The following is a 55,282-nucleotide window of genomic DNA, read 5'->3' as shown; positions in this document are numbered from 1 at the left end:
GACGACGCCGGCGTCCGCGGCTGGCTGCATGCGGTCGCGATCGACCGGCCGGACGCGACGATCGAGCTGGACTCCGACGCCGTCGTACCGATGGCATCGGTCTACAAACTGCCGCTACTGACCGCGTTCTGTCGGCTGGTCGACGACGGAGTCCTCGATCCGCGGGAGCGGCTCACACTCGATCCGGCGTCCCGGACGGCCGGCCCGACCGGCGTCTCGCTCCTCGCAGACCCGGTGACGATGTCACTGCGTGATCTGGCCGTGTCGATGATGACGGTCTCCGACAACGCGGCCGCCGACGCTCTGCTGAACGTGGTTGGGCTGCAGCGATTGGCCGCGTTGCTCGAATCCTTCGGCTTGCAACGGACTTGGGTCCGCCGGGGGACTGCGGACAACCTGCGTGACCTGCAACGGCGTACCGGCCTCGACAACGCTGACGACGCCCTCGCCCTGCTGGCCGACAACGACCGGACCACCCCGGACGGCGTCTACGAAGCTGCCAACGCATCGGCATCGTCAACCCGGGACATGACCCTGCTGCTACGGCAACTCTGGACCGGCGCGCTGCTGTCGGACGCCCAGACTGCCTTTGTGAAGGCGACCATGCACCGGCAGCTCTTCCAGCACCGGTTGGCCTCGGGCTTCCCGCACGACACGATCGGCGTCGCCGGTAAGACCGGCACCTTCGGCTCGCTCCGGCACGAGGTCGGCGTCGTCACGATGCCCGGCGGCGACGCCTACGCGATCGCGATCTTCACCCTGACCGCCCGGGCCGACTTCCGCCAGCCGCGCGCCGACGCCACCATCGGCGCCGCCGCGCAGCTCGCGGTCAATCGGCTCAGACGTCGATAACGGCGTACGCCTCGATCTCGACGATGGCATCCGGCCGGAACAGTCCGACGACCTGCACCGCCGTACTGGCCGGCGGGTTGGCGGTGTCGACGTACTCGTCGCGCACCAGCCGGATGGCGGGCAGCGCGCCGAGGTCGGTCATGTAGTAGTTCAGCTTCACCACGTCCGACCAGGTCGCTCCGGCGGCCTTGAGCGCCGCATCCAGGTTGGCGAACACCTGACGCGTCTGCGCCTCCGCGTCACCCGCACCGACGAGAACGCCGTCGGCGTCGAGGGCGACCTGCCCCGCGATCGCCACCCATTGGCCCGCGCCGGTGACGACATGGCTGTAACCATTGCCGGGGGCAACGCCGTCCGGTCGCGGGTACTCGAGCTTGCTCATTCAGCCTCCTTCGGTTGACCCTTCGCAGCCTAGGCTCGCTGGAGTGTGGATCCGTAGGGGTTTTCTCGCGCTGGTGATGCTGGCCAGCGGTTTGGCGGCGACGCCGGCGGGGGCCGCGGCTTTTCTGCCGGTCGATCCGGGCGCGCCGGGCAAGTACGGCGTCGCTGTCAGTGAGTACAACCTGGGCGACCGGGTGGTCGACATCCCGGCGTTCAAGATCAAGAGCGAGCTGGTCGGCCGGGTCTACACACCGGTCGGCGACTCCGGGCGGCGTCCGTTGGTGCTGTTCCTGCACGGGATTCACACGACGTGTTACGGGACGGACGAGGACATCGCTTGGCCGTGCCCGAAGGGCGCCAAGCCGACCCCGAGCTATCGCGGGTACGACGCACCCGCGAAGGTGCTGGCCAGCCATGGCTATCAGGTCGTCTCGATCAGTGCGAACGCGATCAACGTCGCGGACTTCGACACCCAGCTGACCGGCTCGCTCGCGCGGGCGGAGCTCGTGCTCGCGCATCTGCGGCTGTGGCAGCGCTGGTCGACGTCCGGCGGCGGTCCGTTCGGCCGGGCGTATGTCGGCCGGGTCGACCTGCAGCGGGTCGGGCTGATGGGGCATTCGCGCGGTGGCGAGGGCGTTGCGCGGGCGGCGCAGCTGAACGCCGCACTGGGCGAGCCGTTCGGGATTCGCGCGGTATTGCCGCTCGCGCCGGGGAACTTCCTGCGGCCGAACCTGCCTGGAGTCGCGCTCAGCGTGATCCTGCCGTACTGCGACGGTGACGTGAGCGACCTGTTCGGGCAGCGGTACTACGACGATTCGCAGTACTCGATGACCCGCGACCCGGCCGCGCGTTCGACCGTGCTGATCATGGGGGCCAACCACAACTTCTTCAACACCGAGTGGACACCCGGCCGGTCGGTCGCGCCGTCCCAGGACGACTGGACGGCGACCGGCGATCCCTGCGGTAAGGGCTCGAAGCAACGACTCTCCGCGGTCGAGCAGGAGGCTGCGGGAAGGGCTTATATTGCTGGGTTCTTCCGGCTCGAACTCGGTGGCGAGCGGGCGTTGTTGCCGTTGCTCGACGGCTCCGGTGCGCGGGCTCGTTCGGCCGGCCGGGCGGTGGTCTCGGTGGTCGCGCAGTCGCCGGATCGGTACGACGTCGCCCGGATGGATACCGCGAGCGGCGTACTGAGTGGTGCGGTTCGGCGGCGGCTCTGCGCGCAGGACTGTGTGCGGGACGGGTACGGGCGGACGCCGCATTGGGCGGTGATCCCGCCGACGGAGACTGCGCCGACTACGCGGGTGACCTCGCTGAGCTGGACCGGGAAGGATGGTCGGCTGCGCTTCGATCTGCCGGCTGGGCGCCGCGACGTCCGCCGGTACTCGACGCTTTCGTTGCGAGTGGCAACAGAAGCGCCGACTTCGTTCTCGGTGCGCTTGGTGGACGGGCGTGGGCGTGCGGTCAGTACGCCGGTGTCGGTGCGGCCGTTGCCGGGGAAGGTCGCGGATCTGCTGCCGAAGGTGATGTTGCAGACCGTGCGGGTGCCGTTGACCGGGGTTGATCTGCGCGATGTGCGATCGGTGGAGCTGCGGACGGATCGGGTCGCGCGAGGTACGGCGTACTTCGCGGATCTGGCATTCTCGAAACCCGCGCTGAGCCGGTGGCGGCCGCGGCAGCTGCCGGTGTTGACGGTGGCCGACGTCGACATGCGGGAAGAGGATGCGCGGTCGGCGGACTTCCAGGTGCGGTTGTCGCGGGTGAGCGCGCGGCCGGTGACGTTCTGGGCGGAGACTTCGGGGGACACGACCGACGTGGTCGGGTCGTTCCGCGGGCTGGTGACCATTCCGGCGGGGCGGCGGACGGCGACGGTCAAGGTGCCGGTGCGGGCGAACGCGCGCGACGGGGTGGATCAGCGGTTCATCCTGGTGTTGTCGGGGGCTCGGGAGGCGATCATCGGGCGGTCGCTGGCCGATGGGCTGGTGCGGGACGACGATCCGATGCCGACCGTGACGATCGGGCCGGGCGTCGGGACCGAGGGGCGTGGCGGGGTGGTCTTTCCGATGACGCTGTCGGCGCCGTCGGACCGCGGCGCCTACCTGACGGCTGAGCTGCGGAGCGGGACGGCCGAACTCGGGGTGGACTTCCTGGACCCCGAGGGCGGGCTGTATCCGCAGATCGGGCCGGGGGAGACGCGCGGGCAGTTCGTCGTACCGATCAAGGACGACAAGCTGCGGGAGCAGGCCGAGACGTTCACCGTGGTGATCACTGCTGCGGATGGTGCCGTGGCGCCGTCGCGGGTGACCGGCACCATCCGTGACAACGACTAACTCGTCGGTAGTCCTTCGACCGGTGACGACGCCAGGCCCGAGTGCCAGCGGCGTGGGACGCGACCGGCCAAGCGGGCCGCGCGACCGGCGCTGACGGCGTCGCGCATCGCGGCCGCCATCAGGGCCGGCTTCTCGGCCCGGGTGACCGGGGTGGCCAGCATGACGGCCGAGCAGCCGAGCTCCATCGCGAGGGCGGCGTCGCTCGCCGTACCGATCCCGGCGTCCACGATCACCGGGACCTGCGCGGCCTCGGTGATCAGCGACAGGTTGTGCGGGTTGCGGATGCCGAGGGCGGAGCCGATCGGCGCGGCCAACGGCATCACCGCCGCGCATCCCGCCTGCTCGAGGCGGCGGGCCAGGATCGGATCGTCGTTGGTGTACGGGAGGACGGTGAACCCGTCGGCGACCAGCGTCTCGACGGCGTCCAGCAGCTCGACCGGATCCGGCAGCAGGAGGTGGTCGTCGGCGACGACCTCGACCTTGATCAGGTCGGTTCCGAGCGCCTCGCGGGCCAGGCGGGCGGTCAGCACGGCCTCGGCGGCAGTGTGGCAGCCGGCCGTGTTGGGCAGCACCTCGATCCCATGGCGTTTCAGCACGTCGAGGACCGAGCCCTCGTGCCCCGTGCCCAGCCGGCGCATCGCGACCGTGGTCAATTGGGTGCCGGAGGCAACGAGCGCCTCCTCCATCACTTCCAGGTTGGCCGAGCCGCCGGTGCCCATGATGAGCCGGGAGCTGTACGTACGGCCGCCGAGCTCGAACGGATCGTCCATCTCAGCCGCCCTGCACCGCGCCGACGATCTCCACCCGGTCGCCCGCCGCGAGGATCGTCCGGGCCCACTCGGCCCGCGTCAGCACACTCTGGTTCACCGCGACCGCGATCCCGGTCTGCCGGTCGGACACCTCCTCGACCAGCTCCGCCACGGACCGCCCGGCCCCGCCACTGGTCGCCGTACCGTTCACCCACACCGACTCGTCGGCCATTGCTTCCTCCCTACGCCGGTATTACCCGATTCAGGTTCAGCGGTCGGCGACGCCGGCTCTGTCGCCCTCTCAGCCCACTCCGGTGTGAGCTCCCGCGGTTGCTGTGCTCGATTTTAGTGTTCCGTCAGCAATCTAGCCAATTCCCCCGGTTAGCCCTCACACCCGATGCCGTCGCTGTCGGCGTCCAGCCGGTAGATGTCCGACCCGATCACCTCGACCGGGCCCGCGACGTACTCGGGCCCGTTGCCCTTCCCGCCCGAGCAGTCGACGTCACTCGCGATCGGCACGCACCCGCTGTAGTTCGGGTCGCACTCGTTCGACGTACTCTCCTCGACCTTCGTCCCCACGACGGTCACCTGCGACACCGGCTGCTTCGACACCTCTTGGCGGATGAGCCGCTTGCTGGTCGCCTTGGCGCCGACGTACGTCACCTCGTACGTCAACTTGCGCGTTCCGTTGACCCCCGCCGTCCGCACTGCCCGCTCGCCCTTGGGCAGCGAACTGTCGGTGACGGTCTTCGACTTGAACGGGATTGGCCGAGTTTCGACCACCTGTTTCCGGGTGGTCTTGACCGGCGTCGCCTTTGGCTTCGGTTTCGCGCTCTGCGGGGCCGGCGGCGTACTCACCTCGCCCACGACCCGCCCATCCGCAGCCGGCGCGCCCACCTCCGCCGTACCGCACCCAGCGACCAGCAGCATCACAACAGCAACGACAAACCGCATCACAATGCCCCCCAAACCCGCCGTCGGTTCCCCCCGCGGCAGGATTGTCAGCGCCCGGCGGATCCGAGCGAAGACAACTGCATACACCCTGAGTGACCGCAGCGGCCAGAGCTCAGGCGATGCCGACCCCGGTGAGCGCCGCACACGCAACGCCGGCGGCGAGCCCGATCCCAGCCAGCGCGATCAACGGCCCCGCCGAGATCGCCGGCTCGGGCAACGGCAACCGCAGCACCGCGAACAACCGCTCCTCAGCCGGCCGCACCTCCCGCAACAGCACCGCCGACGGATGCGCAACCGCCGCATCGACGTCCTCGACCGCCGCCCGCGCAGCCTCCACCGCCGCCCGCACCACCGCCACGATCACCGCAGCCGCCGCCACCGTCAGCACCCCGATCAGCGCAATGGTCGTCTCCGCCACCCCCACCGCCTCCGGCGCCAGCACTCCCCGCAAAACCTGCACCGACCACATCCCGAAGAACCCCAACACCCCAGCAGCCACCCCAACCCCGGTGAACACCGCCCCCAACGGATTCTGCGCCCGCACCACCGCCGCGAACTCCCGCGCATCCCGCGCCAGATCCGGCGCATCCGCCACCAGCCCCTCAGCAGCCGCCAACGCCTCCGCCCGGGCCCGCAACGTCACCCCCACCACAATCCGGTCAGCCAGCCCCATATCCGCCGCCTGCCCCAAAATCTCCCGCCAACCCCCCAGAACCACCCCATGCCCCACCACAATCGAATCCCGCATCCCGCCCCCTAGCCAAGCCGCCCCACAGCCTCACCAGTACTCCCCACCCCCCGACAGTACTCCCCCCAAATCCCCCCGAACACCCTCAAACCCCACCCCACTCCCCACCCCACCCCCCAAACCTGCAACACTTACCCCACCCCCTTCACCACCGGGGCCTCTAGCTCAATTGGCAGAGCAGCGGACTTTTAATCCGCGGGTTGTGGGTTCGAGTCCCACGGGGCCTACCAGCAACAACCTCAAAGGACACCGCCTTCGGCGGCGACAGTCCCTCTGACGCCTTCGGCGCGTCCGCTTCGGCGGGGCTCGGGTTGGTCATTCCTGGTCGGCATGCGGTTGTTCTGTGCTGCATCACGACTGCCCTGGGGCCATCTTCTAGGCCGTGTTGGCGTGCTCTTGCCTTCTCGGAAAGTTGTGGTTCACTGAGTGCTAGTAGTCAATGAGTGCTCATGGAGGTTCGGTGTCGGTTATCGGGGAGCGTCGGTCGCAGCTCGGCCTCACTCAGCAGCAGGCGGCTGAGAAGGCCGGCGTCAGCATGGCAACCTGGAGGCGATTCGAGCAGTCGCCTGGTCTTGGCGTTCGTAGCGAGACAGTTCGTGGAGTTCTGCGAGCGCTCCGCCTCAATCGCGACGAGCTCTCAGCTCTGCTGGACACTGGGCATGCTCCCTCGGACCCTCAGTGGACGGCTGAAGTGGCAAAACTGAACAAGCTCTGGACCGATCGCATCGAGGGTCTGACTCCACGGATGGTGGGCGCGCTCCAATCGACACTCGACATGGGACAAGACATGCTGAGGTCCGAGCTGACCAACAGCTACTTCGATCCGACGGACGACTCGATACTCGAGGAGCTGGATCCGCGAATTTTCGTTGCTGTCGGCAATAACCTGGCGTGGTATCAAATGCTGGCAGAGCGTATGCAGTACCTCGTGAAAGAGCTGGGGCGGGGGCGCTTCATCGACGAGTCCTGTCAGTGTTTCGCCGATGCGGCAATCTTCGCGGCCGCGGTTCGATGCGCAGCACAGACCTGGGACGACAATGAGTCGATGGGCGTGTGGCATGAGCTGGCCGACGACCTGGATGACGATCTCCGAGACGATCGCTGGGACTACCTCGAGGAACAGCTCGACGAACTGATCCCGTTTCGGGAGTGGGATTGTGTCTTCCCGGAGTACCGCAAGGCGCGCCTGCTCATCGAACGGCGGCACCCGCACACCTGGTTCGACGAGCCCGACGATGAGCTCCAGCAGTTCCGCGACCTGGCGCCTTACAACATCCTTGCCCAGGAACTCGCCGGTCCAGGATTTGTGCATCCTCCAGCGAAGGCAGACAAGCCTGTAACCCAGTCCTGGCTCCCGTTCGACGATGTGCAGCTCGTCGTCCCCGAGGGGATCGGTACAGCTGTCCTCGCCTGGTCCGACAGTCAGGAGCAGAAGCGTGGTAACTGGCCCGACCCTCGCAAGGCGCAGCAACCCCAGCCGCCGTGGCCCAGCCAGGACAATCCGGTCATGAGATACCTACTCTGGAAGGCGGATGCATACATCGAAGCGGGGGTTGACCCCGTCGAGGTGATGGTTGATCTCGCAGTGACCGCCTGGTTCGAGGGCGGCGTCGAAGGCTACGACCGCGGTCAGCACGATGCCCGCCGACCCTCCGAGTAAGTAGCAGATCAGCCCGTGCGGAACGCGAGTACATGGAGCAAGCCGACCAATGACGCTGCTCCGATGATCTCGCCGGCCTCGATTCGATCGCGAACCGAAGTGAGAGGGAGCCAAGCGACGCGCTCGGCCTCGTTGATGTCCTCTGGCTCACCGATGTACTCGGCGCCGTGGGAGACGAACAGCAGGTTCTCGGCATCCGTCGTACCTACTGAAGGTTGCAGGGAGACCAGGGGCTTGACGTTTCTTGGTCGCCAGCCGGTTTCTTCTTCGACCTCGCGGGCTGCGGTGGCGGCGGGATCCTCGTTCGGGTCGACGTAGCCGCCTGGGAGCTCCCAGACCCAGCGGTCGATGATGAAGCGGTGGCGCCAGAGCATGAGCACGTTCTCTTGGTTGTCATCGAGCACGACCATCATGGCGGCCTTGGGCATTCGCAGCACGTACTGCTCGAACTGCACGCCGTCAGGCAACTCGACCGACGCAATACTCAACCGCAGCCGCCGGGTGTCGTCGACCAGTCGTTCACCGTGGATCGTCCACACGGTCGACTCCGCACCACCCTCAGCCGTCACGCCACGACATTACCCAACTAGACCTGCTTGGCCGCGTGGGTGGGCGTGCCTAGTTGCGGGGGTGGGCGAGGCCGAGGTTGTAGGCGGTGATGGTGGCTTGGACTCGGTCTCGGGCGTTCAGTTTGGTTAGGAGGGCGTTTACGTGGGATTTGGTGGTGCCTACGGTCACTCCCAAGGTGGTGGCTATTTCGGCGTTGGAGTGGCCGGCGGCTATGAGGGTTAGGACTTGGCGTTCTCGGGGGGTTAGGGAGTTGAGGAGGGGGGAGGGGGCTGGGGTGGGGGTTTGGGGTTGGGTGAAGGTTTGGATGAGGCGGCGGGTGATGGTGGGGGCGAGGACGGCTTCGCCGGTGGCGATGATGCGGATGGCGTTGAGGAGGTCTTGGGGTTGGGCGTCTTTGAGGAGGAAGCCGGAGGCGCCGGCTCGGAGGGCCTCGTAGACGTATTCGTCCAGGTCGAAGGTGGTGAGGACCAGGACCTTCGGGAGGTCGGCCTTTTCGGTGAGGAGGCGGGTGGCGGCCAGGCCGTCGAGGCCGGGCATGCGGATGTCCATGAGGACTATGTCGGGGGCGAGGTCGGCGGCCAGGGCTACGGCGGTGGCGCCGTCGCCGGCTTGGCCGACGACGGTGAGGTCGGGTTCGGCGTCGACGATGGCTACGAAGCCGGCGCGGACGACGGTTTGGTCGTCGACGACGAGGACGCGGATCGTCATTGGGGTCTCCTGGGGGCGGGGGCGCCGTCGTCGAGGGTTTCGAGGAGGTCGCGCATGGCGGTGAGGGCGGCGCGGGCTTCGGTGGTGGCGGCTTCGAGGTCGCCGGCTTCGGCGCGGTCGATGAGGACTTGGGTGCGGGTCAGGACGCTGTGGTGCAGGCCGCCGGCGATCCGCAGGCGTTCGGTGTGGACTTCGTACTCCGTCGCCCGCACGAGCTCGGCGAGCGTGGCGCCCGTCTGGTCCGACTCGCGGAGTCGCCGGCGCCGCAGCAGGCCGCCGATCACCCAGCAAAACCCCAGCGGGATCGCCAGAACGACGGCGACCACTACCCCCATCGCGATCGGGTACCCCCAGCCCGAGGGGTCGTCCGGAGCCGCCGCGACCCTGAGTAGGCCACCTGTTGACAGGCCGACGCCGGCGGTGGCGATGCCGGCTGACAGCCAGGTGATGACTGGGTCGCCGCCGTACGTCGCCACCGCGTAGACCGCGGCTGCTGAGGCGAACAGGCTCAGGGCGAGGGCAGGCGCGAGTGAGTCGGGTAGCCAGCCGAGGCCGATGGCCAACGGCCAGAGGCATCCGGCGAGGACGACGCCGAGCAGTGCGGTCCACGGGCGCTGGAGGCGGCCGAGCAGGATGAGTCCGGGCAGCAGCGCGATGAGGACGCCGAGGCTGACTGTCGCTGCGTCGGGGATCGGTTTCGTTGCCGCAAGCATCGCGCCGGTGCCGCCGACCGCAGGGGTTGCGACGGCAAGCAGGACGCCGATTTCGGTCCACCACCCGCCAGCGGCCAGGCGCGCGGCGGACGACGGCGCAGGGACAGGGGCCGCGGTCGAGTACGGCGGTCGTGGCTGCAGGCCGGGTGCGGATGACGCGGTGGGCAGGCTGGCTCGTACTTGCCAACTACCGTCCGGCCCAGGGCCCGCGGTGAGCGTCCCGCCCAGCGCCTCGGCTCGGTCTTTCATGCCGGTGACACCGCGGCGGCTGCCCTGAGCGGACGCCGGCTCGGTCGCACGCCCGTTCTCGACCAGTACGTCGACGCGGTCCCCAGCCCGCGTCACCAGCACCCGTACGGCGGCGCCCGGCGCGTGCCGCAAGGTATTCGTCAGCGACTCCCGCACGATCCCGAACACAGCCTCGCCGACCGGCCCAGCCAGCCCCGGCGTGACATCGACGACGATCTGCTGCCCGAGCCGGCTGAACGCTTCGGCCAGATCAGTGATCCGGTCGACGATCGGCTCCTCCTCCTGCGTTTCGCCGGTCTGGAGAATGGCCACCAGTTCGTGCAGCGAGCGCAACGTCTCCCGGCCGGTCGCGGCGGCGTACGTCAGCGCGTCGGCCGACAGATCGGGGCGGGTCGCGGCCAGGCGCTCGGCGGCCCCGCCGCTGACCACGATCGAGGTCAGGTGATGGGCGCTCACGTCGTGCAGTTCGCGGGCGAGCCGTCGTCGTTCGGACACGGCGGCATCGGCCCGCCGGGCTTCGGCAGCGCGGATCTGCTGCGCGGCCGAAGAGCGCAAAGCGAGCCGATGCCGCCGGCCGAACCCCAGCACGAGCACAAGCCCGTACCCGATCAGGTTGAGCACAGCCTCCCAGCCAAGCCCCGGGCTCACGCCTGTGGAGAGCGCGGTGGCCGCCGTCTGGACCACGGCCTGGACGCCGACGGCCCACCACCCGATGGCCGGCCGGCAGCGCACCGCAACGGAGTACAAGGCAACGATCTCGGCCGGCAGCAGGAGCGGGCTGTCCTGCGTGACCGAGAAGTATCCAACCGTTTGGACGACGGTCACCACGGCGAAGGTGGTCAGCGGGGCCCGGCGCCGGAAGCCCAGCGCGACCGCCGCCATCGCGGACGCCGCACTGCTCACGATCAGCTCCGACGTGTTCAACGGCTCGTCGACGGCCGCCGCGAGCGCGGGCGACACCAAGATCCAGGCGACGCCCAGGACGATCGGTAGCAGCCAGTTGCGGACAGGTTCCATCAGAGCCAAAGCATAGGCCGCGATCCGGCTTCTCTACCCAGCGATAGAGGCGGCCGGTCGTGCTCCGGACGGACGCGGACGACGCCCGTTCGTCCGCATCCTGGAACCATGACAACCGCGTACCAGACCCAGCAGCACGTCGAATCGGTCGGATACGAGCGACTCGCCCGGGTGACCGGCCGCCACAACTGGTGGCGTCCGATCGTCGGCACGGTCGTCCTCCTGGTGTTGTTCTTGTTCGCTTCGGTGCTGGTTCTCGGCCAGTCCGCTCTGGTCGGCCTGCTGCTCAAGGTCCCGTTCGGGGACGACGAGCTGCCGATGTTCGACGACCTGACGTCGTTCGGGATCGACCTGCTCGCGATCGCCATCGCGATGCCCGCGCTGGCGTTGACGCTCTGGTGGGTCCAGCGGCGGACCTGGGGCTCGATCACCTCGGTGACCGGCCGGCTCCGGCTACCCTGGCTGGCCCGCTGCCTCGCCGTCGCGGGGGTCCTCATCACGCTGATGCTGACCACGGCGATGGTCACCGGCGGTGGCCCCTCGGCGGTGGTCGATTCCAACGCGGACCCGGACAGTCCCTTCGTCGGCATCGGCCCGTTCCTCCTCAGCCTGGTCGTGCTGATGCTGCTCGTTCCGCTGCAGGCGGCGGCCGAGGAGTTCATCTTCCGCGGCTGGCTTCTGCAGGCGGTCGGCTCGTTCGTCCGCTGGCCGGTCCTCGTCGTCATCCCGCAGGCCTTCCTGTTCGCGGCCGCGCACGGTTGGGGGACGCCGTGGGGCTTCGCGGCGCTCACCGTCTTCGGCCTGGCCCTCGGCTGGCTGACCATCCGCACCGGCGGCATCGAGGCCGCGATCGCGCTGCACGTGGCGAACAACCTGATCGCGATGCTCGTCTCCGCGGCGTACAAGGGCGGTCTGGCCTCCGAAGAGACGGCCGCCGACCTGCCCTGGGAGTTCGCGCTGCTCGACATGGGCATGGTGGTCGTCTTCGTCCTCGTCATCCTGCGGCTCGCCAAGCGGTACAACCCCGCCCGTCTGACTCCCGCCGGTGCGAGAATCTGAGCAGACCTCAGGGGGGATGTCGATGAGCACGATCGATCCGAGCGCGGCGCGGCGGCTGAAACGACAGCAGTACGCCGGACGTCCGGGAGTCCTGATCGCCGCGGTCATCGCGACCGCGGCGCAGGTGGGCTTCGCCGTGGCGACCGGCCTCGGTATCGGGGCGTTCGCCGAGACCATGCGGCACACCTTCCTGGACGCCGGCTACGACATCACCGAGCCGTGGCCGCGCTTCTTCGGCCCGGCCACCATGGGCATCCTGCTGGCCGCCGGCGCGGTCGGCCTGTGCGTGAGCGGCCTGATCGCGGCGACCCTGATCGACCGCTACCGCGGCGGTGAGAAGACGATCGCGCTGCTGTCGCCGCTCGCCTTCTCCGCGACCGCCGCCGGCGTCGTGATCAGCTCGCGGAACTGGGCCGAACCGACGCTCGAAGAACCGCTGCTGCCCGGGATGGAAGAGTCTGTTGCCGGTGGCAACTGGATCGGCGAGAACGCGCAGTACTGGGTCCCCGCGCTGGCCGTGCTGGTCGCCGTCCTGGTCGTCCTGTGGTCGATCCGGTACAACCGCCGCCTGCGCAGCCAGATCACCGAGCGTACGCGGCTGCTCGAGTCCGGCCGCCAGGTCCCCGGGGCGATCACCAGCGTGACGATCCGGACGACGTCCGACGAGCAGGGTCGCAAGTCGGTCACCGGCGCGGATCTCGTGATCAAGTTCAGCGATCTGCAGGGCACCGAGCGCTGGGTGACCCGCCGGACGTCGAACCGGTCGGAGATCCCCGGCGTCGGCGGTTTCGCCACCGTGCTCTTCGACCCGCTGAAACCGGGTGCCGACGAGTCGATCTTCGTCACCTTCCAGAGCGACCCGGCGCCCGGCGACTGGATCGGCACCGTCGCCTAGAGCGTCACATCCGGGACCTCGAAGGTCTGGATCGTGTTCGGCTCGAACCAGGACCAGAAGCGCGTCCCGTGCATGACCGTGTCCTGGTGCGCCTGGTAGTGCGCCCCGCCCGGCGTCGTCGACCAGCGCGGGATCGGCGCTCCGTCCGTCGACGGCCGGCTGAACTTCGCCAGGTCGAAGTCGAGGTACTGCGCCGTCGCGTAGTTCGTGGCGACGATGATCAGCTTGCGCGCGGCCGCGTCGTACGCCGCGATCGTGTTCGGCCCGCCGCCGTCGAGGATCCGCATCCCGGCGCGGATGTGCCGGGTGTACTGCGCGAGGACGTAGTACTTCGGGTTCACCGGCCCGGTCGTCCCGCCGCCGGTGTCCTGAATGAGGCCCCAGCCGCCGCCGTCCACGACCTGCCAGTAGACCCAGGCGGACGGGTGCAGCCAGCGGAAGTCGAGGTTGAGGTTGCTTGCCAGGCTCATCCCGCTGGCGTCGCCCTCGCCGTACTCCGAGTTCCAGATCTTCCGCCCGGCCGACTTCGCCGCGGCATACAACAGATCCCGCCGGCCGCCGCCCTGCTGGTAACCATGAACGTTGATCCGGGCAACATTCGCCCGGGTCGCGCTGTCGAAGCTGTTCCAGGTGGACAGCGCGGCGTCGTAACCCCAGCAGTCGGACGCCGCGATCGGCATCCACCCGAGGTCGCGCGCGTTCAGCTCGGCGCGCAGATGATTGATCACCGGGCGCTGCGTGGCCGGCTCGAAATGACAGCCCTCCTGGGTGCCGTCGGCCTTCCACCAGTTGCCGTCGGGTTCGTTGAACGGCTCGACCGAGGTGAAGTCGACACCCCAGTGGTCATGGGCGTAGCGGGCGATCGTCGCGAGGTAGACGGCGTGCTGCCGCTGGTTCCAGGTCTGCAGGTTGTCGCCGCCGTTGGCCGCGCCGGAGGGATTGTGGTTCTGGCACATCCACCACATCGGTGAGTTCGAGAACAGCTCGAACTGGTTGACGCCGCGGTCGCGCGCCTTCCACATCAGGTTGCGTTGCGCGCTGTCGGCGTACCAGTTCCAGCTCGCGGACGCCGGGTCGGCGCTGAACCAGTCGAGCCAGTACCCGTCCATCTGCCGCGGGTCGCCGATATTGGGCGACCGGACCATCGACTCCCCGTTGATCGGTTTCGTCGAACACGCGCCCGCGTTGTACCGCGCGATCGTCAACCCGAGGCCGGGTAACGCCGTCCCCTGATAGTCGACCGTCCCGCGGGTGAAGAACACGTCGGCCAGGTCATCGCGGTTCCCGTGAGCCTTACCCCACCAGCACAGCGACGTCCCCCAGCCCTCCCAAACCCCCCAATCCACCCGCGGGTCAACACTCGACCGCGGAGCCGCCGCCGCAGGCGCGGCCCCCTGCCCCCAGACCAACGGCGCAGCCACCAGCGAACCCAGCACAGTACGACGACGCACAGCAACCTCCAGGGGCGGTCGAAGCAGCCAGCCCGTCGAGGTTAGCCCCGCGGTCGGCCGTTGCCCACCTGCACAAACCGGACCACCGATGGAACTGGGTTCCAAAAAATCCCATACCAGCTACTAGCTGGTTGGTAAGCGCTTGCTCTACGGTGAGCCTGCGTACGCGGATGGTTACCGCCCCGACTTTCCGATGAGGTAAACACGATGAGAATTCTGCGGGTAGTTGCTTGTGCCACCGGTTTGCTGGCGTTGTTCAGCCCGATGGTCGCCCACGCTGAGGTCGAGCCTGGCGGCTGGACGTCGTACTCGCCCTCGTTCAACGAGCAGGAGCGCGGGTGTGGGCAGATCAACGGGTTGAGCTTCCAGCTGACCTGCTCGACCCAGAGTGGTGATCAGCGGGCCGAGCGCCGATATGCGACGTACACCAGTGGGACCAGGCAGTTCGAGGGCTCGTTCCGGATCACGTCGATGACGGGATCGCGGATCAGCCTGAAGCAGACGTTCAACGAGAGCTCGTCCGGGCCGTTCTTCATGCTCGCGGTCGAGAGCGGCGGCCGGCTGTACCGGGTCGGCGGCGACACGATCGCCAGCGGCGCGACGGTCGGTACGACGGTGCGCGTCAACACCGTGCACCAGGTCGGTAGCGCGCATCGGACGTACATCAACGGCTCGCTCCGGCACAGCATGTCCAGCCCGGGTGGCAGCTTCTACGACAAGTTCGGCTCGTACCGGACCGACAGCGGCCGTGGGCCGGTCACGGTTCAGTGGAGCGGCGTCCAGTTCTGGCGGAAGTAGATGCGGCTGTTGGCCGCTTGGCTCGGCTCCTTGCTGGTGCTGGTCGGCTGTGGTTCGGCCGACCAGCCCCGGCAGGGGTTCCAGCTGAGCTCCGAGCTGGTGACGGACGACGTCACACTCACCTGGTCGGGGGCGCCGTCGGATGCGGCGTACCTGATGGTCGAGTATGCGACGGAGGAGGCCGGGCCGTTCACGATCCTCGGCTTCCTGTCACCGGAGCAGCAGCGCTACGAGCATCCCGATCTGATGCCTTCGACAACTTTCTACTACCGGGTCACGCCCCTCACCGCCCCGAGCGGCGAGCCCGCGAAAGCCCAGCCAGGTAAGGGTGAAGTCCTGCTCAGCTGGCCCGACACCAGCTCGGACGAAGAGGGCTACCTCCTCGAACGGCATGGCGCGACCACCGACGTGGCCGCTTACCTGGACCCCAACACCACGACCTTCGCGCTCCCACTCCTCCCCGCCGACAAACCCGCGACCTACACCCCGCGCCCCTTCCGCCGCGGAACGCCCACCTCGCTGACCCACCAGACCACCCCGGCCGGCTGACGCCGGTAGTTGCCGGGAGCAATTGGAAAATTCCTCGCCTTTCGATGTCGGTCGAAGGCCTCCGGAGAGACCCCGGGATCTGCCTAGCCTGCGAAGATGACGCTGCGGGTCAGATTGCTGGGGAACCTCGTGGTGGAGCGCGACGGCGAGCCCGTCCAGGTCCGCGGCTGTCGCCTGCGCTCACTGGTCGCCATGCTCGCGCTGGCCGGTGGGACGGCGGTACCGGCGGACACCCTGATCGATCGGCTCTGGGAGGGGCCGCTGCCGGAGAATCCGCGCGGCAGCCTGCACAGCTGTGTCGCGCGGTTGCGGCGCACGCTCGGCCCGAAGGCGGTCCGGGCTGATGGGCGCAGCTACGCGCTGACGATCGAGCCCGCGCAGGTCGACGTCCTCGAGATGCTGGCCCGGTTCGACGCGGCCGGGAGCGAGGGCACGGCCGATGTACGTCGGCGCAGTCTGGCCGAGGGGCTGCGGATGTGGTCCGAACCGTTCGACGGCGAGTACGTCGAGTGGCTGCGCCGGGAGGAGGCGCCACGGCTGCTCGAGCGCTATCTCGGCGCGGTGGAGGCCTGGACCGACCTCGACCTGGCCGCCGCTGATCCGGCGCCGGTCTGCGCGATGCTGCCCGATCTGATCGCGCGTTATCCGCTGCGCGAATCTCTCGCCGCCCGGTTGATGACCGCGTTCCTGGCTTCCGGACGGCGCGCCGAGGCACTCGCAACGTACGACCGGCTCCGGCGCACGCTGGCCGACGAACTCGGAGTGCTGCCGGGCGACGCCGTCCAGCAGGCGTACGCCGCCGCGCTGGACGCCGAGCACCCGGAGCTGGAGCGCCGGACGGCGAGCGGCGTACCGCGACAGCTCCCGGCCGATCTACCGCGGTTCGTCGGGCGGGCTGCCCTCCTGCGGGGGATCCATTGGCGGGCCGACGCGGGCGGTGGAGCCGTCGTCCTGCACGGCCAAGCCGGGATCGGCAAGACCAGCCTGGCGGTGCACTGGGCGAACCAGGAGCGCGATCGCTTCACCGACGGGCAGGTCTTCGTGAATCTCGCCGGGTACGACGCCGGCGGCCCGCTGGACGCGAATGACGCGCTCGCCGAGTTGCTGTGCGGTTTCGGCCTGCCGCAGCAGGACCTCCCGGCCTCCCTGGACGCCCGCAGCGCACTCTGGCGGACGGTCACCGCCGAGCGACGGCTTCTCATCCTGCTCGACAACGCCCGCGGTCCGGCGCAGATTCGCCCACTGCTCCCCGGCGGTACGTCGTCGTTCGCGCTGATCACCAGCCGCTGCCGCTGCGACGGGCTCGCTGCCAGCAACGGCATTCCGCAACTCCTGGTCGATCCGCTCGGCACTATTGAGTCCCTGCACCTGCTGCAGTCCGCGATCCGCCGCCGGGCGATGGTGCCGGACGGTCAGTTGCTCCGCCTGTCCGAGCTGTGCGGCGGGCTGCCGCTCGCGTTGGTGCTCGCGGCGATCTGGATCGGGCGCCAGGCCGGTACGACGCGTGAACTGCGCCCGGAGCCGACCATGTTCGACCTGCTGGAATCGAGTGAGGATCCGGCGACCGATCTGCGTGCGGTGCTGAGCGGCTCGTACCAGGCGCTCGACGAGGACAGTGCGCGGGTTTTCCGGGCGCTCGTCGACCCGGTTGATGTTTCGCTGAGTTGCCTGACGGCGGAGACCGGCCTCAGCCGGCCGGTGGTACTACGGTCACTCCGTCGCTTGGGCGACCTGCATCTCGTGCTGGAGCCGCGGCCGGGCCGGTTCGCACTCCCGGGACTGGTCGGCGCGTTCGCGGCCGAGCTGCCGTGCGACCCGAGCGTCGTGCGATCGACGCTCCCGCAAGCCAGCCCGAGTCTGCCGCTCCGATGATGCCGCCGGTCAGCCCTGGGCCGTCCCCGGCCAGGTAGAGACCGGGCCGGCCGCGCGCCTCCAGCTCATCGGTGACGTCGAACCGGTCGGTCAACCCCTCGACTGCCGGCCCGTGCACGACCGTGCTCGGGTGTAACACCTCCGGACACACGTTCGCCAGCCGCAGTACGAAGCGCCGCAGCAGCTCGGTCAACCGGGCCGGGTAGTGCTCATCCAGTCCGCCGCCCCCAGCCAGGAATTCCGGTAATGACTGTGTCAGTACGCCGTCCCGGCTCGCGTCATTCACCCCCGCGACGATCCGCCGGACGTCGGCCGCGCAGAGCCCAGACGTCACCATGACCGTTCCGCTCGACCGCTCGAACCCCGCGGCGCGCGCACTGGTCCCACCGACGACGATCAGCCCCTGCGAGGTCGCCGGTACGACGTCGCCATCGCTCAGGTTCTGCAACCTGACCCGGACCCCGTCGCCGACACTCCAGGTCAACCGCGGATCGCCGCTGCCGGCCAGTAGCGCGGACAAGAAACCGGCCGGTCCCTGCAGTCGGACGCCGAGCCGCGGCGCCGCGGCCTCGCGAGACAGTCCGAGCGCCGTACCGGTCTCGCGCAGCCAGCCGGCGCCTGCTTTGCCCGGTGCGAGGACGACGTTGGCGGCCTCGAAGACCCCGTTCAGCTTCCCCTCCAGCCGCACCAGCCAGCCGCCGCCGGTGGGCTCGATCGCCACGCAGGCGGTCTCACACGACAGCCGCGCCGTGTGGAGGATCCGGTCGCGCAGCCGAGTCGTCATCCGGATCAGCTGGTCGGAGTCGAGCTGCCGGACGGCGTACTGCAGGTAGGACAGGCCGTGTCGGCGCGCGGTGGCCGCGATCCCGGCGGCCGGGCCGATCGGCCGGAGCTCGCCGATGTCCATCCCGTCGTGCAGGATCGCGTCGATCGCGTGCTGCCGCCGGTTCACCTCGGCCGCGGGGAACCGATGCGCGATCGTCGAGCCGATCTGGTGGGTCAGGCAGAGCTGTCCGTTGGAGAACAACCCCGCGCCGCCGAACCCGGTCGCGATCGTGCCCGGTACGTCGAGACCGAAGCGCCGCGCGCCCAGCCGGGCCTCGACCTCCCGGCCCTCGTCGACGATCAGGACCTGCTCGGGTGGCAGCCCTGAGCGCAGGGCAGCGAAGATTCCCGCCGGACCGGCGCCGACGACCAGGAGCGCGAGCCTGTTCACCGGTACGTCGCGGCGAGCGCCGCCCGGGGTTCGACGGCGGACGGGTCGAGTTCGAGACAGCGGCCCATCGCGTTCAGCGCGGCCGCGGGGTCGCCGAGCGCCTCGTGACATTGCCCGGCGCGATACCAGGCGACGGCGCCCGCGCCGGTGCCGAGCTGACCGGCGCGTTCGTACCAGGCCGCCGCCCGCGCGGTCTCGCCGGCCGCGAGCCAGCTGTCGCCGATCGTCGTCCGGGTCTCCACGCAGTACGGATCGACCTCGGCGAGTTCGGCACACAACGCCTCGATCGCCGGGATATCGGTCGGGGAGACGAGCTGGAGTTCGAGCTGCAGCAGGTAGCGCCGGTTCTCGGCGGCGATCAGCTCGGCGGCCGAGTCTTTGCTCCAGGCAACCAGTTGCTCGTGGAACTCCGCGGCCTGACCGGCCTCGGCCTGTGCGGCCGGTCGGTCCTGCTCGGTCAGCCGGAGCAGGGCGACCGCCCGGTGGAACCGGCTGCGGATCAACGTCGACACCCAGTCGACAGCCGGGACGGCGCTGAGTGTCTCCTGCCCGCGCAGCTCGAACCAGCGCGCCGTTCCGGGCCCGCGCCGATCGCGCAGTGAATGTCCGATCCCCTGGAAGGCTGCGCCGACTCGCAACAGCGGCTCGGAGGCGCCCGTGGCCAGCTCTTGGAAGGTCTGCAGCGCCCGCGCACCTTCGCCAGGAGTCGACGCCGCGATCCGGGCCAGCTCGTAGCGGAAGTGCTCGGGGGCATCCGGCGCGGCCAGCCGCAACGCGATCCGGTGATACGACAACTGGGCCAGCTGGAACGCGACCAGGCTGCGCCGCCGCCAGTCGAGCTCCGCGAAACGGTCCAGTGCGGCGAGCAACTGTTGCCACGCCGGACTGCGCAGCTCGACTGCGAGCGCACTTGGCGACCCAGCGGCGTACGACGGCAGCCCTGCGTGGACGACGACCTGGTGGCGGATCCCGGGCAGTGAGATCCGCGAGCACCACGACCACGGCCCGGAATCGTCAGCCAGCCACTCGGCGACCGGCTGCAGCAGCCGCAGCCGAACTGGCGCCATCGGCGCCGGGCCCAGGTCGAGCAGCGGTCCCCAGTGCACGGCCAGCCGATTGTGCGGTGGCAACGGGCGTTCCGTTGCCACCGGCATCGATTGGGTCGTCCGGGCGTAGACCGGCCGGACCGTGATCGGGGTCATCGCCGCGCCGCGACCAGCAGGCCGGAGGCCCAGTCGACCAGGGTCACGACCAGTTCGGGATCGGAGCCGATCTCGTCGCGCAGCCGCTGCACCCGGGGCAGATGCTCGTCGGTCCACTTCTCCTGCGGCAGCAGGTCGTCGGCGAGTAGCAGACCGCCGTGGACGAGATGCGCCAGGACCAGATCGCGGCGGTGGAACTTCGCGTCGGTGGTGTCCACGAAGATCAGATCGAACGGCGGCCCGTCGTACTGCTCCAGCCACTCCGTGGCGTCCGCGGTGATCACCTCGACGCGTGGCTCGTCGGCGTAGGTCTGCCGGCAGGCCTCGGCGATCCGGGGGAAGATCTCGATCGTGGTCAGCCGCGCGTCGGCGTCCATCCCGTCCAGCAGCCAACCGGTGCCGACGCCGGTCTGGGAGCCGAGTTCGAGCAGCCGTCCGCCGGGTTTGGCGGCTGCCATCGTCCGGAGGAACTGCCCGGTCCGGGGATCCGAGGCGAGGGTGAGCCGGGCGCGTTCGGCGATCGAACGGGCCTTGGCGGCGCGCGCCGGTTCGGCGACGGGCGGGGTCGTGGTGATCAGGTCCATGACTTACCTTTCTGCGGTCACGCCGGCCCCGACAGGGGACCGGGCGTCGAGTTCGTGCAGGGAACGCCGTGCCCACAGCTCCAGCAGGGCGCCGCGGGTGATCCAGTACGCCGCCATCCCGGCGAACGCGCCGGTGACGCCGAGGCCGAGGACCGAGCCGAGCAGCCAGGCGATCGGCAGCTGGACACCGGCGGCCGCGGCCAGGTTCGCGTAGAGGTCGAGCTTGGTCCGGCCGAGCGCTTTGACCAGACCGGCGTTGGCCAGCGTCCAGCCGATCAGCGGCACGATCAGCGCCACCATCACCAGGGCCGCGGCGAGCTGGTCCTGGAGGACCGGGTCCGGGCTGAAGGCCCGCGCCACCCAGCCCTTGACCGCGATCAGGACGACAGCGATCGCCAGCCCGGCCGGTAGCAGCAACGACCGTCCGGCCACCCAGGTCGCCCGGACCTTGGTCGCATCGTCGGCACCGGCCGCCCGGCCGATCAGGATCCGCACGGCGGCGCCGAACGCGGCCCCGAACCCGTAGATCAGCACCAGCACGTGGAAGGCGATCCGGCCGCCGCCGAGCGTCTGCGCGCCCAGCCCGCCGAGGACGCCGAAGAACACCGCGGTACTCGTGTAGTCGACGGCGGTCGAGACGATCGCGGGCCACGACAGCTTGGTCACCGATGTCTCGAAGTCGACGGGCGCCGGGACCGCGCGGGTCCGCAACCGGGCCAGATACCCGGCTCGGGCGGCGAAGACCAGCAGTAGGGCCAGGCCGATCGCCCAGGCCAGGCTGGTCGCGAGCCCGTCGCCGACGACGCCGAGCCGCGGGAAGGGGCCCGGGCCGTAGATCAGCAACCAGTCGAGCAGAATGTTGCTCCCGGCAACTACTAGGGCCGCGACAGTCGGCGCCTTGACCGACTGGTGGGCGTTCATCGTGGCGGTCAAGGCGGTGAACGCCACCACGAGCGGCAAGGTCGGCGCCACGGCGGTCAGGAAGCTGCCGCCGAGCTCGATCACCGCCGGGCCGGATCCGGCCAGGGTGAGGTGCGCGAGCGGCGTACCGAAGAAGACGCACGCGGCCAGCAACGGGAGGACGACGAGTATCGACAACCGGGCCGTGGCGGCGAACGAGGCACGGAGGCCGGCGTCGTCGTCCCGCCCGGCGAATCGCGCGGACAGGATCTGATGCCCGACGACTGTCGCGACCGCGACCGTGGTGAACACGTCGAAGATCGCGGAGGCGCCGGCGACGGCGACCAGGCCGTCGGTGCTGAAGCGGCCCATCATCGCGGTGTCGATGACGCCGTCCAGCGACGACGACAGCACCCCGATCAGGAACGGGACGCCGAGGCGGGTGATCTCGCGGCGTTCGCTCATCCGCGTTCGAGCCGTTCCAGGTACTCCCGCGGCTGCACCGCGGTCGTGTCCAGCTCCAGGCAGCGGCCCATCGCGTTCGCGGCGTCCGCCGGCCGGCCGAGCAGGTCGTGGCACTGACCAGCGCGGTACCAGGCCATCGCGCCGGCGCCGGTGCCCAGCTCACCGGCCCGCTCGTACCAGTGCGCCGCCTCGGCGAACATCCCGGCGGCGGAGTAGCCGTCGGCGACGACCAACCGTGCCTGAATGCAGTACGGGTCGATCGCGAGCAGCTGGTCGCACCGCAGCCGGACCTGCTCCGCGCGGACGTCGATCGGCGCGCGTCCGGCGGCCTTGATCTGCGACTCGAGGATGATCCGCTGGTTCTCGACGGCGACGTACCGGTCGGCGCCGGTAGGCTCGGCGGCCAGCAGTTGCTCGCCGAACTCCACGGACAGCTTGATCTCGGCGCTCATGCCGCGGAAGTCGCGTTCGCGCAGGCGGAGCAGCGCGACCGCGCGGTGGAAGCGGCTGCGGGCGAGCGCGTGCAGCCAGCCGACCTCGCCGTCCGCGGTCGCGGCGTACGACTCGAACTTGCGGGCGATGTCGAGATCCCGATCCCGGCGGATCGCGTGGCTGACGCCTTGCCCGGCCGCGGCCAGGGCGAGCGTCGGGTCGGCCGACGTCGTCGCGAGGTATTCGAAGAGGTCGGCCGCACGGGCGCCGTACGCGGGCGAGCCGGTGTGGGCCCGAGCGACCTCGTACAGGTAGAGGTCGGTCTCGGCCGTGCCATCCGGTTGGTCGGCGGCGGTCAGCGCGACAGCGACGTTGTAGAACGACAGTTGGACCAGGTGGAAGACGACCATCCGACGGCGCAGCGGGGGGAGGTCGGCAAAGTTGTCGAGGGCCTCGGCCAACACCTGCCACTGCGAGGTCCGCAGGTCTTCCGGCAGGTCGCGCGGGTCCTTGCAGGCGTATTGCGCCAAGCCGGTGTGCCGGACCACCTGGTTCCGCAGCCCGGCGACGGAGTGCCGCGAGAACCAGGCCCAGTCGGTCGACTCCGGGTCCGCGAGCCAGCTGTTGACATAGCTCAGCGCCTGGAGCCGCATCGGCGCGTACGGGCTCGGATGCAGGTCGAGCAGCGGCCGCCAGAACACCGCGAGCCGGTTGTGCTCGAGGACGCCGGGCCCGGGCAGGCTCGGGAAGTCGCCGCGCGGATCGGTGCGGTCGTAGACATGGTTGATCGCGGGCTCAGACATGACGCTCCAGAAATGATTCGATCGCGGTGAACAGCTCGGCCCGGTTCCGGTTGGACTGCACGGAATGCCCTTCGTCGTCGAAGCGCAGATAGGTAACCGGCACCCCGAGCTCGCGGGCCTTGGCGACGAAATCGTCGACCTCGGCGATCGGGATCCGCGGGTCGCGGACGCCGTGCGCGATCAGCAGCGGCGGGCAATCGGCGGTCAGCCGGTGGTACGGCGAGCGAGCGCGCAACAGCTCGTCCGCGCCCTGCACCTGGTTGCGGATGGCACCCGCGATCGGTCCCCAGAAGCGCGGTGGCTTCGAGGCCAGCCCAGCCAGATCGCACTGCGGGCTGATCGCGACCGCGCAGCGGACGACGTCCGGTCGGGCGGTCGCAGCGAGCAGGCTCGCGTAGCCGCCGTACGACGAGCCGAAGAACGCGACCCGATCGCCGTCGACCCAGCCCTGCTCGATGCCGAAGGCGACACCGTCGTACAGGTCGTCCTGCATCCGACCGCCCCACTCGCCGTGACCGGCCAGCCGGAATGCCTTGCCGCGGCCGCGGGAGCCGCGGTAGTTGAGGTGCAGCGAGGTGAGTCCGAGCGTGGCCAGGTACTGCGCCTCGGCGTGGAAGCGCCACAGGTCCCGGCTGGCCGGGCCGCCGTGGACGAGGACGACGGTCGGCCGCCGGCTGGTGTCGGGGGCCAGCCGGTAGCCGTCGATCGACTGGCCGTCGGAGGTGTCGTAGCTGAACGTCGTGAGCTGCGGTAGCTCGTGACCGATCAGGTCCGGCCGGTTGACGAACAGCGGCTCGACTGCGCCGGTGCTGCGCCGATAGCACGCGTACTCGAGCGGGCCGTTGTCGCGGACGACGCCGGTCAGCCAGACGTCGTCGTCGATACTGCGATCCAGAATGAGGGGATCACCGGGGATCGCTTGACGCAGCTCGGCCAACGCGGTGTGCATCGCGGTGGTCAGTGGCTGCAGCCGGAGGCGTTCGGCGAAGATCGCGGCCAGGTCGGGAGTGCCGTCGAGCGGGTCGAACCAGACGCCGTCCGGACCGATCGGGAAACTGGAGACGTCGCGATCATCGGCGCCGAAGCGGACGGAGGTCTCGCCGGTTTCGGTGTCCAGGGCAACGAGTTGCCGGGTGGGCAGGCCGGCGCTGGTGGTCAGGTACAGGAACCGCCCGTCGCCGCTGAAACCCTGGACCGCGAAGTCGGCGAGGGCATCGGCGGGGATGTCGAGCTCGTGGGCGTCGACGACGAGTCGCGCTGAGCCGTCCGGGTGAATCGTGACGCCACCGCGGGGGCGCAGCGCGCGGTCGACCAGCCGGCGGTGGAAGCCGGGGTTCAGCTCGCCGTACTCGGTCGGCGCGGCCTCGGGCGTGTTGAGATTGAGCTGCTGGAGCCGGCCGCGGACGCCGAGGATCAGCTCGGCTCCGGCGGTCCAGAACTCCGCGGCCGGGCCGATCTCGACGACTTGGCCGTCGTAGGCCGCGAGCTGCCAGGCCTCGCGGCCGCGGGGGCTGTGCCGGAAGAGCAACCGGCGACCGTCCGTCGTCCAGCGCAGGTCGCGAATCGAGTGGCCGTCGTACTCGGCGACCGGCTCTTCGATGTCGGTCCGCAACCAGACCGACTCACCGGCGTCGGTGGTCCGGATGAAGGCGACCGCGCCGCCGTCCGGTCGCAGCCGCGGCGACGTGTTGGTCTCCAGCGCGAGCAGGGCGGACTTCAGGTCGGAGCCGGTGACGGTCGTCATCACTCGGCCTCGTCCGGGTAGACGCCGTCGAGCCCGCGGGAGAGTCCCATGGTCAGCGTGTAGATCGGGCCGTACTGCCGCGGGTGCAGACCGTGCAGCTCCAGGTACGCCGAATCCTGCTGGGCCGGGGTGACCAAGGTGCTCAGGTCGTACGCCGACCCGAGCACGATCAAGTCCTGCGCGATCACGCCGGACTGCGTGTACAGACTCCGCAACCCGGATTCGGACGGCCGGACCTGCTGCTGCCGCTCGAAGTCCGCGACCAGACCGAGTGTCCACCCGGCCGAGGACGGCGACCGCATGCCCTGCAGGATCGTGGCCATCCGCGGCCGTAGGTCGTCGGCTTGGACGAGGTGCAGGCGATGGGTCTGCGGGTCGTAGCGGTAGGCGCCGCGCTCGACGCCCTCGACGTTGTGCACGCAGAGGCAGACCTCCCAGACCGAGGGGTCCCAGTCGGCGGCGGCCCGGCTCGAGGTGCCGGTGCGGAACTCACTGAGCCCGTGCCAGAGCAGGCCGGAGAGGACCTCGGCCGGGGCGGGCCTGCGGATGTACGCGCGTCCGGTCCGCCTGTTCACCAGTAGCCGGGCGATCGAGTGCTTCGCGGCGTGGGCGGGCGCGGGAAGTTCGATCCCGGGGCCTGGGCGTGGTGCAGCGGCTGTTGGGGTTGCGGGCTCGGGGATGACGGTGGCCGGGCGCCGGCTGGCAACGTACGACTGGTCCGAAGGGTGCCAACCGCGGTGCTGCCAGTGCTGAAGGCCGGGGAGCAGTTGGGCGCGGCGTACGTCGTCGGCGGTGGTGGTTGGGAGTGCGGGGACGGCGCCGGCGAGCAGGTCGGCGGCCAGTTCGGCGGGGTTGAAGCGATGGGTGCGACCGGAGACGACGTCGGCGACCTCGATGCCGGGCTCATCGGTCGTCGGCCGGATTCGGACGAGGGCCGGCCAGGTGTCCAGCGGTTGCGCGATCGCGGGTTCGGTGGCTGGTGTGGGCGCGATCGTGGCGGGGATCGCGGCCGGCGCGTTGCCGTCGTACAGGGCCAGGCCGCCGAGGTAGCCCTCGGCCATCCCGTCGAGGCCGAGCTGATTCTCGAGGGCGAGCGCGTCACCGGCGTCACCGGCGATCGCACGCAGGCCGATCGACTCGGCGACCAGGCGTGCGGTGCCGAGCAGATGGCCCGCGTCCATGTGGACGGTGCGATAGGTGCGCGGCTCGCGATAGCGGTACATGTTCCGCTCGAAGACGCTCGTCACCAGGACGACGGCCGCCGGATCGGCCGGGAAGTCTGGGAAGAGGCCCGTCAGGGACGCCGGTACGTCGGTGCTGACCAGCCGCAGGCTGAACGGCTTCAGCGTCACGTGGTACCAACCCGGCCGGTAGCCGGGCACCGAACGGACGAACAGATAGCCCTCGGACGGATTGCGGCCGCCGCCCGACGGCGACGTCCGCCTCAGCAGCGGCGCGGACTCGGTCACCGGGGTCCGCTCCTGCAGCACGCCGAAGGTCAGCGACAGTACGGCGGCCAGTGCTTCGGCGGTGGCCGGCGCGGCCGGAGTTTCCCCGTTCCAGTGCCGGTACGCCGTACCGGTAGCAATCTCGGCGGTCGGCGCCGGTAATTCCTCGCCGGGGTTCGCGGCGTAATCGAGTTTGTAGCGGTTGGCATCCGGCTCGATTGCCTGGTAATCCCGCATCCGGGACCGGTCGATCCCCATTGCGCTGGCTTCGGAATAGTCGATACAGGGGTAGTCGAAGGCGAGCAGATGATATTCCGCGGCCTCGCGCCAATTGGCCTGCGTCCAGGCGGCGGTGAGCTCTTCGCGCCAATCGTCGGCCGGGTCCGAGGACACCAGCAAGCCGCGGTCGAGCAGCGCGGTCACGCGGCGCTGCCAGTCGCCGGCGGCGACGGCCGGATCGAGCTCGGCGAGCTGTTTGGCCAGCTCATCGGGGTCCTGCGGGACGGCCGCGGCGACCAGGACGGCGGCCAGCGGGCGCTGGATGGTGAACCGGCGCTTGCGGCGCAGGTCTTCGGCGACCCAGCGGTCGCCGGTGACAACCGTCGGCGGCAGAATTCTGGCGCCAGGATTCAGACGGACGAACATGAGCCACCTACTCGGGTCGGAGCCGCAATTGCCGGACGGTTTCTCCAGGGGCCCGGACACGGCCGGAAAAGCCGTGTCCGGGCGCACCGGAATCAGTAACGGTCCGTCTGCAGCAGCATGACGTCGTACTCGGTGGTCTCCTCGATCTCGACCGCGGTGTTGTTCTCCATGATTCACCTCCCTGTCATCCGGAGAACAAACCGTCGCAAATCCCGCTGTTGTTCACCTGCTGCCGCTCTGTCGCGGCGCTGTCGCCGGCGCGGCCGGTCAGTTCGGCCAGTTGGGGGAGCGGCCGAGCAGGGCGACGATGCGGTCGAGTTGGTCGTCGCCGGCGTACGGGACGTCGGGGCCGAAGGGGGCGCCGGGGGCCAGTCGGGCTTCGCCGGTGGGGACGACCTGGGCGACGGTCCAGGCGGCGTCCAGGAGGTCGGTGGTGAAGTGGGCTGTGGTGCCGAGCGAGCGGGCCACGTCCCAGCTGTGGACGACGTAGTCGATGAAGTGGAAGCTGATCGCCTGGCCGCCGGGGACGACGACGTCCGGGCCGAACTCGGGGAGTGGGAAGCGGCGTTCGGTGACGCCGTCCGCGGCGAACGCGTCCAGGACGTGCTCGGCCGCGGTGACGTAGGCCTGGATGGGGTCTGCGCCGAGGTCCCGGGGCTGCCAGACGTCGAGGCCGCCCTCGCCGCGGGAGGCGGCCGCGAAACCGTAGTGCTGGGCGGTCATGTGGGCGAGCAGATCGTGCAGTGTCCAGCCCTGGCAGGGCGTCGGCTTGCCGAGGTCGGCGTCGGTCGCGCTGCCGACCAGTCCGAGGCCGGCCTGAACCGCGCGGCGATCGAGGGTGACGTAGTCAATCGTAGACATGAGTGGATCATAAGCAGCTGCATATGATTGCGCCAGTGCTATCTTCCGGACATGACCGACGATCGCCCCGATCTGGCCGCGATGCTGTATCCGCTGATGCGGGTGCTGATCGCGGCCGAGACGCCGATCCTGGCCGCGCACGACGTCTCGATGTGGGGTTACGCGGTGCTCACCGCGCTCGACGAGACCCCGGTGCGCACCCAGGCCGCGCTGGCCGCGGCGATCGGGGCCGACAAGTCGCGCATCATCGGGACGCTCGACGAGCTGCAGGCCGCCGAGTTGATCGAGCGGACACCGGATCCGGACGACCGGCGGGTCCGCCTGCTTTCGATCACCGCGAAAGGGCGCCGCGTCCGGCGAGCGGTCCGCAAGGGTATCCGGGCTTACGAGGACGAGCTGCTGAGCAGCGTGCCGGCCGCCGATCGGGCCGGATTCTTGCGGTCACTCCGGGCCTTGTCGGGTCGATAGCAGCCTTGACCGTTTCAGCACAACGGATTCGATCTGTGACATAGAGGTCACTTTTGGTTGAACCGAAAGGGCAGGACAGCCGTTCGAACGGGCAAGTCCCCAACCCGCCCCTTGAGGAGTGAGGCCCATGAAGGTGCTGGAGCGTTATCAGTCGCAGGTGATCGCCGTCTTCCGGATCGTGATCGGATTCCTGTTCTCGTGTCACGGCGCCGCCGCGTTGTTCGGCGTCCTCGGCACCCGGCAGGTGGAGGCGTTCGTCTGGCCGAGCTGGTGGGCATCGATGATCCAGTTCGTCGGCGGCGCGCTGGTGGCGATCGGGTTCGGTACCCGGTACGCCGCGCTGCTCTGCTCGGGTTCGATGGCGTACGCCTATTTCGCTGTCCACCAGGCGGATGCTTTGCTGCCCGTGCAGAATGGTGGCGAGAAGGCGGCGCTGTTCTGTTTCGCGTTCCTGCTGATCGCGTTCCTGGGCAACGGCGCCTGGGGAGTCGAGCGGGGAGCGTCGACGCGGCGGCAGACCGCGGTAGCCGTGGAGTGACCCGGATCGGGTCGCCCCCGATCGAGCAGGAGCGCGATGGCCGACGACAAGGCCGCCATGCTGCGGGAGCTGCACGATGTGCACGCGCCGGCGCTGTGGCGGTTCGTGGTCCGGCTCACCGGTGACGACCGTCTGGCCGAGGACGTCGTCCAGGAGACCCTGCTCAGAGCGTGGCGGCGGCCGCAGATCCTGACCGAGGACGAAGCGGGGGCCCGGGCCTGGCTGTTCACGGTGGCGCGCAATCTCGTCATCGACGACCGGCGCAGTGCCCGGGTCAACCGCGAGGTGGCCAGCGGCGACCTGCCGGAGAAGCCCAGTACCGATCACGCGAACGCCGTACTGGACGCCTGGCTGGTGGCCGAGTCGCTGGCCCAGCTGTCGGAGGAGCATCGGCAGGTCATCGTGCGCGCCTACTACGGGCGCCGCACGGTCACCGATATCGCCGAGGAGTTGGACATCCCGTCCGGCACCGTGAAATCGCGGCTGCACTACGGGTTGCGAGCGTTGAAGCTCGCGTTGCAGGAGAGGGGGGTGACGAGTCAATGAGCGATCGTTACTGCGAATGGGACGCCGCGTACCTGCTCGGCGCGCTGTCGGCCAAGGATCGGCGCGACTTCGAAGAGCACCTGACCACGTGTCCCGAGTGCACGACGGCGGTCGCGTCGCTGACCGCCGTACCGGCCGCGCTGGCGGCGTTACCCGCTGATCAGGCGCTGACGTCGGTGAGCATCATGACGCCGAATCTCCTGCCTGGCTTGACCAGAGCGGTCGAGCGCGATCGCCGGCGCCGCCGGTTGCGGCTGGGCGCCGTGATGGCGGCCGTCGCCGGGACGGCCGCGGTGATCGGCGCGCTGATCGCGATCCCGCTGACCAAGACCGAACCGCAGGGGGACTACGTCGTCCTCGCACAGACCGTGGAGAGCAAGCTGTCCGCCGACGCCCGGCTGGTGCCGGAGCGGTGGGGGACGACGATCGAGATCAGCTGCCGGTACGACGATCTCGCGACCCCGAGTGAGCGAGCCCGCGGCTACGAGCTCTACCTGACCGACAAGTCCGGCAAGGCGCAACTGCTTGCGAGCTGGACGTCGACACCCGGCACGACCGTCAAACCGGCGGCGACGACGAAGCTGCGTCGCGACGAGATCCGCGCGCTCGACATCCGCAGTTCGGAGAGCGGCCGCATCCTGCTCGCCGTTCAGTTCTGATCGGTTTGCTATGCGTTGTTACGCATATCGGCCGCCGCGCGGGGCACCTGTGGGTCAGGAGTTGCCGGTCGCGCGCGAGGGCGGCAATTCAGGCCCCGGTGTTCAGGGATGAGTGCACCGGGGCCGACCCCTGTCCGGGGCCCGAAAGCCGGCCCTGAAAGCTGACCCCGAAAGAATTTTTGCTGATTCGTGTAACACCCGGGCCGTGATCGCCGATACACCGTGTGTAACGCCACGAAAGCTTCCCGTCCCAGGTCAACCGCCCGAAGGGCCTGGGACGGGATCTTCGTGCAGCAGCCGACCTGAGGCGCCCCGGCTGCGTTACAGACACCACGAAGGCCCCCGGTTGACTCGCCTCCCGGGGGCCTTCGTGTTTTTACTGCCTTTCGGTTGCTGCGCTACGAGGCTTGCTCGTTCGGCGCGGGCGGCGCGGCCAGCGCGATCCGGTCCGCCGGCAGGCGTTCCGTTCGCTCCAGACCCTCGTCGTCCTCGTACTGCACCAGACCGGTCCATCCCGTCTCCTCGTGCTCGCGGCCGATCAACCAGCCGCGGCGCCACTGACCGTCCGCAAGGACGACCACGTGACCAGGCAGAGGGAGACGGGACACCAAATCGGCGCCGGGCTCGAACTCACTCATGGCCGAAGGTTAAGCGCTTTTTCCCGTCCTCGCCTCTTTGAGCGTGTTCGCTGCCAGGCTTCTCAGCCGTCGAGCTCGGTGAACAGTGTGAGCTGGATCCCACCCGGAGTCGCCAGCCGTGCGTTCAGCGAGTCCCACGGGGTGCGGGTCGGCTCGGCGATCACCGTCGCGCCGGCGTCGCTGAGTTGCGCGGTGGTCGCGGCGGCGTCGTCCACCTCGAAAGCCAAGCGGTACTTGGGCGCGACCCGGTGGCCGACCTCGACGCTGTCGATGAACTCGGCCTGCGCCGGGTCGGCGATCTCCAGCGTTGCGCGTTCCACTTCGAGGATGACGACGCGGCCGTTCTCCGACGAGTACGACGCGCGCTCGGGCAATCCGAGCACGTCGCGGTAGAAGGTCACCGCCTCGTCGTAGTCGTCCGCCGTAACCACCAACCGCAGCTCTTTGACTCCCATACAGCCAGTATCTACAGCCGGGAGACCTGATAGTGCGCGATCAGCCCGTGGTTCAGCAGGATGCTGAGATTGACGGTGACCGGCGGCCGGTCCGTGAACGTGAAATCGACTGTCAGGTAGCCGAGTTGCAAACCGGCCGCCAGCTCCCGGGTTTCCAGCAGTTCGTACTGCGCTTGCAGGCCGAACGGCTGGGAGTCGTAGTACTCGGCGACCGCGTCGCGACCGACGCCGTACGGGTGTAGGCCCTGGAAGATCGCGTCCTCGGTGAAGAGGGCAGCGATCGCCTTCGGGTCGTGGGCCGCGATACCGGCCTGCCAGTGGTCGAGGACTTCGGTGAGCGTGGTCACGATCAGTGCCCGGCCGTCTGGCCGCCGTCGACGTGCAGGATCTCGCCGGTGACGAACTTCGCCGTCTCCAGGTAGCTGATCGCGTCGACGATCTCCTCGATCTCGGCGATCCGGCCGACCGGGTGCAGGGCCGCGAGGAACTCGTGCGTCTCCGCTGGGTGCATCGGCGTCCGGACCACGCCCGGCGCGACCGCGTTGAAGCGGATGTTGCGGGTCGCGTACTCGGTGGCCAGGGACTTGGTCGCGGAGTTCAGGCCGCCCTTGGTGAGCGCGGCGAGGGCGGCCGGCACGGCGCTGAAACCGTGCTCGGCGAAGCTGGTGGTGATGTTGACGACGTGGCCGCCGTCGGCGTGCTCGAGCATCGCGGCGACCGCGCGCCGCGTCGTCTCGAAGAAGCCGAGCAGGTTGATCCCGGTGACCGCGGCGTAGTCGGCATCGGTGTACTCGGTGAAAGGTTTGGCGACGAAGACGCCGGCGTTGTTGACCAGGGTGTCGATCCGGCCGAAGGCCGCCAGGCCCTGCTCGATCACGCGGCTGCCGACGCCGGGCTCGGCGATGTCACCGGCGACGGCGAGCACGAGCGGGTCCTCGGACGGCGTGATCGACCGCGAGTTCGCGACCACGGCGTACCCGAGTTTGCGGTACGCCGTGACCAGCCCGGCGCCGATGCCCTGGGAGGCCCCGGTGATCACGGCGACTTTCTGGGGGTTCATGGTTCTCACTTTCTCGAGGTGTTGTACTTCGATATTTGTCGAACCATTGATCGTTTTCCACGACCGATCTGCTCCTAGCTGGGAGGCTTTGGCTACTAGGCTTCGCGGCATGGAGCTGCGGCAGTTGCGGTACTTCGTGGCGGTCGCCGAGGAGCTGAACTTCGGGCGCGCGGCGACCCGGTTGCGGATCGCTGGGCCGTCGTTGTCGCAGCAGATCAAGGCTCTGGAGCGGGATCTCGGCGTCCGGCTGTTCGAGCGCGATCGGCGGACGGTGACGCTGACGGCGTACGGCGAGACGCTGCTGCCGCGGACGCGGGCGTTACTCGAACAAGCGGATGAGCTGCGGCGGGCGGCGCGCGGGTTCGCGGTCAGCGAGCCGGTGCGGCTCGGGTACGTGAGTTGGCGGCCGCCGGATCTGGAGGAGCGGGTCTCCGGGGTGGCTCAATTGCGGGTCGACGCGTGGGTGCTGCCGTCACATGCGCAGGCGGGCCGCGTCGCGGACGGCAGTCTTGACCTGGCGATCTGCTGGGTGCGCGCGACGGATCTGGCGGAGCAGCAGTTGACCGCCCGGCTGATCGGCGCGGATCGGTTGTCCGCTGTGTCGGTTGGCGGTGAGACGGCCGTGCGAGCGCGGGACGCGGTCGTACTGGTTGATGCGGACGCCGATGCGTGGGCTTCGTGGAACATCTACGCACTGGAGTTCGCCCGGGCGACCGGGGCGACAGTGGAGCGGATCGATGATCACGGGATCACTGGGCCCGCGTTCTTCGATCATGTGCGGCGGCTGGGGCGGCCGGTGATCAGCTCGCCGAAGCGGGATGCGACTCCGCTGCCCAGTGGGCTCGTCCGGCGGCCGGTGATCGAGCCGGCGCCGGTGTGGACGTGGGGGTTGGTGTCGCGCTGGGACGAGACGAACCCCGCCGTACTCGCGGCTGTGGCGGCGCTGACGCGCGAGGTGGTCGTCGACTTCGGCGCGGCGCCGTACTGGCTGCCGGGGGATGACCCATTCCGGCCGGGGGCAGCGACCTACCAGCCGTGAGCCTGAGCGGCGGCTGGGGTGAGTCGGTAGCCGGCGTTGGCGGAGAACTCTGCCGACAGGGCGAAGCGATCGCCGCGGACTACGGTGTGGCGCCATTCGACCGGGCTGCCCTGGGCGGTGCCTTGGCGGATGATCGAGAAGACGGCGGCGTCGGGCGGGCAGTGTAGGAGCTCGCGTTCGGCGTCGGTTGGGGTGAGGGCGCGGATGTCCTCGCTGCCGTGGTCGAGGCGGACGCCGGTGCGTTCGGAGAGTTCGTTGTAGAGGCTGGTGTGGGTGAAGTCGGCGTCCAGCAAGGGGGCTGCGACGGACGCCGGCAGCCATACCCGGTCGAGAGCGAGCGGTTCGTTCCCGGCGTACCGGAGGCGCTCCAGGTACAGCAGTGGAATCGACGCCTCCAGCTCCAGCCGCGCCGCGATCACGCCGTCCGCTCGAATATCCAGCACCCGCACCACGCTGTGCTGCGCCAGCCCGGACGCCTCCACCGACGAGAACAGGCTGTACAGCGCACCCATCGGCTGCCGAATCTCCGGCACCGCCGCCACTCGCGGCTGCCGCCCCCGCTCCGCCACGATCAACCCGTCCGCCCGCAACTGGCTCAGCGCCTGCCGCACCGTGTGTCGGCTGACCGCGTACTCCTCAACCAGCGCCAGCTCCCCCGGAAACGCCGCATCGAACTCACCACCCCGCAGCCGCCGCACCAACTCGCCCTGCAACTGCTTCCACAACGGCTCCCCGCCCGACCGGTCCAGCACGCCCATCCTCACCCTCCGAGTTGCCAAATGTCCGGTCATCTCCTAACTTAAATGTACGCACATTTCCGTCAGGAGGAACCAAGCCGATGGTGCAGGTCGACACTAGGGCAATCGGTACCTCGGCCCTGCACTTTCCGCGGCTGCTTCCGAGGCGTGGTCGGCTGCCCGGTCTGCTCGTCGTCCTGGTGCTCGCGGCGATCGCCGTGCCGCTTGGGCGGTTGGTGCCGGTGGTGGGTGGGCCGGTGTTCGGGATTGTGTTGGGGGTGTTGGTGGGGGTGGCGTTTCCGCGGGCGCGGGCGGAGGTGTTTCGGCCGGGGATCGACTTTGCGTCGAAGAATCTGTTGCAGGTCTCGATTGTGGTGCTGGGGACGGGGCTTTCGCTGCAGCAGGTGGCGCAGGTGGGGTTGTCGTCGTTGCCGGTGATGCTGGGGACGTTGGGGCTGGCGCTGGGCGGGGCTTGGGTTTTCGGGCGGTTGCTGGGGGTGCGGGGTGACACGCAGATCCTGATCGGCGTGGGGACGGCGATCTGCGGGGGTTCGGCGATCGCGGCGGCGACGGCGGCGATCGGGGCGAAGCGGTCGTCGGTGGCTTATGCGCTGGCGACAATCTTCACGTTCAACGTCGTTGCGGTGCTGACGTTTCCGCCGCTCGGGCATCTGCTCAATCTGAGCCCGGAGGCGTTCGGGTTGTGGGCCGGTACGGCGATCAACGACACGTCGTCCGTGGTCGCGGCCGGGTACGCGTACAGCCAGGAGGCCGGCGATCAGGCGATCGTGGTGAAGCTGACGCGCTCGCTGACGCTGATCCCGATCGTGCTCACGCTGGTCGCGCTGAAGATTCGCCGGGAGAACCGGGCCGCGCGGGCACTCGACGTACCGGGTGCGTCGTACGACGGCGCCACGGCGTCGACTCGGGGTCCGTTGCCGTGGCGGAAGTTGGTGCCGCTGTTCCTGATCGGGTTCATCGCCGCGGCGGGGCTGCGCAGCGCGGGCGCCGTACCGGATGCCTGGCTGCCGACGCTGAGCCTGATCGGCACCTGCCTGATCACCGCGGCGTTGGTCGCGATCGGTCTGTCGCTGCGTCCGCAGGAACTGCGCGATGCAGGGCCCAGGCCGCTCGTGCTCGGAGCGATTCTCTGGGCCCTGGTCGCGGTCGGCAGCCTCGTACTTCAGTCCTTCTCGTAAGCTGCCGGGCGGGTCTGCACGGTCTTGATCCGCGGTACGTCGAGTTTCCGGCTGCGGTCGAAGTTGTAGATCCCGTTCTCTTCCTGGAAGACGTCGGTCAGCTGTGTGTAGCAGTAGCCGAACATCAACGGGTTGTCGAGCAGCGCGTCACACAGCCCGGCGAACCGGCGGTAGAACTCCTCCTCGTCCGCGACCCGCTGGCCGTAGCCCCACGAGTCCTCGCTGTTCCCGCTCTTCCCCGCGGCCGCCTTCGCCGCGTTCCACCAGATGCCGCCGAACTCACTGCAGAAGTACGGCTGCCCGGCGTACGGCTGGGAGATCTGCTTGTGGTCGTGGCCGCCGCGGTTCTCGAACGGCGTGCCGTCCGCGAGGCCGGCCATCTCCCGGGCGAACTCGGCCGGATCCTGCGTGTAGTTGTGCGAGTCCCAGACGTCGGTCTCGGGGACGCGGTGCGAGTAGCCGGAGGCGTCCAGGACCGGGCGGGTGGTGTCCGCGGCCTTGGTGGCCAGGAACATCGCGCGGGTGACGTCGTCCAGCTGGGTGATCCGGTCGTGCAGGTACTGGTGCGTCTCGTTCAGCGGGCACCAGCCGATGATGCTCGGGTGGCTGTAGTCGCGCTCCACGGCCTCCAGCCACTGCGCGACGTACGACGCCGTCGGCTGCTGGTTGTCGTCGCTGGTGTCGCCGCCCGAACCCCAGTCGCCGAACTCGCCCCAGACCAGGTAGCCGAGCCGGTCCGCATGGTAGAGGAAGCGCTCCTCGAAAACCTTCTGGTGCAGGCGCGCGCCGTTGAACCCGGCGGCCAGGCTGAGCTCGATATCCGCGATCAGCGCCTCCTCGGACGGCGCGGTCATCAGGCTCTCCGGCCAGTAGCCCTGATCCAGCACGAGCCGCTGGAAGACGTGCTTGCCGTTGATCAGGATCGCCTGGCCGTTGATCGAGACCGACCGCAGCCCGGCGTAGCTGTCGGCCTGGTCCACAACGTTGCCATCGGCATCGATCAGTTCGAGGCGGACGTCGTACAGGTGCGGGTCCGCGGTGTCCCAGAGCCGGACGCGGTCGGCCGGTACCGGCAGCGTCAGCCGGGGCGCGAGGTCGAGATCGGCCCGCACCACGGCGGTCGCGACGTCGCCGTCGGCGTCCTGCAGGACGGCGCGCACCTGGTAGCCGGGCTTGTTGGCCGAGACCGGGACGGCGAGGTGGAACGTCGACCCGGCGACATCCGGGGTGATCCGCGGGCGGCCGAGGTGCACCTCGGGAACGGCCTCGAGCCAGACGGTCTGCCAGATCCCCGTCGTCCGGGTGTAGAGGCAGCCGTAGTTGCCGTACTGGTTGGTCTGCTTGCCGCGGGCCTGAATGGTGTGCCGGCTGTCCCGCGCCCGGACGACGATCGTGGCCTGCTCGCCCGGCTGTGCGACGTCCTTCAGATTCGCGCTGAACGGCGTGAAGCCGCCGCGGTGCCGAACCATTTCGACGCCGTTCACCCACACGGTCGCGTCGTGGTCGACGGCCTGGAAATGCAGGACGGCGTTCTTCCCGCTCCACTCGGCCGGGACGGTGATCGTCGTCCGGTACCAGACCGCTTCGAGGAAGTCGACGTCCTCGATCCCGGAGAGCGCGGTCTCCGGCGCGAACGGCACGGTGATCCGCTGCGCCAGCTCCCGATCCCGCACGCCGCGGTCGATCCCGCTGTCGCCGCGATCGGTCTCGAACTGCCATTCGCCGTTCAGGTTCACCCATTCCGCCCGAACGAACTGGGGACGCGGGTACTCGGCACGTGGCTGGGTCATCGGAAACTCCCGAGGCAAGTGGTGGTGACGGGCCGCCAACGACAGTACAACGTTGGAATCCAGCCTGGCAACGGTGGACAACGCGCCCTGGGACGCCCCCGGGTCTCCACGCCGGGATGACCCGCACGGAAAGACCTCCCGAACACCCGGACAATTCGACCAGCGTGCTACGGCGAGCGGATTTCCGGCGGCGTTCACCCGCGGCTTTCCCGCACCCCGGTGCAAATCGCAAAGAATCAAGGCTCCTCTGTTGGGCGAACAATTCTGGAGCGAAAGTGAAGAAGTTACTCATGGCCGTGGCGGCCGCAGCAGTCATCGGCGCCGGCGCAGTAGTCACGGCCCCGGCGGCCAACGCGTCACCGCTGCGCTACTACACCACCTTCTACGGTGGCGACACCTATTCGAAGTGCCTGAACCGCGGCTACCAGGGAATCCGGAACAACGAGTGGTACGACTTCAAATGTGAACTGGAAAGCTACGGCTCCGACCTCTACATCCAGGTCAGCCCGTAGTCGTTCCGAGCAGGCGGGCGCCGTTGGTGTGGCAGACGGCGCGTAGCCAGGCGTCGCCCAGCTTCAGGTCTGTGAGGGCCTGGAGTTGGGTGGCGTAGGGGTAGGGGATGTTGGGGAAGTCGGTGCCGAGGACGATGCGGTCTTGGAGGTCGGCCAGGCGGGGGACGAGGGTGCGGGGGAAGGGCATCAGGGCCTCGGTGAAGGGGGTGAGGGCCATGGTGGTGTCGAGGTGGACGTTCGGGTAGGTGGTGAGGGCGAGGTGTTCGGCGTACTCGGGCATGCCCAGGTGGGCGATGACCGCGGTGAGGTTCGGATGGCGGTTCAGGACTTCGCCGATCGGGCCGGGGCCGGTGTGGCGGCCGGGGATGGGGCCGGAGCCGCAGTGGACGACGACGGGGACGGCGGCGTCGGCGAGCTGGCCCCAGACGTCGTTCAGTTCGGGGTCGCGGGGGTCGTAGTCGCCGACCTGGACGTGGACCTTGAAGATGCGGGTGCCGAGGTCGAGGGCCTCGCGGACGTACGCCGCCGCGCCCGGCTCGGGGTAGAAGGTGCCGCTCGGGACACAACCGGGGGTGGTCGCGGCGAAGTCGCGGGCCCAGGTGTTCAGCCAGGCCGCCATGCCGGGTTTGTGCGGGTAGACCAGCGCCGGAAAGGCCCGAACCCCCAACTTCTGCAGGGTTTTGACCCGCTCCTCGGCCGACGTCCGATAACTGATCGGCCAGGCCGTGCCGTAATGCGTCGCCGCCTGGTCGAAATACGCCCAGACCGCGTTCATCACCTGGTCGGGCAGGAAGTGCACATGGATGTCGACCAGCCCGTCCAGCCCCAGCCCGGCCCACCAGGCCGGCACCTCGTGATCGTGCATGGGGTCAGTGTTTCTCCGCCTGGTCGGCGAGCCAGAGGTTGATCAGGCCGTGGAAGTGCGCCTGGAACTTCTCCTGCTCGTCGGCCGGGTAGGTCGCGACGACGGTCTCGCGGAGGATCCGCTCGAACTCGGCGCCGCTGAACCAGTCGCGGACGCGGGCGTCGAAGTCCGGCAGGTTCTCGGCGCACCACTCGTGGTACTTCGCGGTCTCGAAGTGCTCGTCGGCCAGCCCGAGATAGGCCTCGATCTTGGCGTCGTAGTCGAGGGACTCGTCGTCCGCGATCGCGAAGTACCGATCGGTTTGCAGGTCGACCGAGCTGCGCCGGCCGGTCGCGAGGCTGAAGACCGACCACTTCACCAGCGCGCTGATCGCCCACGGGAAGTAGTAGTGCAGCGAGGTGACGGCGACGTCCGGGCAGGCGTTGGCGTAGTCGATCGGGTGCACCGAGTCGCCGCGGACGAGCATCTCGCAGGAGTTGAACTCCCAGCCGAAGAACGCGTTCACGATCCGGCTGATCGCGACTGCCTGATGGCCGGCCGACGGGCTGAGGAAGCCGTGCGAGACGGCGTACCGGTTGTGCATCGGCTCGTCGGGCCGGAAGTCCATCACCATCGTCTCGGCGCCGATCGAGAGCGCGCGGGCGAACTTGTCGTAGTCGATGGTGGCCTGCAGGTGCATCAGCATCTCGCCGGACTGGTCGTAGGCCTGGTGCAGGTCGACCTTGTCGTTGATCCGGGAGACGCCGCGCCAGCCGCCGCCGTCGAACGGTTTCATGTACAGCGGGTAGCCGAGGTCCTCGGCGATCGCGTCCAGGTCGAAGGTCTTGTTGTACTTCGCCGACGTGTAGGCCCAGCGGACGTTGTCGACCGGGTTCTTGTACGGCACGAGTACGGTCTTCGGGATCTTCAGGCCGAGCCGGAGCATCGCGCAGTACGCCGAGTGCTTCTCCATCGACTGGAACGTGAACGGCGAGTTCAGCAGGTAGGTGCCGTTCATCAGCGCGGCCTTCTTCAGCCACTCGCGCGGGTGGTAGTACCAGTACGCGAGCCGGTCGATCACCAGGCCGACCTTGACCGGATCGTTCAGGTCGAACGGCTCGATCGTCAGCCGTTCGGCCGCGAACTCGTGGCCGCCGACCGGCCCCACGCGGCGGAGCAGCGCTTCGAACGCTTGTGGCCAGTCCTCCTCCGCGCCGAGCAGGAGGCCGATCAGATGACGGGAGTTGTCAGCCACAAGTTCTCCTCAGACGAATCGGGGCAGGTGGTGGGCGATCTGCTGCCGCCACCAGGGCCAGTCGTGGGCTACGTCGTACCCCCATTGATCCAGCTCATGCGGGATGCCCTTGGCGGTCAGGACGCCGTCGATCGCGCGGGCCGACGGCAACGAGCCGGTCGGGTGCGTCTCCCAGTCGCCCTGACCGACCGTGAGGACGACGAACAGGCGGCGGCGCAGCCAGTCCAGGTGATCGCCCTCGAGGTTCGGCAGGTAGTCGGCCGGATTGTTGAAGTACGTCGCCTCGCCGCGCTCACCCCAGGCGTGCCAGCTGGCGGCGTCGTAGTTGCCCGACTGGCAGATCGCGATCGGGAACAGGTCGGCCCGTTTGAACGCGAAGTTGAGCGCGTGGAAGGCGCCCAGGCTGCAGCCGGTGGTGATGATGTCACTCGCGCCCGGAGTGTCCCGACCGATCGCCGGGACCACCTGATCCAGGATCCAGGACTCGTATCCGCCGTGCCGGCGGGCCCGGTCCTCCAGCTGGATACTCCGGTCCGACCAGCTCAGGTGGTCGTACGAGTCGACGCAGTACAGCTTCACCCGCCCGGCCTCGATCAGCCCGGCGACGGCGTCCACCATGCCGTTGTTCTCGTAGTCCCAGGCCCGGCCCTGTTCACTGGGAAACACCAGCACCGGCCGTCCGTAGTGCCCGTACCGGATCAGCGTCCCGCGCCGGTCAAGCCCTGGCGCCTCGAGTTCGACCTGCTCCCGCTCCATGCCTCACCCCTGACCTAGTGTCCCGTCCGACACCCTGCCATGTCTTCACCTGGTTTGCCTCTGCTCAGCGCGTCCCGCTGCCGGGCCGAGGACGGCGACGATCACAGCGAGTATTGCGACGCCGCCCAGTGCCGTCGGCAACGACCAGACACTGGACGCCGCGCCGACGGCGGCCGGGCCGAGCAGGAAGCCCAGGTACGCGATGGTGGTGACTGTGGAGATAGCGCTCGCCCGGCGCTCCGGACCTGCCCAGGCACCGGCCATTCCGATGATGGTCGGTGCACAGACCGACGTACCGAGGCCGGCGACGGCGATACCGACCAGCGCGAGCCAGGCGCAACCGGCGACTGCGGCCAGTGCGCTGCCCAGCGCTGCGACGAGACCGCCGATCACCAGCAGCCTGGCTGGCTGGATTTGGCGGAGCAATGCGTTCCCGCTGATCCGGCCGGTGGCCGCAGCGGCCGCGAAGACGGCCGGTGCGCTGGAGGCGAGCGCAGGCGCCGCGCCAAGCGTCGTGTCGAGGTGGACGGCGCTCCAGCTCTGCCAGGCGTTCTCCACGACGAAGGCGAGGGCGCACAGCCCGCCGAATACCAGCAACGCCGGTTCGAGCCGTCGCGGTGCCTTCTCGGCTACAACCGGCTTGATCCGGGTAGAGCCCGGTGCCAACAACGCTGCGGTCAGTACGGCGATCAGAATCGCGACACCACCGAGTACCGGCAGCGCACCGGCCCCGGCCGCCCGCAGACCCGCCGTACTGAGACTGGCGACCACCACAGCGATCGAGAACAGCCCATGACCGAGGTTCATCAGCGGCCGGCCAGTCTCCGCCTCCGCGCTGGAGCCGGTCGCGTTGATCGCCACATCGGTCGCACCGGACGTCGCACCCAGCAGAAACAGCGCACCGCCCAGCGCGACCGCCGAACCAGCCAGCGCGGGCAGGACGCCGCACACCGCGAACAGCAGCACGGTCACTGGCAGTACGACGCCGCCGAAGCGGTCAATCAGGTAGCCGGTGAACCGCATCGAGCACAGCGCACCCAGACCGACCATCAGCAACGCCGCGCCGAGCTGTGCATCGGTGACACCAGCTTCGGCCTTCACCGCGGGGAGGACCGCACCCCACGCTCCCCAGAACAGACCGAACGCACCGAACCCCGCGAGTGTTTTGACCACCCGCTCGACACTAACTCCAGACGCGGTTCAGCAATCCCGTCAGATCCGGTTCGAGGACGTCGCGCCAAGCGGTGAAGTTGTGCATATCCGGGGTCTCGTCGAACTCGACGCCGAGGCCGAGCTCGGCCAGGTGCGCCGCCATCACCCGGTTGTTGTGCACGTTCTCCTCGGTCGCGCCGGCGGTCAGCGCGACGGACGGCGTACTCGGGAAGCTCGTTGCCGCGAGCACCTCGCCGACGAATCCGGTCACCTCGGCGTAGAACTCGAAGCGGGACTCCTGGGGGTCCGTGTCGAGGGTGAAGAACGAGCCGGACTGCAGGAAGAGGCCGTCGAACGAGCCCGGGTGCTGCCATTCGGCGTACAGGGCGGCGAGCGCGCCCAGACTCGCGCCCATCAGGACCGGCTGGCGGCTCTTGTACTGCGTTTGCAGCGTCGGGAGGACCAGTTGCGTCAGGGCCGCGGCGTACTGCGGGTTGGCGGCGTACCAGAGGTTGCGGCTGGTCGGCCGGATCAGAGCGAGGCGGAACGGCGGCAGCTTCGACTCGGCGACCATGGCGCCCGCGTAGTGCGTCAGCCCGGCGTACATCGCGAACTCCGGCCCGTCGTGCGCCAGCAGCAGCGGCAGCTCGAACGCCGGTGTGATCCCCTCCGGCGCCCACACCTGAACCTCGATCGGCCCGACCGGCGACTCCACCGTCAACGGCGTCAGCGTGGACGCGACCGGCTCCACCCCGATCCACTCCGGCTCCACATACCCCGGCAACGGCAACCACGAGTGATCCCCGAACGCCCCGCCGACCACCCGTGGGTTGGTTGGATCGGTCCGCATCCCCAGATCCGCGATATCGAACAAGTACTCCATCCGATGCACGGACGGCCGGGCCAACCGCAGCTCCCACCCGTACTCAACCGGCTTGAACTCCAGCAGCTCGGCCGCCAGTCCCAACTCCTGCCACAACCGAACACCCGCGAACGCATGCGCGGCATCACCGAGGCGGAACACCACCTCGGCCCCCTCCACCGCACTCACCACTCCAGGCATCCCTGAACGGTACCCGGCCAAAAGCTGCCATGAGGTGTCAGTGATCACCGCCTATCGTGAGCGGGTGGTCGATCTCACGGACATCAGGGCGGCAACCGCGGATCTGCCGCGCAGTTATGAGGTGCTGGTGCGGGACCGGATCAAGTTTCGGGTCGGGCGGATCGTCTATCTGGCGGTCGCGGCCGATGAGGAGACGATGGGGATCGGGTTTCCGCGGGAGGAGCGGGCGGCGGCGCTGGCGGCGGAGCCGGGGAAGTTCTTGCCACCGTCGAAGGCGGACGAGCGGTACCGGTGGATCGTGGTGCGGCTGGCGGCGATCGAGTACGACGAGTTGCGGGAGCTCGTGCTGGAGGCGTGGGGGATGTGCGTGCCGAAGAAGGTGTGGGCGGAGTTCATGGCCGGTCGATGACACAGCGCTGTCGCGAGCGCACGGAGTGCCGTACGTTGTCCCCTCGACGGTGAGGAGCTGGGGGCAACGTGGCCGACAGAGTGCCGCTCGGATTCAGTCAGCTGGCCGAGTGTCTGGCGGAGGTTTATCGCCGGCGGAGCCTGAATCGGTTCGACCGCAGTCTGCGGCATGCGCGGGACGAGTCGCTGCCGATCTTCGCCTGTGTTCAGGACCCGCTCGAGCTGCAGCGGCCGGCGCCGCACGGGCAGCCGGCGAGCCCCGTCGTCCTGCGGATGTTGTCGGACCGGTTGCGGCCGGAGGGCGCGAAGTCGCCGGAGCTGCAGGTGCCGCATTTCGTCGTGGGGCTGGAGGACAAGTCGCCGGCGGACGGCCCGGACGCCGAGCTGCAGCCGGTGTCGACCGCGGAGGTCGACGAGCTGGTGCAGCTGCTCGACCGCGCGACGACCGGGCTGAAGGACAACCGGTCCGGCGGTTACGTCTTCTCCCGGTACGACCTGATCCGTTGGCTGATGGGCGAGTCCTTCGCAGACGCCAAGCAGGTACGGCGGGCGCTGTACCGGCGGGCGGTTGGTGGCGTCGGCGAGAGCGACGGGGTGTGGGCCCGTATTCAGCTCCAGCTCCCGGGCTGGTTGCAGGTGCTCACGCTCTGGTTGCTGCCGACGCTCTTCTGGCTGCGGCACAGCGGGCGCGTGCCGATGCTGTCCGGCACCTACCGCTGGCTGCGGAACCAGCCGTACGTCGCCCGCGGTGACGACAACCTGTTCGAGTTGGCCCGCCGGGTCACCAAGGACAAACGGCCGGAGCAGGATCCGGAGCGGTTCGCGGGTCTGCTCGTCAACGCGTTCCTGGAGGATCTCCGGGCCGGCTTCCGGCCGGTCGAGTGGGTGCGACGCCATCGCGCCACGCATCCGATCCTGATGGTCGGCCCGATCAGCCGAACCAACGGCGGCTACCTGCTGGTGCGGATGGTGGCCGAGGTCCGCAACGACACCATGCGGTTCGACCCGCTGCTGCTGGTCACGATCGGTCGTAAGGTCCCGCCGCTGGCTCTGGACCCTGGCGAGGCCATGGTCGACGAGAGCGTCGCCGCCTGGCGAGCACGGCATCTCCAGGAGAGCCTGCGGCACTGGATCGGCGCCTGGCTGCTGGTCTTCCCGATCGGCGCCAGCAAGATCGCCGTGGCGCGCAGGCTGGGCTGGTGGCCGCGGCCCGTCGTGTCGACCGAGCAGGAACGCCCGGTGCAGTTCCAACGAGTGATCGGCCCGCTGTGGCGACGCCGCCCCGGCGGCTTCCTGATCATCGCGTCGGTGTTCGCCGTCCTGGCCTCGACGTACGCCGGTTTCGGCGTCCTGGACGATCGGCGACACTGTGGCGGCGACGGCTTCACCTGGCTCGGGATCGAGGCCGCGGATCAGTCGGTGGCCAAGGTGGACGGCGACTGCGTCGGCGTCACCGACGGCACGAACGCGTTGCTGTTCCCCAGTCAGACGTTCGCGCCGGTCCGGAACAAGATCCTCGAGCAGAACCGGCAAGCCGCCGAGCTGAGCAAGCAGCAGCCCGATCGGCCGCTGATCTCCTTGGTCTTCCTGGCCTCGACGACGGACCGGTCACCCAACGAAGGCGTGTTCATCGCGGAGGGCGAGCAGCTGGCCGGGCTGGCGGTCGCGCAGGCTGTGCAGCTCGGCAAGCCGGCCGAACGGTACGAGCCGATCCTGCGGATCCTGATCGCGAACGCCGGGCCGCAGTTCCGGCACGCGGACCGGGTCGCCGGCCAGCTCGGCGCGCTGTCGGCCGAGGATCCGTCGATCGTCGCCGTCCTCGGCCTGGTCGAGAGTCGCGAGTCGACCCAGGAGATGGTCCGCAAACTGGCCGCGGTCGGGTTGCCGACCGTCGCCGCCGTGCTGACCGCGGACCAGATGGTCGACGTCAGCCGGATGTACCTGCAGATCAGCCCGCAGAACCGGCGCGAGGCGGCCGTCGCCGCGGCCCACGTCCGGAACCTGCTCGCGACCGGCAAAGACCCCTTCGGACGCCGGCTGACCCCCAAACTGACCGTCTACAAGTCCGACGATCCCACCGACACCTACAGCCAGAACCTGGCCGATGACGCCCTGAAGGCGTTCCGCGCCATCGGCGTCCCCGGCACGGCGGTGTCCTACAACCCGAAGGGCATCGGGCTGGACGCGACCCAGGCCGGGGTGGACGCGTGTGACCACAAGGAAGAGATCGTGTTCTTCGCCGGTCGCGGCCAGGTCGACTTCCAGGCCTTCCTCGGCGGTATCCAGGACCGTTGCCGTGTGCAACCGCCGTATGTCGTCGGCGGTTCCGACACGACCAAGTACGTCGCCGATCGCGGCGTGAGCGGGCTGAACAAGTCGGTCCCGTTCCAGTACCTCGCGCTCGCGCTGGCCCCCGACCTGCTCACCAACGCGCCGCCGCAGTCGGCGGATTTCTACGCCCGGCTGCAGGAGATGTTCCAGTACGAGAAGACCGAGCGCGGCCGGAGCCTCGACGGCTATGCGGCACTGAGTTATGACGCGGCGTACACGGTCGTGCTGGCCGCCAGCCACCTGCGGCGGGAGAATATCGCGGTGAACGGCGGCACGGTCCGCTCGGCGCTGCAGTCGATCACGGACGCCGACGGCGGTCAGCGCAGCTACCAAGGCGTCACCGGGCGGATCGACTTCGGCGGGAGCGTTTCGCGGCGGGTGCCGGTGGACAAGCCGGTGGCGATCGTCACCTTCGAGCGCGGCGGGCCGGTGCCCAGGGCAACGATCGTGTGTGGTCCGCGGGCCGAGTCGCCGGCCTGGTGCCCGGTCGACTAGTCCTTCAGGAGGACCCGAAGATGCTACCGACGACCGATGGGAAGCCGGGTTTCGTCAGTAATCCTTGACGTATGACCGGGGACTTCTTACCCGAACGCCGCAGGGCTTCGGTATTCAGCCAGCTCGTGACCATCCTGCTACTTCTCGTCGCCGCTGGGGTGGCGGCCTGGCTGCTCCTCTAGGACTCCCAGCGGACGTCGGCCTCACCCGGCCGGACGACGCCGGCCTCGTAGGCGACCACGACGGCCTGCACGCGGCTCGACAGCCCCAGCTTGGAGAGCACGCTGCTGACATGGGTCTTGACCGTGGTCTCGCTGACGAACAGCTTGCCGGCCAGATCGCGGTTCGAGAGACCCCTCGCCATCCAGACCAGGATCTCCCGTTCGCGCTCACTCAGCTGCGCCAACATCCCGACCCAGCGCGCATCCGGCTGGGCGGGTGCGCTGGGCGCCACCCCGCCGACCTGACGCTCCAGCTCGACGCATCGCTCCAGCAGCACGCGGGTGGACGCCGGGTCGACCAGCGAGTCGCCGCGGTGGACGGCGCGGACGGCGGAGACCAGCAGATCGGGATCGGTGTCCTTGAGCAGAAATCCGGAGGCGCCGGCCCGGACGGCGCTCAGCACGTAGGCCTCGTCGTCGAACGTGGTCAGCACCAGGACGGCGGGTTTCGACCGGCCGGAGGCCTTGTTCGCCGTGGTGATCCGCTCGGTGGCGACCAGGCCGTCCATCACCGGCATCCGGATGTCCATCAGGACGACGTCCGGGTCGTACTGCTCGATCAGCCGCAGCGCCTCCTCGCCGTCCCCGGCCTGGGCGACCGTGGTCAGGTCCGGCTCGTGGTCGAGGATCATCGCCAGGCCCATCCGGATCACGCCCTGGTCGTCGGCGACCAGGATCCGGATCGGGCTCTGCTCGGTCTCCGTCAGCTCTGCGGCGGCAGCCATGCCTGCACTCTCCATCCACCCAAGGGGCCGGCCGCGACGGCGAGGGTGCCGCCGACCGCTGTGGCCCGTTCGCGCATTCCGATCAGCCCGTTCCCGCGGCCGCTCTCGCTCCGCCGGGCGGTCTCCAGGACGTTCACCGGCGGCGGGCCGCCGCTGCCGTTGTCGTCGATCGTGAGGAGCTCGCCCTGCGGTCCACTCTGCCAGGTCACCCGAGCCGCGGTCGCCTTCGCGTGCACCATCACGTTGGTCAGCGCCTCCTGAATGATGCGGACGGCGGTCAGCTCGGTGGCCGTGGTGAGCTGCTGCTGCCGGGTCGGCAGCACCATCGCGACGTCGATCCCGACGGCCTTCAGCCGCTCGCCCATCCGGGCGACGTCGCCCAGATCCGGGACCGGGGCCGTGCCGCCGCCGGAGCCGGTGCTCAGCTCGGCGCCGGACTGCGCGGTGTTCAGCACCCGGACCGTCTCCCGCATCGCGCTCAGTGCCTCCTTGCCGCTGGCAATGATCCAGCGGATCGCCTCGCGCAGCACCTCGGGCCGCTGGTCGGCGACCCGGTCGGCCGCCTGGGCCCGGATCACCACGGCGCTGACATGGTGCGAGATCACGTCGTGCAGGTCGCGGGCGATCCGGGTCCGCTCGGCGACCGCGGCCCGCTCGGCCTCGACCGCGCGCAGCCGGACCAGCTCGGCGTTGCGCTGCTCCAGGACGGCGAGGTTCTTGCGCCGCCGGTACACGTCGGCGCCGAGCAGCACCATGCCGCAGATCAGCCCTTCGGCGAACACGAACAGCGACACGTCGATGTAGCTGTAGAGGCTCTGCAGGTCGCTCGGCAGGTTCTGGTAGCGGGTGCCGTACATGATCGCGCGGTTGGAGTGGCCGAGCACGATCGCGACCACGGTCGGCAGCCCGATCATCAGCCCGGCCAGGCTGCCCATCGCGAAGAACCCGCTGACCAGGCGGCGGACGCCGTTGGCCGCGGCCAGGTAGCCGGCCACCAGGAGCGGGGCCAGATGGATCTCCGACTGCAGCGCGGCGTCGGCGATCTTGGGCTGGCCGAAGACGCTCAGCCCGAGCTGCGCGGCCAGGCCGGTGCCGACGGTGGCGTACACGAACGGGTAGAGGATGGAGACCGCGATCAGCGTCGTGCGTGGCCGGCGGCGGCCGAAGGCGATGGTGGCGACCAGGAAGAGGCCGGTCACCACGGACACCATCGGGTTCCGCGGGCGCAGCCAGCTGTCGTTGATGATTTGGAGCGCCCCGAACCAGACGAGACCGGCGCCGGCGGCCAGCAGCAGGTCCTGCTGGAGCTGCGAGAGGCGTCGCCATCGGGTCATGTCGCCCAGCGTAGTCATCCGGTGCTCGATAACGCTTCGTCAGCGCGGTCGGGTAACTCTCCAACTTTTGGAGGAGTCGGGACGTCCGATCTGATACTCAGGGCCTACTTCAGGCCTGCGAGGACGGTCCCTGGGGCCGATGTGGCGACCGTGCCGATCCGAGAGGCTGTACCCCATGACCAACGACCTGCCGCCGCGGCCGAGGCACGCGGTGCGTAAGCGGTCGCTGTCGGTCACGGCGGTCGCCGTCCTGGTCACCCTGGTCGGCTCCCTCCTGATCTGGCATACCCAGCTGGGCGAGCTTTTCAAACCGGCCGCGGACAAGGAGCCCGTCGTCTCGGGCCTGAGCGCGCCGCCGGTCTCCGGGCCGCCGAGCGCGACGCTGAGGTCCAAGTCGTCGCCGTCGGCCCCGAAGCCGAAGCCGACGCTGCCGAAGGCGACCGTCTCGCCGGCGCCGAAGAAGGTCACCCGGAAGCCGAAACCGGTGCCGAAGCCGGTGCCCAAGAAGACCGCCGAGTACGACGAGGAGAGCCTGGCCGGGCTGGCGCCGAAGCTGCGCACGCGGCTGAAGAAGGCGATCCTGACCGCGCGCGCCGACGGTGTGACGATCCGGATCAACTCCGGGCGGCGCAGCGCCGCCAAACAGCAGCGGCTCTTCGACGCGGCGGTCAAGAAGTACGGCTCGCGGAAGGCGGCCGCGCGCTGGGTGCTACCGCCCGAGGACTCCGCCCATGTGCACGGTAAGGCTGTCGACATCGCGCCGGCCGCGGCGATGGCCTGGCTGGACAAGAACGGCTACCGCTTCGGCATCTGCCGCCGCTACGACAACGAACCCTGGCACTTCGAGGCGATCACCTCGCCTGGTCGCGCCTGCCCACCCCGTGAACCCCACAGCGTGGCGAAATCCCGATAGTCCGCAACCACCTCCAAGGAGCCGATGATGACGATGACCTACGCACAGCCGCTGCCCCTGCGCTACACGCGCGCCCGGCTCGCCGTCCCCGCCCTGTGGCGGCAGGTGGTCCGGAGCAACGAGAAGACGACGGAGGCAGTCGTGCCCGAGCCGGACCGATCGGCGTACACCCAGCTGGAGATCTACGACGGCGTGCTGGCCGCGTTCGAGCGGCGTGCCGAGGTGTCGGCGCTGCTGGCGACCTCGGCCGACCGGGAGACCGCCGTCCGTCGGCTCCGCGCCGAGCTGGGCTTGAGCCAGCTGCAGGCGACCGCGCTGCTCGACCTGCCACTCACCACCGAAGTCCGGGACCGGATCGCCCACCGCGCGGCCGAGCTCCGGGCGGCGCTCAGCCGCTGAAACTCGCCCGGCCCTCCTGCGTGGTTTGTGTCATGCGGTGAAGATGGAGGGGTGATCACGATCGAGCAGGCCGGGCGACTGCGTCAGGCGGGGGTGCTCTGGGCGCCCTCGGCCGGGGACCGGTTCGTGGTGCCGGACCGGGAGATGGACGACGACGTGTTCGTGGTGAGCGACATGACCGTCGAGGTGCACGACTATCAGGGCAGCAAGGTGATCGGCTTCAACGGCACCACCGAATGGGCGCTCGACAGTATCGAACAGCGCGAAGTCATCTGGCTGCCCCGCGAAGAGCAGTTGCGGGCGTTGCTGGGTGCGCATTTCCAGTCGCTGGCGGCCACCCCTGAGGGATTCGCCGTCCAGCTGACCGACAGCACACATACCTCCGCGGACGCCGAGCAGGCGTACGCGACGGCGGTCCTGCACCTGCTGGAGAACTAGTTCGGAGTGGTCGGCCGCCAGTACTGCTTCTTGTCCCTGTCCTTCACGGTGAAACCGAGTTTGATGACCTCGTCGCGGAGCTCGCGGAGGTCGGCCTTGCCCTTGTCGTCGTCGAAGCTGCGGGCGCGGGCCTTGAGCAGGGCGTTGACGGTCGGCGGCAGCTCGGGTTCGTCCTCGACCCAGCGGCGGAAGCGGCTCTCGTACGGATCGCTGTCGGTCCACGGGTAGCCGTGGGCGCGGAAGGCCTGCGGGATCTGCTTGGCCTCGCCCTTGAGCTGGTCGTGTTTCTCCCGCGCCAGCTCCTTCGAGGTCGCATCGAGGAGCACGATCTGCTTACCGTCCAGGAACGCGACCGAGACCTTCTCACGCGGCACGACCAGCGTCTGCTCGTTCTTCAGGAACTCCACCCGCTCGTGGGTGATCGTCACCTTGAGCGTGTCGTCCAGCGCGATCGCGCCCAGCAGCAGCCCGGCCAGCCCGCCGACCACGGTGCAGATCAGCACCACCCACCAGGCATCTCCGTGCCCGATCACCTCGAGGATCCGTTTCCACGGCATCCACGGTTTGGTGACCGCCCAGTCGGCGAACCGGGGCAGGAAGAACCCGAGCACGAGCCCGGCGACGGGCAGGCCGCCGAACAGGATCAGCTTGTCGAGGGTCGAGTGCCCGATCACGGTCTTCGCCTGCATGCTCAAAAACTAGCGGCCGGGGAGCGAACTTTAGTATCGAACCACGACGACCGAAGGAGACTTGGGTGACGGAGGGTATCTGGCTGCGATTCCTGAGCGGCCCGGAGATCGACTCGCTCGGACTGACCCGGACGGAGATCGTCGACGCGGTCGAGGACGCCGTCCGCGAGCACGGTCTCGGCCGGACCAGTTTCGAGCCGCGGGTGCACCTGACGCCGGACAACGGCGGGATCGGGCATTTCAACATCCTCCGCGGGCATCTCGACGGGCTCGGCGAGCACGGCATCAGCGGGGTCAAGGTGGTCGGCGACTTCGTGCCGAACTACCAGCGCGGGTTGCCGAGCGAGCTGGCGATGGCGACCTTGTTCGACCCGACGACCGGCGTCCCGCTCGCCGTCCTGGACGCGACCTTCGTCACCGCCGCGCGGACGGGCGCGATGACGACCGTCGGCGCGCGATACCTGGCGCGGCAGGACAGCAAGATCCTCGCGCACGCCGGCGCCCGCGGGACGGCCTGGTGGAACGTGACGATGCTCGATGATCTCTTCGAGCTGGACGAGATCCGGGTGACGTCGCGGCGGCCGGAGTCGCGGGAGAAGTTCGCGGCCGAGCTGTCGGAGGAGTTGTCGACGCCGGTGCGGGTGTGTGCGACGGCCGAGGAGGCGTTCGACGGCGCCGACGTCCTGGTCGAGGCGACGCGGCTGCTGGAGCCGGAGCCGCTGCTGCGGACGGCCGCCGTCCGGCCGGGCGCCTTCGTGGTTCCGTACGGGACGGTCAGCGCGGTCGAGCTCGACCTGCTCGACGTGATGGACAAGGTGGTCGTCGACGACTGGCGCGAGGCGCAGTCCGGGCGGTTCGGCGCACTCCGCCGGCACGTCGACACCGGCCGGCTGTCGCCGGAGAATCTGTACGCCGAGCTCGGCCAGATCGTCGCCGGCGCGAAACCCGGGCGCGAGAACGATGCCGAGCGCAACCTTTTCTGGCATCGCGGCCTGTCCTTGCTCGACGTCGCGATCGCGCATCTGATCCTGCGCCGCGCCGAAGCCGCCGACCTCGGCACGATGCTCCGGTTCCACTGATGCTGATCACGAAGCCCGCGGACGTCGACCCCACCAGCCCCGAGCCCATCGAGCTCGCCCAGCCCCTCCTCGACCAGTTGGCCGCTACCCGCACCGCAGCCCTGGCCACGCTCGCCGCCGGCGCCCCTGTCTACGGTGTCAACACCGGCATGGGCGCCCTCAGCAAAGTCCGCCTCACCGCCGCCGAACAAGCCGTCCACCAACGCAACCTCCTCCTCGCCCGAGCCGTCGGCGGCCCACCCTGGCTCGACCCCACCGAAACCCGAGCCGTCCTCCTGGCCCGCCTCCGCACCCTCCTCGCCGGCGACCCCGCCGTCTCAGTCGAACTCATCCACCACCTGGTCGCCTTCATCAACAGCGGACAGCTACCCCAAATCCCAGCCTCAGGAGCCGGTTCGGCCGGCGAAATCATCCCCCTGGCCCACGCCATGACCCCCCTCGTCACCGGAGCCGAGGAGGGGCCAAGCCCCCGGATCGAGCCCGCCGAACGAACCGCCCCCGCCGCCCTGGGCGGCGGCGCCGGAGGCGACGAGGAGGCCGATCGGCCAGAGGCCTCCTTCGCCCTGGGCCCGAAGGAGGGAATTGCCTTGCTGGCTGGGATTCCTGGGGCAACTGGGCGGGCTGCTCTTCATGCCTCGCGGGCTCGGCGGTTGGCGGATCACCTCACGTGCGTCGCGGCCGGGGCGATTGCGGTGGTTCGGGCCAATCGGGGGCCGTACAGCGAGCTTGCGGGGCGGGGGGATGAAGTACTGGCGGGGGAGTTGGGGCGGTTGCGGGAGTTGGCGGGGGTGGAGGGGGAGCCGCGGGGGCTGCAGGCGGCGGTTTCGTTTCGGGTGGCGGGGCAGGTGGGGGCTTATGTGCGGCGGGCGATCGGCGATCTGGACGACGCGGTGGAGCGGGCGTTCGCGGGGGTGATGGATTCGCCGGCGTACTTGGGCGGCGAGTTCGTGGGGACGGCGGGGTTCCACGGGATCGAGCTGACGGCGTACTGCGACCACCTGGTGAGCGCGCTGGCGCATGCGGCTGAGGTTTCGGCGGCTCGGTTGCATCGGTTGCTGGATCCGGCCGTGACCGGGCTGAACGCGCAGCTCGCGTTCGTGCCGGGGCCGCAGGCTGGGTTGGTGGCGGTGCACAAGCGGGCGGTGGCGACGACGCATCGGTTACGGCGGTGTGCGCTGCCGACCGGGATCGGGACCGTGGAGACGTCGAACGGGCAGGAGGATGTGCAGAGCTTCTCGTGGGAGGCGGTCGGTAACCTCGGCGAGGCGATCCGGCTGGCCCGCGAGGTGACCGCGTGCGAGCTGCTTGCCGTCTACCAGGCGCACCTGCTCGCGAAGCGCCCCCTCCCGCCCGGCCTGCTCCAGGCGACCGCGGACGTCGTACCGCCGATCGAGGCCGATCGTCCATTCGGCCAAGACCTGACCCGCCTCCTGGAGACCGTGCTCGCGCCGTGAGGTTGATCGAAAAAGCGAGCCCGACACGCTGACCGCCATCGAGTTGCAAGTAGCTCGCGGCGGGGTTGTGTCGTTCACAGAGTGCGGGGGCGGAGATCTAACGAAGAGCTGACCTGACCAGGGTGTCAGGCGCCGGGCTGTATCCAGTAGCCTGGCGCGCGTGCGGTGGACTTGGAGGAAGTCGTTGAAGCGGTTCGTGGTCCCTCCGACCTGGCCGTCGCCGCCCCGCCGAAGTTGGGTTCCCCCGAAGACCTGGCGCCCGGATCCGTCCTGGCCGGCCGCCCCTGACGACTGGCAGTTCTGGGTCGACGGCAAAGGCAACCCGGTCCGTGGCCCGATCGGCCGGTACGCCGGTCCGTCCAGCCGGGCCGTGTACGCCGGAGCCGGCGCGATGGTCGCCGTCCTCGGGGTGATCGTGTGGTCGTTGTCCGCGGTCGGCCTGTTCGGCGGCGACGCGAAGAACACCGGCGCCGCGAATTCGATCGACAACTCGACCCCGTCGCCGTCCGCCTCGCAGCCGGTCGTCACCCCGCCCAAGGTGCCGACGACGACACCCTCCCGGACGCCGACTACCACCCCGCTGCGCGTCAAGGCCGAGCCGACCAAGCGCCCGACCCGCACCAAGACCAGCGAGCGGCCGACCCAAGAGGTCAAACCGTCGACCCCGGTCACCACGACGACGAAGACGGTCAAGCCGTCGCGACCGACGTCCCCTCGCCCGTCGACCCGTGAGCAGATCCTCCGCCAGTACTGCATCGACCGCGGCTGGGACCCAGAGCTCTGCGACCCCGACAACTGGGAAGAAACCCCGTAGTCAGACCACATTTCGTTCGGCTCGGCGGATGTCGGTGGTGCCGAAGCGGCTTGCGTCCATCGGGCTGATGTCGACGAAGGGGCGGCGTCCTAGGTAGAGATCGCGGATGATCTCGCCGACGGCCGGCCCTTGCAGGAAGCCGTGCCCGGAGAAGCCGGTCGCGTAGAGGAACCGGGAGAGCCCGCCCGCTTCGCCGATCAGGGCGTCGTGGTCGGGCGTCACTTCGTACAGCCCGGCCCAGCCGCTGCTCAGGCCGACATCCAGCAGCGACGGCGTCCGGCGTTCGATCGCGTCGGTCAGCCGCGGTAGCCAGGCGTCGCTGCGGTCCAGGTGGAAGCCGGGTAGCTCGTCCGGGTCGGACATCCCGATCAGTAGCCCGGGCCCCTCGTGATGGAAGTAGTACGAGCTGGTGAAGTCGATCGTCATCGGCATGTTCGGCGGCAGCCCCGGGATCGGCTCGGTGACCACGATCTGCCGGCGCAGCGGCGTCACCGGCAGGTTGATCCCGAGCGGCGCGGCCAGCGCCGTCGACCAGGCCCCGGCCGCACAGATCACCGTGCTCGTCCGAACAGTGCCCAGGCTGGTCCGGACGGCGCTGATTCGGTTGCCAATGGCATCGACTTCGAGGACGTCGCACCCGGTCAGCAGCGTCGCCCCGAGCCGCCGGGCCGCGGTCGCGTACCCGAGGACGACGGACTCCGGCGTACAGTGCCCGTCGGCCGCGGAGAAACAGGCGCCGGCCAGCCCCTCCGGCGCGAGGATCGGGGCCAGCTCGAGCGCCTCCTCGACCCGGACCATCCGGGTCGGCAACCCGACCGCGCGCTGCCGGATCGTGCTCTCCCGGAACAGCTCCAGCTGGTCGTCGGTCTCGAGCAGGAACAGGTACCCGACCCGGTGCAGGTCGATCTCCTGGCCGGGCCGGCGCGCGAAATCGGCGAATGCCGCCAGACTGCGGGCGCCGAGCGCGATGTTCAGGTCGTCGGAGAAGTTCGCCCGGACGCCGCCCGCGGCTTTCGACGTCGAGCCGGAGCCGAGCGCGTTCCGCTCCAGCAGCAGCACCCGCTCCACCCCGGCCTCGGCCAGGTGGAACGCGATACTCGTCCCGATCACCCCGCCGCCGATGATCACCACCTCGGCGGCCTCCGGCAGCGCGGTCACGGCAGCAGGAAGTCGAGATCCGCCGCGACGGTCTCGGTATCCATCTGCGCCTTCTGCAGCTTTCCGGAGTAGTCCCAGTTCATGGACTGCCAGCGGGTGAACTGGTCGAGCACCCAGATCCCGCTCTGCCGCGAGCCGTTACCGGATTTGCCGTTCCCGCCGAACGGCAGATGCGCCTCGGCGCCGGAGGTCGAGTTGTTCACACTCACCATGCCGGCCGAGATGCCCTGCGCGAACCGGAACGCCTCGTTCGGATCGGTC

55 protein-coding genes, 1 tRNA gene and 1 riboswitch (2 of these 57 cut by a window edge) are annotated in these 55,282 nt (G+C 69.3%); of the genes, 24 read left to right on the top strand and 32 right to left on the bottom strand.

The window, feature by feature from the left end:
- Nucleotides 1–852, top strand: partial view of a serine hydrolase gene (locus HPO96_RS22560; RefSeq protein ID WP_171675631.1) — the 3' portion only. Its footprint begins 24 nt before the window's first position; the window shows 852 of its 876 coding nt (coding positions 25–876); the start codon falls outside the window, past its left edge; the stop codon is at nt 850–852.
- Here the strand turns inward: HPO96_RS22560 and HPO96_RS22555 are convergent.
- The gene (locus tag HPO96_RS22555) at nt 839–1,234 is read right to left on the bottom strand and encodes a RidA family protein (RefSeq protein ID WP_171675628.1); all 396 of its coding nucleotides are present in this window, start codon (nt 1,232–1,234) and stop codon (nt 839–841) included. The genes HPO96_RS22560 and HPO96_RS22555 overlap by 14 nt on opposite strands.
- A 43-nt stretch (nt 1,235–1,277) precedes the next feature.
- On the opposite strand from HPO96_RS22555, the gene HPO96_RS22550 reads away from it, so the two are divergent.
- Nucleotides 1,278–3,560 carry a hypothetical protein gene (locus HPO96_RS22550; protein ID WP_171675626.1) on the top strand — a complete coding sequence of 761 codons (2,283 nt, stop codon included), beginning with the start codon at nt 1,278–1,280 and terminating at the stop codon, nt 3,558–3,560.
- Here HPO96_RS22550 and HPO96_RS22545 read toward each other — a convergent pair.
- The 4 genes from HPO96_RS22545 to HPO96_RS22530 form a co-directional block, all read right to left on the bottom strand.
- The gene (locus HPO96_RS22545; protein ID WP_171675624.1) at nt 3,557–4,330 is read right to left on the bottom strand and encodes a thiazole synthase; all 774 of its coding nucleotides are present in this window, start codon (nt 4,328–4,330) and stop codon (nt 3,557–3,559) included. The two genes, HPO96_RS22550 and HPO96_RS22545, sit on opposite strands and share 4 nt — an antisense overlap.
- Before the next feature lies 1 nt (nt 4,331).
- Nucleotides 4,332–4,541 (bottom strand): sulfur carrier protein ThiS, encoded by a 210-nt coding sequence (gene thiS / locus HPO96_RS22540; protein ID WP_171675622.1) that lies wholly within the window; start codon nt 4,539–4,541, stop codon nt 4,332–4,334.
- Nucleotides 4,532–4,647: riboswitch (TPP riboswitch) on the bottom strand. (Overlaps the previous gene by 10 nt.)
- A 43-nt stretch (nt 4,648–4,690) precedes the next feature.
- A complete protein-coding gene (locus tag HPO96_RS22535; RefSeq protein WP_171675620.1) occupies nt 4,691–5,263 on the bottom strand; it encodes a G5 domain-containing protein in 573 nt (190 codons plus the stop codon).
- Between the two features lie 112 nt (nt 5,264–5,375).
- Complete coding sequence (locus HPO96_RS22530; RefSeq protein WP_171675618.1) at nt 5,376–5,936, bottom strand: hypothetical protein; 561 nt, start codon at nt 5,934–5,936, stop codon at nt 5,376–5,378.
- A 229-nt stretch (nt 5,937–6,165) separates the two neighbouring features.
- On the opposite strand from HPO96_RS22530, the gene HPO96_RS22525 reads away from it, so the two are divergent.
- Together HPO96_RS22525 and HPO96_RS22520 are read left to right on the top strand one after the other, a co-directional pair.
- A tRNA-Lys gene (locus HPO96_RS22525) sits at nt 6,166–6,241 on the top strand.
- Nucleotides 6,242–6,471: 230 nt separating this feature from the next.
- Entirely contained in the window at nt 6,472–7,671 is a 1,200-nt protein-coding gene (locus HPO96_RS22520; protein WP_171675616.1) for a helix-turn-helix domain-containing protein, read from the top strand.
- Between the two features lie 8 nt (nt 7,672–7,679).
- Here HPO96_RS22520 and HPO96_RS22515 read toward each other — a convergent pair whose 3' ends face one another.
- The 3 genes from HPO96_RS22515 to HPO96_RS22505 form a co-directional block, all read right to left on the bottom strand.
- On the bottom strand, nt 7,680–8,210 hold the full coding sequence (locus HPO96_RS22515; RefSeq protein ID WP_337796759.1) for an NUDIX hydrolase: 531 nt from the start codon (nt 8,208–8,210) through the stop codon (nt 7,680–7,682).
- A 79-nt stretch (nt 8,211–8,289) separates the two neighbouring features.
- Nucleotides 8,290–8,949, bottom strand: coding sequence for a response regulator (locus HPO96_RS22510; RefSeq protein ID WP_171675612.1), 660 nt, complete (start codon nt 8,947–8,949; stop codon nt 8,290–8,292).
- Nucleotides 8,946–10,928, bottom strand: coding sequence for a sensor histidine kinase (locus HPO96_RS22505; protein WP_171675610.1), 1,983 nt, complete (start codon nt 10,926–10,928; stop codon nt 8,946–8,948). The genes HPO96_RS22510 and HPO96_RS22505 overlap by 4 nt, the downstream gene beginning before the upstream one ends.
- 108 nt (nt 10,929–11,036) lie before the next feature.
- On the opposite strand from HPO96_RS22505, the gene HPO96_RS22500 reads away from it, so the two are divergent.
- Together HPO96_RS22500 and HPO96_RS22495 are read left to right on the top strand one after the other, a co-directional pair.
- Nucleotides 11,037–11,987, top strand: a complete 951-nt coding sequence (locus HPO96_RS22500; protein WP_171675609.1) for a CPBP family intramembrane glutamic endopeptidase — start codon at nt 11,037–11,039, stop codon at nt 11,985–11,987.
- Nucleotides 11,988–12,009: 22 nt separating this feature from the next.
- Entirely contained in the window at nt 12,010–12,882 is an 873-nt protein-coding gene (locus HPO96_RS22495; RefSeq protein ID WP_171675608.1) for a hypothetical protein, read from the top strand.
- Here HPO96_RS22495 and HPO96_RS22490 read toward each other — a convergent pair.
- Nucleotides 12,879–14,333 carry a glycoside hydrolase gene (locus HPO96_RS22490; protein WP_171675606.1) on the bottom strand — a complete coding sequence of 485 codons (1,455 nt, stop codon included), beginning with the start codon at nt 14,331–14,333 and terminating at the stop codon, nt 12,879–12,881. The two genes, HPO96_RS22495 and HPO96_RS22490, sit on opposite strands and share 4 nt — an antisense overlap.
- Before the next feature lie 207 nt (nt 14,334–14,540).
- Here HPO96_RS22490 and HPO96_RS22485 point away from each other — a divergent pair, with 207 nt between their 5' ends.
- The 3 genes from HPO96_RS22485 to HPO96_RS22475 all read left to right on the top strand — a co-directional run bounded on the left by HPO96_RS22485 (nt 14,541) and on the right by HPO96_RS22475 (nt 17,552).
- A complete protein-coding gene (locus HPO96_RS22485; protein ID WP_171675604.1) occupies nt 14,541–15,131 on the top strand; it encodes a hypothetical protein in 591 nt (196 codons plus the stop codon).
- On the top strand, nt 15,132–15,680 hold the full coding sequence (locus HPO96_RS22480; RefSeq protein ID WP_171675602.1) for a fibronectin type III domain-containing protein: 549 nt from the start codon (nt 15,132–15,134) through the stop codon (nt 15,678–15,680).
- 96 nt (nt 15,681–15,776) lie between these two features.
- Entirely contained in the window at nt 15,777–17,552 is a 1,776-nt protein-coding gene (locus HPO96_RS22475) for an AfsR/SARP family transcriptional regulator (protein WP_171675600.1), read from the top strand.
- Nucleotides 17,553–18,764: 1,212 nt separating this feature from the next.
- On the opposite strand, the gene HPO96_RS22465 is transcribed toward HPO96_RS22475, so the two are convergent.
- The 7 genes from HPO96_RS22465 to HPO96_RS22435 form a co-directional block, all read right to left on the bottom strand.
- On the bottom strand, nt 18,765–19,970 hold the full coding sequence (locus HPO96_RS22465; RefSeq protein ID WP_171675598.1) for a tetratricopeptide repeat protein: 1,206 nt from the start codon (nt 19,968–19,970) through the stop codon (nt 18,765–18,767).
- Entirely contained in the window at nt 19,967–20,554 is a 588-nt protein-coding gene (locus HPO96_RS22460) for an O-methyltransferase (RefSeq protein ID WP_171675596.1), read from the bottom strand. Before HPO96_RS22460 ends, HPO96_RS22465 begins: the two co-directional genes overlap by 4 nt.
- A 3-nt stretch (nt 20,555–20,557) precedes the next feature.
- Nucleotides 20,558–21,919, bottom strand: a complete 1,362-nt coding sequence (locus tag HPO96_RS22455) for an MATE family efflux transporter (protein WP_171675594.1) — start codon at nt 21,917–21,919, stop codon at nt 20,558–20,560.
- A complete protein-coding gene (locus HPO96_RS22450) occupies nt 21,916–23,154 on the bottom strand; it encodes a tetratricopeptide repeat protein (RefSeq protein WP_171675592.1) in 1,239 nt (412 codons plus the stop codon). Before HPO96_RS22450 ends, HPO96_RS22455 begins: the two co-directional genes overlap by 4 nt.
- Nucleotides 23,147–24,898, bottom strand: a complete 1,752-nt coding sequence (locus HPO96_RS22445; protein ID WP_171675590.1) for an alpha/beta hydrolase family protein — start codon at nt 24,896–24,898, stop codon at nt 23,147–23,149. The genes HPO96_RS22450 and HPO96_RS22445 overlap by 8 nt, the downstream gene beginning before the upstream one ends.
- Nucleotides 24,898–26,991: a nitroreductase family protein gene (locus tag HPO96_RS22440; protein ID WP_171675588.1), complete on the bottom strand. Its 2,094-nt coding sequence runs from the start codon at nt 26,989–26,991 to the stop codon at nt 24,898–24,900. Before HPO96_RS22440 ends, HPO96_RS22445 begins: the two co-directional genes overlap by 1 nt.
- A 267-nt stretch (nt 26,992–27,258) precedes the next feature.
- Nucleotides 27,259–27,852 (bottom strand): TIGR03086 family metal-binding protein, encoded by a 594-nt coding sequence (locus HPO96_RS22435; protein WP_171675586.1) that lies wholly within the window; start codon nt 27,850–27,852, stop codon nt 27,259–27,261.
- Nucleotides 27,853–27,903: 51 nt separating this feature from the next.
- Here HPO96_RS22435 and HPO96_RS22430 point away from each other — a divergent pair, with 51 nt between their 5' ends.
- The 4 genes from HPO96_RS22430 to HPO96_RS22415 all read left to right on the top strand — a co-directional run bounded on the left by HPO96_RS22430 (nt 27,904) and on the right by HPO96_RS22415 (nt 30,063).
- Nucleotides 27,904–28,320 carry a MarR family winged helix-turn-helix transcriptional regulator gene (locus HPO96_RS22430; RefSeq protein WP_171675584.1) on the top strand — a complete coding sequence of 139 codons (417 nt, stop codon included), beginning with the start codon at nt 27,904–27,906 and terminating at the stop codon, nt 28,318–28,320.
- 127 nt (nt 28,321–28,447) lie between these two features.
- On the top strand, nt 28,448–28,858 hold the full coding sequence (locus HPO96_RS22425) for a DoxX family protein (protein WP_171675582.1): 411 nt from the start codon (nt 28,448–28,450) through the stop codon (nt 28,856–28,858).
- Nucleotides 28,859–28,894: 36 nt separating this feature from the next.
- The gene (locus HPO96_RS22420; RefSeq protein ID WP_171675580.1) at nt 28,895–29,404 is read left to right on the top strand and encodes a sigma-70 family RNA polymerase sigma factor; all 510 of its coding nucleotides are present in this window, start codon (nt 28,895–28,897) and stop codon (nt 29,402–29,404) included.
- Nucleotides 29,401–30,063, top strand: a complete 663-nt coding sequence (locus HPO96_RS22415) for a zf-HC2 domain-containing protein (RefSeq protein WP_171675578.1) — start codon at nt 29,401–29,403, stop codon at nt 30,061–30,063. The genes HPO96_RS22420 and HPO96_RS22415 overlap by 4 nt, the downstream gene beginning before the upstream one ends.
- 398 nt (nt 30,064–30,461) lie before the next feature.
- Here the strand turns inward: HPO96_RS22415 and HPO96_RS22410 are convergent, their stop codons facing one another.
- The 4 genes from HPO96_RS22410 to HPO96_RS22395 form a co-directional block, all read right to left on the bottom strand.
- Nucleotides 30,462–30,701, bottom strand: a complete 240-nt coding sequence (locus HPO96_RS22410) for a hypothetical protein (protein ID WP_171675576.1) — start codon at nt 30,699–30,701, stop codon at nt 30,462–30,464.
- 62 nt (nt 30,702–30,763) lie between these two features.
- Entirely contained in the window at nt 30,764–31,156 is a 393-nt protein-coding gene (locus HPO96_RS22405; protein ID WP_171675574.1) for a VOC family protein, read from the bottom strand.
- An 11-nt stretch (nt 31,157–31,167) separates the two neighbouring features.
- On the bottom strand, nt 31,168–31,503 hold the full coding sequence (locus HPO96_RS22400; RefSeq protein WP_171675572.1) for a YybH family protein: 336 nt from the start codon (nt 31,501–31,503) through the stop codon (nt 31,168–31,170).
- A 2-nt stretch (nt 31,504–31,505) separates the two neighbouring features.
- A complete protein-coding gene (locus HPO96_RS22395) occupies nt 31,506–32,216 on the bottom strand; it encodes an SDR family NAD(P)-dependent oxidoreductase (protein WP_171675570.1) in 711 nt (236 codons plus the stop codon).
- A gap of 109 nt (nt 32,217–32,325) precedes the next feature.
- Between HPO96_RS22395 and HPO96_RS22390 the strand changes: the two genes are divergently transcribed.
- Complete coding sequence (locus HPO96_RS22390; RefSeq protein ID WP_171675568.1) at nt 32,326–33,255, top strand: LysR family transcriptional regulator; 930 nt, start codon at nt 32,326–32,328, stop codon at nt 33,253–33,255.
- Here HPO96_RS22390 and HPO96_RS22385 read toward each other — a convergent pair.
- A complete protein-coding gene (locus HPO96_RS22385) occupies nt 33,243–34,013 on the bottom strand; it encodes a GntR family transcriptional regulator (RefSeq protein ID WP_171675566.1) in 771 nt (256 codons plus the stop codon). The two genes, HPO96_RS22390 and HPO96_RS22385, sit on opposite strands and share 13 nt — an antisense overlap.
- Nucleotides 34,014–34,093: 80 nt before the next feature.
- On the opposite strand from HPO96_RS22385, the gene HPO96_RS22380 reads away from it, so the two are divergent.
- Entirely contained in the window at nt 34,094–35,191 is a 1,098-nt protein-coding gene (locus HPO96_RS22380; protein WP_171675564.1) for a YeiH family protein, read from the top strand.
- On the opposite strand, the gene HPO96_RS22375 is transcribed toward HPO96_RS22380, so the two are convergent.
- Nucleotides 35,176–36,981 (bottom strand): glycoside hydrolase family 2 protein, encoded by a 1,806-nt coding sequence (locus HPO96_RS22375; protein WP_171675562.1) that lies wholly within the window; start codon nt 36,979–36,981, stop codon nt 35,176–35,178. The genes HPO96_RS22380 and HPO96_RS22375 overlap by 16 nt on opposite strands.
- A 275-nt stretch (nt 36,982–37,256) precedes the next feature.
- On the opposite strand from HPO96_RS22375, the gene HPO96_RS22370 reads away from it, so the two are divergent.
- A complete protein-coding gene (locus HPO96_RS22370; protein ID WP_171675560.1) occupies nt 37,257–37,493 on the top strand; it encodes a hypothetical protein in 237 nt (78 codons plus the stop codon).
- Here HPO96_RS22370 and HPO96_RS22365 read toward each other — a convergent pair.
- Genes HPO96_RS22365 through HPO96_RS22345 form a run of 5 tightly spaced genes read right to left on the bottom strand, consistent with a single transcriptional unit; the run spans nt 37,483 to nt 42,563 of the window.
- Complete coding sequence (locus HPO96_RS22365; protein WP_171675558.1) at nt 37,483–38,358, bottom strand: amidohydrolase family protein; 876 nt, start codon at nt 38,356–38,358, stop codon at nt 37,483–37,485. The genes HPO96_RS22370 and HPO96_RS22365 overlap by 11 nt on opposite strands.
- 4 nt (nt 38,359–38,362) lie before the next feature.
- A complete protein-coding gene (locus HPO96_RS22360; RefSeq protein ID WP_171675556.1) occupies nt 38,363–39,592 on the bottom strand; it encodes an ATP-grasp domain-containing protein in 1,230 nt (409 codons plus the stop codon).
- A 9-nt stretch (nt 39,593–39,601) separates the two neighbouring features.
- Nucleotides 39,602–40,348 carry an esterase family protein gene (locus HPO96_RS22355; RefSeq protein WP_171675554.1) on the bottom strand — a complete coding sequence of 249 codons (747 nt, stop codon included), beginning with the start codon at nt 40,346–40,348 and terminating at the stop codon, nt 39,602–39,604.
- A 45-nt stretch (nt 40,349–40,393) separates the two neighbouring features.
- Complete coding sequence (locus HPO96_RS22350) at nt 40,394–41,521, bottom strand: MFS transporter (RefSeq protein ID WP_171675552.1); 1,128 nt, start codon at nt 41,519–41,521, stop codon at nt 40,394–40,396.
- 10 nt (nt 41,522–41,531) lie between these two features.
- Nucleotides 41,532–42,563 (bottom strand): alpha/beta hydrolase, encoded by a 1,032-nt coding sequence (locus tag HPO96_RS22345; protein WP_171675550.1) that lies wholly within the window; start codon nt 42,561–42,563, stop codon nt 41,532–41,534.
- Nucleotides 42,564–42,627: 64 nt separating this feature from the next.
- Between HPO96_RS22345 and HPO96_RS22340 the strand changes: the two genes are divergently transcribed.
- Together HPO96_RS22340 and HPO96_RS22335 are read left to right on the top strand one after the other, a co-directional pair.
- The gene (locus HPO96_RS22340) at nt 42,628–42,972 is read left to right on the top strand and encodes an MmcQ/YjbR family DNA-binding protein (protein ID WP_171675548.1); all 345 of its coding nucleotides are present in this window, start codon (nt 42,628–42,630) and stop codon (nt 42,970–42,972) included.
- A 68-nt stretch (nt 42,973–43,040) separates the two neighbouring features.
- The gene (locus tag HPO96_RS22335) at nt 43,041–45,797 is read left to right on the top strand and encodes an ABC transporter substrate-binding protein (protein ID WP_171675546.1); all 2,757 of its coding nucleotides are present in this window, start codon (nt 43,041–43,043) and stop codon (nt 45,795–45,797) included.
- Between the two features lie 178 nt (nt 45,798–45,975).
- Here the strand turns inward: HPO96_RS22335 and HPO96_RS22330 are convergent, their stop codons facing one another.
- Nucleotides 45,976–46,743, bottom strand: a complete 768-nt coding sequence (locus HPO96_RS22330; RefSeq protein ID WP_171675544.1) for a response regulator — start codon at nt 46,741–46,743, stop codon at nt 45,976–45,978.
- Complete coding sequence (locus HPO96_RS22325) at nt 46,722–48,077, bottom strand: sensor histidine kinase (protein ID WP_238355382.1); 1,356 nt, start codon at nt 48,075–48,077, stop codon at nt 46,722–46,724. The genes HPO96_RS22330 and HPO96_RS22325 overlap by 22 nt, the downstream gene beginning before the upstream one ends.
- A 175-nt stretch (nt 48,078–48,252) precedes the next feature.
- Between HPO96_RS22325 and HPO96_RS22320 the strand changes: the two genes are divergently transcribed.
- From HPO96_RS22320 to HPO96_RS22310, 3 genes are read left to right on the top strand one after another with little or no spacing between them, the layout of a single operon-like run.
- Entirely contained in the window at nt 48,253–48,990 is a 738-nt protein-coding gene (locus HPO96_RS22320) for a M15 family metallopeptidase (protein WP_171675540.1), read from the top strand.
- A 27-nt stretch (nt 48,991–49,017) separates the two neighbouring features.
- Entirely contained in the window at nt 49,018–49,389 is a 372-nt protein-coding gene (locus tag HPO96_RS22315) for a hypothetical protein (RefSeq protein WP_171675538.1), read from the top strand.
- A 51-nt stretch (nt 49,390–49,440) separates the two neighbouring features.
- On the top strand, nt 49,441–49,827 hold the full coding sequence (locus HPO96_RS22310) for a pilus assembly protein CpaE (RefSeq protein WP_171675536.1): 387 nt from the start codon (nt 49,441–49,443) through the stop codon (nt 49,825–49,827).
- On the opposite strand, the gene HPO96_RS22305 is transcribed toward HPO96_RS22310, so the two are convergent.
- On the bottom strand, nt 49,824–50,516 hold the full coding sequence (locus HPO96_RS22305; protein WP_171675534.1) for a YqeB family protein: 693 nt from the start codon (nt 50,514–50,516) through the stop codon (nt 49,824–49,826). The genes HPO96_RS22310 and HPO96_RS22305 overlap by 4 nt on opposite strands.
- A 65-nt stretch (nt 50,517–50,581) precedes the next feature.
- On the opposite strand from HPO96_RS22305, the gene HPO96_RS22300 reads away from it, so the two are divergent.
- From HPO96_RS22300 to HPO96_RS22290, 3 genes are all read left to right on the top strand, one after another.
- The gene (locus HPO96_RS22300; RefSeq protein WP_171675532.1) at nt 50,582–51,595 is read left to right on the top strand and encodes an ornithine cyclodeaminase family protein; all 1,014 of its coding nucleotides are present in this window, start codon (nt 50,582–50,584) and stop codon (nt 51,593–51,595) included.
- Nucleotides 51,595–53,049 (top strand): aromatic amino acid lyase, encoded by a 1,455-nt coding sequence (locus HPO96_RS22295; RefSeq protein ID WP_171675530.1) that lies wholly within the window; start codon nt 51,595–51,597, stop codon nt 53,047–53,049. Before HPO96_RS22300 ends, HPO96_RS22295 begins: the two co-directional genes overlap by 1 nt.
- Nucleotides 53,050–53,233: 184 nt before the next feature.
- Nucleotides 53,234–53,863 carry a hypothetical protein gene (locus tag HPO96_RS22290; RefSeq protein ID WP_171675528.1) on the top strand — a complete coding sequence of 210 codons (630 nt, stop codon included), beginning with the start codon at nt 53,234–53,236 and terminating at the stop codon, nt 53,861–53,863.
- Here HPO96_RS22290 and HPO96_RS22285 read toward each other — a convergent pair whose 3' ends face one another.
- Nucleotides 53,864–55,021, bottom strand: a complete 1,158-nt coding sequence (locus tag HPO96_RS22285) for an NAD(P)/FAD-dependent oxidoreductase (protein ID WP_337796758.1) — start codon at nt 55,019–55,021, stop codon at nt 53,864–53,866.
- Nucleotides 55,018–55,282, bottom strand: the end of a protein-coding gene (locus HPO96_RS22280; RefSeq protein ID WP_171675526.1) for an aldehyde dehydrogenase family protein. Its footprint extends 1,280 nt past the window's final position; 265 of the gene's 1,545 nt are visible here — the last part of the coding sequence; its start codon lies beyond the right edge, outside the window; its stop codon occupies nt 55,018–55,020. Before HPO96_RS22280 ends, HPO96_RS22285 begins: the two co-directional genes overlap by 4 nt.

The organism is Kribbella sandramycini (genome assembly GCF_013131805.1).
Lineage (GTDB): Bacteria > Actinomycetota > Actinomycetes > Propionibacteriales > Kribbellaceae > Kribbella > Kribbella sandramycini.
The sequence above is the reverse complement of the archived record's forward strand: the minus strand, read 5'-3'. Positions and strand labels throughout refer to the sequence as shown.

Excerpts from the sequence above, each read along its gene's own strand:
- HPO96_RS22555 (WP_171675628.1), bottom strand. The coding sequence starts at position 1,234 with ATGAGCAAGCTCGAGTACCCGCGACCGGACGGCGTTGCCCCCGGCAAT.
- HPO96_RS22545 (WP_171675624.1), bottom strand. The coding sequence starts at position 4,330 with ATGGACGATCCGTTCGAGCTCGGCGGCCGTACGTACAGCTCCCGGCTC.
- thiS (WP_171675622.1), bottom strand. The coding sequence starts at position 4,541 with ATGGCCGACGAGTCGGTGTGGGTGAACGGTACGGCGACCAGTGGCGGG.
- HPO96_RS22535 (WP_171675620.1), bottom strand. The coding sequence starts at position 5,263 with ATGCGGTTTGTCGTTGCTGTTGTGATGCTGCTGGTCGCTGGGTGCGGT.
- HPO96_RS22530 (WP_171675618.1), bottom strand. The coding sequence starts at position 5,936 with ATGGGGCTGGCTGACCGGATTGTGGTGGGGGTGACGTTGCGGGCCCGG.
- HPO96_RS22510 (WP_171675612.1), bottom strand. The coding sequence starts at position 8,949 with ATGACGATCCGCGTCCTCGTCGTCGACGACCAAACCGTCGTCCGCGCC.
- HPO96_RS22505 (WP_171675610.1), bottom strand. The coding sequence starts at position 10,928 with ATGGAACCTGTCCGCAACTGGCTGCTACCGATCGTCCTGGGCGTCGCC.
- HPO96_RS22500 (WP_171675609.1), top strand. The coding sequence starts at position 11,037 with ATGACAACCGCGTACCAGACCCAGCAGCACGTCGAATCGGTCGGATAC.
- HPO96_RS22495 (WP_171675608.1), top strand. The coding sequence starts at position 12,010 with ATGAGCACGATCGATCCGAGCGCGGCGCGGCGGCTGAAACGACAGCAG.
- HPO96_RS22485 (WP_171675604.1), top strand. The coding sequence starts at position 14,541 with ATGAGAATTCTGCGGGTAGTTGCTTGTGCCACCGGTTTGCTGGCGTTG.
- HPO96_RS22480 (WP_171675602.1), top strand. The coding sequence starts at position 15,132 with ATGCGGCTGTTGGCCGCTTGGCTCGGCTCCTTGCTGGTGCTGGTCGGC.
- HPO96_RS22475 (WP_171675600.1), top strand. The coding sequence starts at position 15,777 with ATGACGCTGCGGGTCAGATTGCTGGGGAACCTCGTGGTGGAGCGCGAC.
- HPO96_RS22465 (WP_171675598.1), bottom strand. The coding sequence starts at position 19,970 with ATGACCCCGATCACGGTCCGGCCGGTCTACGCCCGGACGACCCAATCG.
- HPO96_RS22460 (WP_171675596.1), bottom strand. The coding sequence starts at position 20,554 with ATGGACCTGATCACCACGACCCCGCCCGTCGCCGAACCGGCGCGCGCC.
- HPO96_RS22455 (WP_171675594.1), bottom strand. The coding sequence starts at position 21,919 with ATGAGCGAACGCCGCGAGATCACCCGCCTCGGCGTCCCGTTCCTGATC.
- HPO96_RS22450 (WP_171675592.1), bottom strand. The coding sequence starts at position 23,154 with ATGTCTGAGCCCGCGATCAACCATGTCTACGACCGCACCGATCCGCGC.
- HPO96_RS22445 (WP_171675590.1), bottom strand. The coding sequence starts at position 24,898 with ATGACGACCGTCACCGGCTCCGACCTGAAGTCCGCCCTGCTCGCGCTG.
- HPO96_RS22440 (WP_171675588.1), bottom strand. The coding sequence starts at position 26,991 with ATGTTCGTCCGTCTGAATCCTGGCGCCAGAATTCTGCCGCCGACGGTT.
- HPO96_RS22435 (WP_171675586.1), bottom strand. The coding sequence starts at position 27,852 with ATGTCTACGATTGACTACGTCACCCTCGATCGCCGCGCGGTTCAGGCC.
- HPO96_RS22430 (WP_171675584.1), top strand. The coding sequence starts at position 27,904 with ATGACCGACGATCGCCCCGATCTGGCCGCGATGCTGTATCCGCTGATG.
- HPO96_RS22425 (WP_171675582.1), top strand. The coding sequence starts at position 28,448 with ATGAAGGTGCTGGAGCGTTATCAGTCGCAGGTGATCGCCGTCTTCCGG.
- HPO96_RS22420 (WP_171675580.1), top strand. The coding sequence starts at position 28,895 with ATGGCCGACGACAAGGCCGCCATGCTGCGGGAGCTGCACGATGTGCAC.
- HPO96_RS22415 (WP_171675578.1), top strand. The coding sequence starts at position 29,401 with ATGAGCGATCGTTACTGCGAATGGGACGCCGCGTACCTGCTCGGCGCG.
- HPO96_RS22410 (WP_171675576.1), bottom strand. The coding sequence starts at position 30,701 with ATGAGTGAGTTCGAGCCCGGCGCCGATTTGGTGTCCCGTCTCCCTCTG.
- HPO96_RS22405 (WP_171675574.1), bottom strand. The coding sequence starts at position 31,156 with ATGGGAGTCAAAGAGCTGCGGTTGGTGGTTACGGCGGACGACTACGAC.
- HPO96_RS22395 (WP_171675570.1), bottom strand. The coding sequence starts at position 32,216 with ATGAACCCCCAGAAAGTCGCCGTGATCACCGGGGCCTCCCAGGGCATC.
- HPO96_RS22390 (WP_171675568.1), top strand. The coding sequence starts at position 32,326 with ATGGAGCTGCGGCAGTTGCGGTACTTCGTGGCGGTCGCCGAGGAGCTG.
- HPO96_RS22385 (WP_171675566.1), bottom strand. The coding sequence starts at position 34,013 with ATGGGCGTGCTGGACCGGTCGGGCGGGGAGCCGTTGTGGAAGCAGTTG.
- HPO96_RS22380 (WP_171675564.1), top strand. The coding sequence starts at position 34,094 with ATGGTGCAGGTCGACACTAGGGCAATCGGTACCTCGGCCCTGCACTTT.
- HPO96_RS22375 (WP_171675562.1), bottom strand. The coding sequence starts at position 36,981 with ATGACCCAGCCACGTGCCGAGTACCCGCGTCCCCAGTTCGTTCGGGCG.
- HPO96_RS22365 (WP_171675558.1), bottom strand. The coding sequence starts at position 38,358 with ATGCACGATCACGAGGTGCCGGCCTGGTGGGCCGGGCTGGGGCTGGAC.
- HPO96_RS22355 (WP_171675554.1), bottom strand. The coding sequence starts at position 40,348 with ATGGAGCGGGAGCAGGTCGAACTCGAGGCGCCAGGGCTTGACCGGCGC.
- HPO96_RS22345 (WP_171675550.1), bottom strand. The coding sequence starts at position 42,563 with ATGCCTGGAGTGGTGAGTGCGGTGGAGGGGGCCGAGGTGGTGTTCCGC.
- HPO96_RS22330 (WP_171675544.1), bottom strand. The coding sequence starts at position 46,743 with ATGGCTGCCGCCGCAGAGCTGACGGAGACCGAGCAGAGCCCGATCCGG.
- HPO96_RS22325 (WP_238355382.1), bottom strand. The coding sequence starts at position 48,077 with ATGACCCGATGGCGACGCCTCTCGCAGCTCCAGCAGGACCTGCTGCTG.
- HPO96_RS22320 (WP_171675540.1), top strand. The coding sequence starts at position 48,253 with ATGACCAACGACCTGCCGCCGCGGCCGAGGCACGCGGTGCGTAAGCGG.
- HPO96_RS22315 (WP_171675538.1), top strand. The coding sequence starts at position 49,018 with ATGACGATGACCTACGCACAGCCGCTGCCCCTGCGCTACACGCGCGCC.
- HPO96_RS22305 (WP_171675534.1), bottom strand. The coding sequence starts at position 50,516 with ATGCAGGCGAAGACCGTGATCGGGCACTCGACCCTCGACAAGCTGATC.
- HPO96_RS22295 (WP_171675530.1), top strand. The coding sequence starts at position 51,595 with ATGCTGATCACGAAGCCCGCGGACGTCGACCCCACCAGCCCCGAGCCC.